Raw genomic sequence first — 57,671 nt, 5'->3', positions numbered from 1 at the left:
ATTCATGAACACCTGGTTCAACTCGGACGGCCGGCACTGCACCAGCGGCAGCTTGCCGTAGTGCTTCTCCAGCGTGACCTTGTACTTCAGCTCGTTCCAGATGATGTTGATCGTGGAATCGAGGCCGGCGTGCAGGTCGGCGGACTTCCAGCTGTCGTCGCGGCCCGAGTACGAGAAATCCTTCAGGTTGCGCACGATCGCGGTGACGCGCTCGATGCCCTCGCGCGACTCGGACATCAGCTGCGGCAGGTCGCCGGTGATGAAGTCGATGTCGGACCGCGCACGCAAGTCTTCGATCTCCGGCAGCATCACCTTCGGGTCCGGCAGGCGCAGCGCGCGCTCGTAGACCTCGATCAGCGAGAACAGGCTGTGCAGGTACTCCTGCAGCGAGCCGAGGTTGGAGTGCACGTAGCCGATGGGATTGTTGATCTCGTGCGCGACGCCGGCGGCGAGCTGGCCGATGGAGGCCATCTTCTCGGACTGCACCAGCTGTTCCTGCGCACCGGCCAGGCGCACCAGCGTCTGGCGCAGCTGGGCATGGCGGCGCTGCAGTTCCTGCTGGCGCGCATGCGCCTCGCTGACATCGTGGAAGACCACCATGCAGTGGCCACCGCCCGGACTGTCGTGGAAATACGCGCGCACCTGCAGCACGACGCCGTCGGCCAGGGTCAGGTCGGTGTTCCAGCGGCCGGTCGCGCGTGCGGTGCGGATCGCCTCCGCCGGCAACAGGGCCGACAGCGCCGGCAGCGCGTCGTCCTCGTCGTTGACCAGCGCGCGCGCCGCTGCGTTGGCATGCAGCGGACGGCCATCGCCACGGAGCAGCAGGTAGCCGTCGTCCATCAGTTCGGCCAGCGCCTTGAGGTCGGCGAAGCTGGGGATGTCCTCCGCCGTGCACGTGGCGGACGGGGAATTCAGGGGCGGGGCTGTGGCCACGGATGCATCGGGTGGCGGCGATGGGGCGCCAGTATCCGGCGCGGCCGCGGGAGCGGCAAGGTGCGGGGTCGCAGTTTTCGGATCCGGCACCGGGCTCAGGCGACCGCGAGCGGACGCGGTGCGGAGGTCGTCGAGGTCTGACCCTGCGCGTCGTAGGCGCCGTGGCTTTCGGTACGGCCCAGGTGGCGCAGCGCCCAGTTCACTTCACGGCGTCGGCGCGCCAGCAGGATGCCGTTGGCGTGGTTCTTCTCGGCCAGATCGGCCAGGCTTTCGCGCAGGTCGTCGGGGAAACCGAAGCCGGCGGCGGCGCTTTCCAGCGCGCGCAGGGCATCCAGTTTGTCCTGCGTGCAGCGCACGAGCGCTTCCACGTCGTGCTCGACGATGGCGCGACGCTCCTCTTCCAGGGCCGCGGACAGTCGCTGGAGGAACGCGTGCGTCATCGTGCTCAGCCGCCCAGCTGGTCTTCCAGGCCGAGCATGCCGTCGGCGATCGCCTCGGCGTTGATCCTGTACGTGCCGGACTGCAGTGCTTCGCGCACGGCCGCCACGCGGGCTTCGTTGATCGCCGGCGCGGTCGCCAGTTCGCGCTGCATCGCCTGCAGGCTGGTGGCTTCGCCGGTCAGGCGCAGGCTGTCGCCGGCCGCACTAGCCTGCACCGGACCGGAACGGTCGGCGCCCGCCGGGGCGACGCGGCCTCCGATGGGACCTGTGCTGCGAACGGCGGCCGGGGGAGTGCCTTCGATTTTCTGGTTCATGTCAGTGACCTGTAACAGGGTTCATGGGAGTTATCGGCCGCCACCCGGGGGACTTTAGTGACGGATCGCACAATTCCGAGGAAGGGCCGGGTTTCGCCCGATGTCCTTCCACCCATCGTCGGTATCGGCCCCATGCGGAACATCTTGAGGGCGAACAGGGAATTTTTTTCATCGGCTCACCCAGACGTCGCCGGCTGCGCCCACGATGCCCTGCACCACCCGGCGCGAGGACAGGTTCTCGACGGTCACCCGCTCGTTCTCGCCGGCATCGGCCAGCGCCTTGCCGGCCACGCGCACTTCCACGCCACCACGACGGGACACCAGCGCCACGTTGTCGCCGCGGCGGATGAGGCGTTGGGCGACCAGATCGGTCGAGGCCAGCACCGCGCCGGCCGGCAGCATGCGCCGGGCGACGCGGCCCACGGCCTGCGCGGGGTCGGCCACGGCGGCGCCGACGATGCGGGAGGCATCCCTCCGTTCGGCGACGAAGGCGTCGGCGGTGATGGTCTCGCCGGGCGCGATGCCACGCGCCAGCACCAGGACGGTCTGGCTGCGACGCACGCGCACCGGCACGAACAGGCGCCAGCCATCGGGGCAACCGACTTCGACACTGTTGCTCCCCTGCACGCGTGCGACCAGCGCGGCACTGCATCGGGGCAGGCGCAGGGCGGAATCGAGCGTGGCCTCGGCCTCGCTGCCGTCCGGCAGGGCGCCGATGGCGGCGGCCTTGATGCTGTCGACCGGCTGGAAATCCGCGGCCAGCACAGCGCACGCGGTCAGGCCTCCGATCAGGGCGGTGGTCAGGCGCAGCAGCATGGGTGGGCTCCGTCGGTTCATCGGCGGGGAAGGTGCAAAGGGTGTGCCAGAAATCCGCTGACATTCCCTTCTCCCCGCGTGCGGGGAGAAGGTGCCCGGAGGGCGGATGAGGGGCCGCTGTTTGCGCAGGCCTGCCCGGGCGGGTGCGCGCTGACTACGGGTCGAATGTTGACCGCCGCCGCGAGCCGCCGGCGCGCTGCCTCCGTTCGCCCCTCACCCGCCTTCGGCACCCTCTCCCCGCGCGCGGGGAGAGGGGAAATCATCCTCTCCTCAAGCGCAGATCGCGGGTGCCGATAAGTTGTGCATGACCCAGGACCTGCTCAACCGCATCGACCAGCGCACCCGCCTGGCCGGCCACAACCGCCTCGCCCTGCTGCTGTTCCGCCTGGGTGGGCGTCAGCTTTTTGGCGTCAACGTCTTCAAGGTGCAGGAAGTCCTGCGCCGGCCGTCGCTGTTCCAGCTGCCCGGCCTGCCCACCGAATTCGTCGGCGTGGCCGACGTTCGCGGACGGTCGGTGCCGGTGCTCGACCTGGGCCTGAGCATCCGCCACCCCGAGCGCGACCCGAACCCCGAGAACGCACCCAACTACCTGGTCGTCACCGAGTTCAACCGCTCGGTCCAGGGCTTCCTGGTCAGCGGCGTGGAGCGCATCGTCAACATCGCGGTCGAGGACATCCACCCGCCGCCGGAACTGGGTGCGGAAAACAGCTTCCTGACCGCGGTAACGCGTTTCCAGGGCGAACTGATCCAGGTGATCGACGTGGAGAGCGTGCTGGCCGATATCTGCCAGTCGCGCATGGACGCCACCCTCGCGCCGGAGATGGCGCTGCCCGCCGATGCCCCGCCGATGCAGGTGCTGGTGGTGGACGACTCCCGTGTCGCGCGCTCGCAGATCCGCAGCGTGCTGGAGCAGCTGGGCGTCACCGCCACCCTGCTCTCGGACGGCCGGCAGGCACTGGACCATCTCTTGCAGGTGCACGCGGCCGGCGAGAATCCGGCCGAGCGCTACGCCATGGTCATCTCCGACATCGAGATGCCGGCCATGGACGGCTACACGCTGACGACGGAAATCCGTCGCCATCCGGGGCTTGCCGGCCTGTACGTGCTGCTGCACACGTCGCTGTCGGGCGTGTTCAACAACGCCATGGTCGAACGGGTCGGCGCCAACGCCTTCGTGGCCAAGTACAGCCCGCACGAGCTGGCGGAACACGTGCTGTTCCGGCTGAACCAGGTGGTGTCGGCAAGAATGGCGGCCTGATGGCGTAGAGCGGAGCTTGCTCCGCTGCCGTTGGAACCTGGTTGGAGGCCTGCCGGCAAAGCAGTCGAGCAAGCTCGACGCTACGGCTGAGTCGGGCTGACGTGGGGCCTGGAGAGCCGGAAGCGTCGTCCCAGCGCACGCTGGGACCCATGTTGCTTCTGGCCTCGGCAAGGCGCAGGGCAACATCAAGATGGATCCCAGCGTTCGCTGGGATGACGAGGAACCGGCATCCCCGGGACGAGGCAGACCGCACGTTCTGGCACACGCCTTGCAGCTGCCCCGGCAACGGTCTGCCGGAGCGGTGCCATGTCCAATCCCATCTCCAACTACCTCGGTGTCCACGCCGCGGCACTGCCGTTGCGTGAGCAGCGGATGCAGCTGATCGCCAGCAACCTGTCCAACGCCGACACGCCCAACTTCAAGGCGAAGGACCTGGACTTCCAGGCCGCACTGGAACAGGCCGCCGCCAAGGCCGCACCGCTGCAGAGCACGAACGAGCAGCACATGACGCTGCTCAACGCCTCGCCGCGCATCTTCGAGCGCGACGGCGTGCAACCCAGCCTGGACGGCAACACCGTCGACGCCGACACCGAGCGCGCCGCCTACGGCCGCGCGGCGCTGGAATACCGCGCCTCGCTCAGCTTCATCGAATCCAAGGTGCGCACCATGCTCACCGCGATCACCGGCCAGTAAGGAGGCATGCCATGAGCAACCTGCCCATCTTCGACGTCGCCGGTTCCGCGCTGCAGGCGCAGTCGGTGCGCCTGAACACGATCGCCAGCAACCTCTCCAACGCCGACTCCATCGCGTCGTCTCCGGAGGCGGTCTACAAGCCGATCGAGCCGATCTTCCAGGCGCGCAAGCTGAGTGCCGACGGTTCGCTGACCTCGGTGCAGGTGAAGGAAATCACCCAGAGCGAAGCACCGCCGATCAAACGCTACGAGCCCGGCCACCCGATGGCCGACGGCGACGGCTACGTCTATGCGCCGGATGTCGATCCGGTCGCGCAGATGGTCAACCTGATCTCAGCCTCGCGCGGCTACCAGGCCGGCGTGGAAGTGTTGAACACCGCCAAGGAACTCGCCCTGGCCACCCTGACCATGGGCCGCTGATGCGTCCCTCCCCTGACCGAGTACGCGCATGACCACCGTCAATGGCGATCCGTTCGCCGCCCTCAACACCAGCGGCACCGGCGCGACCCCGAAAAAGAAGGCCGACACGCTGGGCCAGGCCGACTTCATGCGGCTGATGACCGAGCAGCTCAGCAATCAGGACCCACTGAAACCGCTGTCCAACAGCGAGTTCGTCGCGCAGCTGGCGCAGTTCTCCACCGTGCAGGGCATCAGCGACCTCAACGGCACCGTCAACGGCTTCACCGCCGCGCTGACCGGCGACCAGGTGCTCAAGGGCGCGTCGCTGGTCGGGCATTCGGTGGTGGTGCCATCCGACTCCATCGCCCTGCCCGCCTCCGGCAACGCGACCGGCCTGGTGATGTCGCCGGGCGCCGGCAAGGTGACCTTCGAGATCAAGGATGCCAGCGGCATCGTGGTGGATACCGTCGAAGTCGAAGCCACCGGCAAGGGCGAGACCGCGTTCGCGTGGGATGGCCTGAAAGCCAATGGCGAACGCGCCGAGGCCGGCAAGTACTCGATCAAGGCCACCCACACCGCGACCGACGGCACCGGCACCGCACTCAACACCTACGTCGACGCCACCGTGGACAGCGTGACCATCGGCTCCGACGGCCTGTACCTCAACCTGCCCGGCCTGGGCACCGCCCCGCTCGACTACGTGCTGCGCATCGGCAAGTCGGCGTCCTGACCCTCTCACTCCCACCGCATCCTGCAAGGAGTCTTCCATGGCTTTCAACAGCTCGCTGTCCGGCATGAGGGCGGCCAACGCCGACCTCAACGTCACCTCGCACAACATCGCCAACGTCAACACCACCGGCTTCAAGGAGTCGCGCGCGGAGTTCGCCGAGGTGTTCTCGTCCACCGGCTATGGCCTGATGCGCAACGGCATCGGCGCCGGCGTGCGCCTGACCAACGTGGCCCAGCAGTTCTCGCAGGGCGACATCAACCAGACCGGCCGCTACCTGGACATGGCCATCGACAAGGAAGGCTTCTTCACGGTCAGCAACAACGGCACCAACGTCTACACGCGCGCCGGCAACTTCCAGCGCGACCCGAACGGCTTCGTGACCACGCCGGAAGGCTACCGCCTGCAGGTGTTCCCGCCGCGCGCCGACGGCGTCGGCTTCGACACCGGCAACATGACCGACCTGCGCCTGCTGACCACCGACAGCCCGCCGTCGCCGACCACCAACGTGGAACTGGGCGTCACCCTGCCCGGCAACGCCGCGCAGCCGACCATCACGCCGTTCTCGCCGACCGACAGCGCCAGCTACAACGAGACCACCTCGGTCACCGTGTACGACTCGCTGGGCGTGGCCCACCAGCAGACCGTCTACTACGTGAAGACGCCGAACCCGAACGAGTGGCAGATGCACACGTACGTGGACGGCGCCTCGATGGGTGCGCCGACCACCGTGCAGTTCGACAACAACGGCACGCTGACCGCGCCGGCCAATGGCCTGATCGCGCTGGCGCCGTTCACGCCCAGCACCGGTGCCGGCGTGCTGAACATGACGATGAACATCAGCGGCACCACCCAGTACGGCGAGCAGTTCGCCAAGCGCATCCAGAACCAGGACGGCTACGCCACCGGCAAGCTCAACGAATTCAGCGTGTCCGAGACCGGCGTGGTCTACGCGCGCTACTCCAACGGTGAAGACCAGGCACTGGGCCAGGTCGCGCTGGCCAACTTCAGCAATCCGCAGGGCCTGGTGTCGCAGGGCAACAACACCTGGACGCACAGCTACGCCTCGGGCGAGCCGCGCATCGGTGCGCCGGGCACGTCGGACTTCGGCCAGGTGGCCTCCGGCGCGCTGGAAGCCTCGACCGTCGACCTGACCGAGCAGCTGGTCAACATGATCGTGGCGCAGCGCAACTTCCAGGCCAATTCGCAGGCCCTGTCCACGCAGGACCAGATCACCCAGGCCGTGATCAACATCAGGTAAAGCAGAAGTGATCGGAAAGGAGTGAGGAGTGCGGGGAGCGAATGATGCTCTCCGCTCCCGCACCGCCTACGCCTCTACTCACCCCTCACTTCTCTGCACTCAGGACTCGCCTCATGGACAAAGCCCTTTACGTCGCGATGACCGGCGCCCGCGCTTCACTGCAGGCGCAGGGCACCGTGTCGCACAACCTGGCCAACGTGGACACCAAGGGCTTCAAGGCCGCACTGGCCGGCACCGAGGCGTTCAAGATCCAGGGCCAGGGCTTTCCCTCGCGCGTCGACGCGGTGCTGATCGATCCCGGTTTCGATGGCCGCACCGGTTCGCAGATGGTCACCGGGCGTTCGCTCGACATCTCGCTGCAGCCGAACCGCTGGATGGCCGTGCAGGCCGCCGATGGCGGTACGGCGTATACGCGCAACGGCGAGTTGAGCGTCACCCCGAACGGCCAGCTGGTCACCGCGGGTGGTCGCGCGGTGCTGGACGACAACGGCAACCCGATCGCGGTGCCACCCGCGCAGTCGATCGACATCGGCGCCGACGGCACGGTCTCGATCATCCCGCAGGGCGAAGGCCCGCAGACGATGGCCGTGGTCGGCCGCATGCGCATCGTGGAAGCCGCGCAGTCGCAGCTCGCCCGCGGGGGCGATGGCCTGATGCGTCCGTCGGATCCGCAGGCGCCGGCGTTGCCGGTGGCCAACGGCAACAGCCTGACGATGGGCGTGCTGGAAGGCAGCAACGTGGATGCGGCCGGTGCGCTGGTGCAGATGATCCAGTTGCAGCGTCAGTTCGAGATGCAGGTGAAGGTGATCCGCAGCGGCGACGAGATGGCGCAGTCGTCGAACCAGTTGCTGCGCCTCGGCGGCTGATGCTTCTTGATTCTTGAGCCCTCTCCCGCTGGGAGAGGGGTTGGGGTGAGGGGCAACGGAGACCATGTCTCCAGGCCACCATTGGCGGTCATCACGTCCGCGGCGAACCTTCCAGTTCGATGGCCTTGCGGGATGGATCTTCTTTCTCACGCATGGTGCCGCTCGCCGCGGGGGCCCTACTTTCTTTGCTTGTGCAAAGAAAGTAGGCAAAGAAAGCACACCCCGGCGGTCCGCCCGCCGCTGCGCGGCGGGTGCGCAGTCCCGGCGGGAATTTTCGGACAGGGCATCCTGCCCTGGCCGAAAACGGCGCACGTCCTGTGCGCCGCCCCTGCGGGGTTTTACCCGCCGTGACTGCCGGACCTCAGGGGGCCCAAGAGCCGCTTTCGCTGTTGCTCACGCTTTCCGGGTCCCCATGAGGCACGGCGAGTGGGCCGGGTACAAACCGAAGGGCGCCGTCAGGGATGACGGCGTTTTCGTATGGCACATGGATGTGCCTTACGAAAATTCCCGGCCAGCTCGCGAACCCGGAGCGCGCAGCGCGGAGGGCGTGCCGCCTGGGGTGTGTTTCTTTGCTTCTTTCTTTGCACAAGCAAAGAAAGAAGGCCCCCGCGGCGAGCGGCGCCATGTTCAATACGTGGAAGGCGCCTCCCGCAAGGCCAGCAAAAGCAGAGCCCGTGGCGGATGTGGTGCCGACGACGGGCGGATCGAGGGCATTGGACTTCGTTGGCCCTCTCCCCAACCCCTCTCCCGCAGGGAGAGGGGCTCAGGTGCAGGGAGAGGGGCTTGAGCAGGCATCCCGTCAGAAAAATGCCGGTACCGGCCACGGGCCATGATTAAGGTCGCACTTCGGCCGAAACACCAGCGCCAGAACCACGACACCCGTTCCGGCACAGGACTTGCCTGAGAGGAGGCGAGGAACCGCATCGCGCGCTTCCGCCCTTCCATCCGCGAGGAACCCCGCCATGAACCAGGCCCTCTGGGTCGCCAAGACCGGACTGGATGCGCAACAGACGCGCATGTCCGTGGTCTCCAACAACCTGGCGAACACCAACACCACCGGCTTCAAGCGCGACCGCGCCAGCTTCGAAGACCTCCTGTACCAGCAGGTCCGCCAGCCCGGCGGCTCCACCTCGTCGCAGACCCAGTTGCCATCCGGCCTGCAGCTCGGCACCGGCGTGCGCGTCGTGTCGACCTCCAAGGACTTCCAGCAGGGCAACCCGCAGCAGACCGGCCGCTCGCTCGACGTCATGGTCAACGGCCGCGGCTTCTTCGAAGTGCTGCTGCCCGACGGCTCGCCCGCCTACACGCGCGATGGCTCGTTCCAGATCAACGCGCAGGGCGAACTGGTCACCAACAGCGGCTACCCCGTGCAACCCGGCATCCAGGTGCCGGAAGGCGCGCAGTCGCTGACCATCGGCAACGACGGCACCGTCAGCGTGACGATGGCCGGCCAGGCACAGGCGCTGGAGATCGGCTCGCTGACGCTCACCGACTTCGTCAATCCGTCCGGCCTGCAGGCCAAGGGCGAGAACCTCTACGTCGAGACCACCGCGTCCGGTCCCGCGCAGAACGGCACGCCCGGCCTCAACGGCCTCGGCAGCGTCGTGCAGGGTTCGCTGGAAGGCTCCAACGTCAACGTGGTGGAAGAGCTGGTCAGCATGATCGAAACCCAGCGCGCCTACGAAATGAACGCCAAGGCCATCTCCACCACCGACTCCATGCTCGGTTACCTCAACAACAACGTCTGACGCCGCACCCCTCCGTCACGCCACGAGACACGCCATGAAGCGCTCCACGTCCGCCACCACCCTCGCCTGCGCGCTGATGCTGCTGCCGGGCTGTGCGCGCTATTACGGCGACGTGCGCCCCTACGCGCCGATGCAGCCGATCCAGCCCGTCGTCGCGGCCACGGCGCCGGCCACCGCCGGTTCCATCTACCGCGCCGGCCCCGGCCTGAACCTCTACGCCGACCGCCGCGCACGCGACGTCGGCGACCTGCTGACGATCAACCTGGTGGAGAACACCGCCGCGCAGACCTCGGCCACCACCTCGGTCGAAAAGAAGAGCGAGATCGCGCTGGCGGCACCGAACATCGCCGGCGCACCGGTCACCCTCAACGGTCGCGACATCCTCAGCGCCTCGGTCAACGGCGACCGCGGCTTCAACGGCACCGGCAACAGCGCGCAAAGCAACCGCCTGCAGGGCAGCGTGACGGTCACCGTGATCCAGCGCCTGCCCAACGGCAACCTGGTCGTGCAGGGCCAGAAGAACATGCGCCTGAACCAGGGCGACGAGCTGGTGCAGATCCAGGGCATCGTGCGCCCGGCCGACATCAACCCGGACAACACCATTTCCTCCGGCAAGGTCGCCGACGCACGCATCGCCTACGGCGGTCGCGGCGCCATCGCGCAGTCCAATTCGATGGGCTGGCTGGGCCGCTTCTTCAATTCCCCGATCTTCCCGAACTGAGCATCGCGTGATGGCCGCCAACGACACCAACGACGCCGCGCCGACGCCCGCGAAAAAGCCGCGCCGCATCGACACCTACACCCTGCTCGGCCTGCTGGCGTGGATCGGCCTGGTGCTGATCTGCCTGGCGCCGGCCGCGCGCGCCGAACGCATCAAGGACCTGGCCCAGGTCGGCGGCGTGCGCAGCAACCCGCTGGTCGGCTACGGCCTGGTCGTGGGCCTGGACGGCAGCGGCGACCGCACCAGCCAGGCACCCTTCACCGTGCAGAGCCTGAAGAACATGCTGGGCGAACTGGGCGTCAACGTCCCGGCCAACGTCAATCCGCAGCTGAAGAACGTGGCGGCCGTGGCCATCCACGCCGACCTGCCCGCCTTCGCCAAGCCCGGCCAGCCGATCGACATCACCGTGTCGTCGATCGGGAACGCGACGTCGCTGCGCGGCGGCAGCCTGCTGATGGCCCCGCTGCGCGGCGCCGACGGCGAGGTCTACGCCATCGCCCAGGGCAACCTGGTGGTCGGCGGCTTCGGCGCGCAAGGCAAGGACGGTTCGCGCGTGTCGGTCAATGTGCCCAGCGTGGGCCGCATCCCGAACGGCGCCACCGTCGAACGCGCGATCCCGAATGCGCTGGACAGCGGCGAAGGCACCATCACCCTGAACCTGCATCGCGCCGACTTCACCACCGTGTCGCGCATGGTCGCGGCGCTGGAACAGAACTTCGGCGCCGGCAATGCGTACGCGCTGGACGCGGTGACCGTCGCCGTGCGCGCACCCGCCGATATCTCCCGCCGCATCAACTTCCTCGCCCAGGTCGAGAACCTGGAGCTGACGCCGGGCAGCGCACCGGCCAAGGTTATCGTCAACGCACGCACCGGCACCGTCGTCATCGGCGCGCAGGTGCAGGTGATGCCGGCCGCGGTCACGCACGGTTCGCTGACGGTGACCATCGCCGAAGCGGCCAACGTCAGCCAGCCGAACGAGTTCTCGCGCGGCGGACAGACCGTGGTGACGCCGCAGTCCAGCGTCTCGGTCAGCCAGGAAGGAAGCCGCATGTTCAAGTTCGAGGGCGGCACCTCGCTGGACGAGATCGTCCGCGCCGTCAACGAAGTCGGCGCCGCCCCCGGCGACCTGATCGCAATCCTGGAAGCCCTGAAGCAGGCCGGCGCCTTGCGCGCGGAGCTCGAGGTGATCTGACATGGCCAGCATGCCCATCGGAACGTTGAATCCTGCCCTGCCGCTGGCCGACGCCGGCGGCACGCCGGACAACGCACGCATCCACGACGTCGCGAAGAAGCTGGAAGGCCAGTTCGCGCAGATGATGATCAAGTGCATGCGCGAAGCCGGCTTCGGCGACTCGCTGTTCCCGGGCGAAAACCAGGTCTTCCGCGACATGTACGACCAGCAGCTGGCCACCGCGATGTCGCAGGGCCGCGGGCTGGGCCTGGCGCCGATGATCGCGCGCCAGTTGGGCGCGACCGACACGAACACCCCTGCCGTGCCTGCCAGCACTGCGCTGTCGGCCTACAAGCGCCTGCTGCCCGGTGGCGAAGCCGATTCCATGCTCGACGCCATCGCCGGCCGTGGCATTGGCAGCAGTGCGCGCGACACCAGCGCCCTGCCCGGCACGATCACGCTGGACACGATCACCGTGCGTCCGGATGCCGCGGCGTGCGACGAGGTCGAACAGGTCGCGTCGGCCGATCCGTCCAGGTACGCGCGCAACACGCCCGAGCGCTTCGTCGCCGAGATCTGGGACCACGCCAGGCAGGCGGCGAAGGAACTGGGCGTCGACCCGCGGGCGCTGGTCGCACAGGCCGCGCTGGAAACCGGCTGGGGCAAGCGCCAGATCAAGACCGGCCACGGCGGCAGCGCGCACAACCTGTTCGGCATCAAGGCCACCGGCTGGAAGGGCGAACGCGCCCGTACCGCCACGCACGAGTACACCAACGGCGTGAAGCACACCGAGACCGCGGATTTCCGCGCGTACTCGTCGCCTGCCGAGAGCTTCGCCGACTACGTGCGGCTGCTGAAGAACAACCCGCGCTACCAGCAGGCACTGTCGGCCGGCAAGGACATCGCCGGCTTCGCGCGCGGCCTGCAGCGTGCCGGTTACGCCACCGATCCGACCTACGCCAACAAGATCGCCTCCATCGCCAACGGGCCCACGCTGGGCAAGGTGCTGTCGGCCATCGGCGACACCGTCGGCGGCAAGGTCGGCAGCGTCGTGGGCAACGCCATCGGCAACGCGCTGCGGCGCTGACCTGGGGAATACGCATGTCGAACCTACTCGCCACCGGCAGCAGCGCCCTGATCGCTTTCCAGCGCGCCCTGTCCACCGTCGGCCACAACGTCGCCAACATCAACACGCCGGGCTACTCGCGACAGCGCGTGGAGTTCGAATCGCGCGACGGCACCTACTTCGGCTACGGCTACCAGGGCAACGGCGTGCAGATCGTCGACGTGCGCCGGATGGCCGACTCGCTGGCCACCTCGCGCCTGCTCGACAGCGGTGGCGAACTCGCGCGCCTGCAGCAGCTGTCCACGCTGTCCACGCGCATGGACCAGTTGTTCTCCGAGAAGGCCACGGGCATCAGCGCGCCATGGTCGAGCTTCTTCGATTCGGTCAACGCGCTGTCGTCGAATGCCGCCGGCTCGGCGGACCGCGAAAGCGTGCTGGCGCAGGCCAATGCGCTGGTCACCCGCTTCCACCAGATCGACAAGCATCTCGACGGGCTGGATATCGAGGTCAATGCCGGCCTGACCGCCGCCACCGGCGAAGTGAACCGGCTGGCAAAAGAGATCGCACAGCTCAATGGTCGCATCGGCGGCAGCACCAGTCCCTCCGGCGACCTGCTGGACCGGCGCGACCAGTTGATCAGCGAACTGGTGGGCTACACCGGCGGCAACGCGGTCGTGCAGGACGGCGGCCTGGTCAACGTCTTCAGCGCCGGCGGCCAGCCGCTGGTGGTGGGTGCCACCGCCAGCACCCTGGTGACCGTGCCCGATCCGTACCGTCCCGAGCGCCTGCAGGTCGCGTTGGAAACCAACGGCCAGCGCACCACGCTGGACAAGCGCGCGCTCGGCGGCCAGATCGGCGGCCTGATCGAATTCCGCACCACCGTGCTGGACCCGGCCGCGGCGGAACTCGGCCGCGTCGCCACCTCGCTGGCGCAGACGTTCAACGCCGGCCACCGCGCCGGCATGGACCAGTACGGCCAGCTGGGCGCGGATTTCTTCTCGCTGCCCGCACCGCGCATCTCGTCCAACGCCGGCAACAGCGGCAACGCCGTGCTGCAGACCTCGGTCGGCAGCGTGGGCGCACTGAATGCGCAGAACGTGCTGCTGCGCTTCGACGGCGCCGCCTGGGTGGCGACGAATCCCGATACCGGCGCCAGCATCCCGATGACCGGCACCGGCACGGCCACCGATCCGCTGGTGGTCAATGGCATCGAGCTGCGACTGGCGCCGGGCACCACGCCGGGCACCAACGACCGCTTCCTGCTGCAACCCACCGCGGGCGCGGCCGGCAACCTCGGCGTGGCCATCACCGATCCCGCACGCATCGCCGCGGCGACGCCGGTCAAGACCACCACCGACCTCGCCAACACCGGCAGCGGCAAGCTCAGCGGCCTGACGGTGACCGATGCCGCCAACGCCAACCTGCTGGCCCCGGTGGACATCGACTTCCTCGACGCCACCCAGTACACGATCAACGGCACCGGTCCGTTCCCGTACACGCCGGGTCAGACCGTCGCGTACAACGGTTGGAGCGTGGTGCTGGACGGCGCGCCCGCCGCGGGCGACAGCTTCCGCGTGGGCCCGACAGGCGCGAATTCCAGCGACAACGGCAACGCGAAGCTGCTGTCGAACCTGGACGACGCCCGCGTGCTCAACGGCGGCACGCTGACCCTCAACGGCGCCATCGGCGGCCTGACCACGCAGGTCGGTTCCGCCGCACGGCAGGCCGACTATTCCGCGCAGGCGCAGCAGGTCATCCACGATCAGGCGCAGGCCTCGCGCGATGCGATTTCCGGCGTGAACCTGGACGAGGAAGCGGCCGACCTGATGCGCCTGCAGCAGGCCTACCAGGCCGCGTCGCAGATCATCGCCACCGCCGACACCCTGTTCCAATCGCTCCTGGCTGCGACCCGCCGATGAACTACCGCATCTCGACCAACATGATGTACCAGCAGTCGATCTCGACGATGCTGGCCAAGCAGGCGAAGCTGGCGCACACCCAGCAGCAGCTCGCCAGCGGACAGCGGCTGGTGACGGCGAAGGACGATCCCGTCGCCGCCGGCACCGCCGTCGGACTGGACCGCGCGGTCGCCGAACTGGAACGCTTCGGCCAGAACGCCAACGCGGTGCAGAACCGTCTGGGCCTGCAGGAAAACGCATTGACCCGCGTCGGCGACGCGATGGCGCGCATCAACGAGCTCGTCATCCAGGCCAACAACGCCGCCATGGGCGACGACAGCCGGCACGCGATCAGCACCGAACTGAAGGCGATCCATGCCGGCCTGCTCGACCTGGCCAACAGCACCGACGGCGCCGGCCGCTACCTGTTCGGCGGCACCAGCGACGGCAGCGCGCCGTTCGCGCTCAGCGGCGGCGGCGTGATCTACAGCGGCGACCAGACGCAGCGGCAGGTGGAAGTGGCGCCGGACATGTTCGTGTCCGACACCTTGCCCGGCAGCGATGTCTTCCTGCGCCTGCGCACCGGCGACGGTCGCATCGATGGCGCGCCCACCAGCGGCAACACCGGCACCGGCCTGCTGATGGGCTTCAGCATCACCGATTCCACGGTGTGGAACGGCGGCACGTACACGCTGTCGTTCGGCGCCGGCAACACCTACCAGGTGACGGACGCGGGCGGCAATCCTGTGACGTCGGGAACGTACGCCAAGGGCGAAAGCATCGCCTTCGCCGGCGTGCAGATGAAGATCGACGGCCAGCCTGCCAACGGTGACAGCTTCACGCTGGGTCCGTCGGGCAGCCGCGACATCTTCGCCACCGTGCAGGGGCTGATCGATACGCTGGACACCAGTCCGACGACGGACGCACAGCGCGCCGCCATGCAGAACAGCCTGCAGGGTGCGATGCGCGACATCGGCACCGCACAGGGCAGGATGATCGACGCGCGCGCCAGCGGCGGCGCGCAGCTGTCGGCCATCGAGACCGCCGCCTCGCTGCGCGAAGCCAACAACATCACCCTGAAGGACACGCTGTCCGGACTGCGCGACCTGGACTGGGCCGAGGCCATCGGCCGCTACCAGATGGAAAACACCGCCTTGCAGGCCGCGCAGACGGTCTTCATGCAAATGCAGCAGCTGTCGCTGTTCAAGCTGATGGGCTGACGACAGCACCCCCTATTTCAAGCAGTCCTTGCCCTCCACGCCGCGATCCCCTCGCGGCGCTTTTTTCGGCTTTCTGTAGGAGCGACGTAAGTCGCGACCGCACGCCTGATCGGCCATGGCACGTCATCGTGCAGTGTTCCAGAGAAGTTCCGGACTGCAAACATCTCCGGTCGCGACTTACGTCGCTCCTACAATGGATGACTTGAAGAGGAAGGCGCCGGCCTCACCCGGAACACCACGCTGATCCGCGGCCCTTGCGATCGACGGGTCTTCGGAATGCCATGCTCATGCGTGCGCTGCGAGGCATGGCTCATCGACAGCACGCTGCCCGATGCGAGGTCGACCGCGACGGTCTCGCGCTTGCCTTCACGCGCACGGATCAGCATGCGCCGCGGTGCACCCAGCGAAACCAGCGTGATCGGATGATGCGCCGCCACGGTATGCAGCTTGTCGCCGTGCATGGCGACGCTGTCGTGGCCGTCGCGGTACAGGTTCATGCCGATGTGCGAGTATGGCGCCGGTGCCTTCGCCTGCACGCAGGCGAGCAGCGCGGCCAGCGGCAGGTCGTCCGGCAATGCGTCCACGGCGTAGTTCGCCAGCAGCCGCGGCACGTCGACGATGCGGTCGTACATCGGCCGCTGCAGGTGCGTCCACGCCGCGCTTGCGCGCAGCCTGTCGAACCAGGCACGTGCGGTCAGCGGATCGATGACCTCAGGCCAATAGCGGACGCCACCTTCGGCATCGTCCACCAGTTGCACCATCGCGGGCGCGAACAGGTCGTCGGTCAGGGTGGCGAGGGCGCGCATCATCGCCTCAGTGGAAGTCGCGGGAACCGGGCTGGATCTCGCCCAGCAGGTGACTGAAATCCTCGAGCCGGCGCGCGATCAGGTGCTCCACGCCATCCACCTGCTCCCAGCGTCCGCGAACGGCCATCAACCGCGCACCGAGCAGCGCCTTGCGGTCGCGCAACGCCACGTGCGACCACACCACCACGTTGACCATGCCATGCTCGTCCTCGAGCGTGACGAAGATCGTGCCCTTTGCCGTTGCCGGCCGCTGCCGCTGCGTGACGATGCCCGCCACGAACGCCCCTCGCCCATGCGGCAGCCCGCGCAGCTGGCGGGAGTCCACCACGCGCTGCCGACCCAGGCGCTCGCGCAGCAGCGACAGCGGATGCGCGCCCAGCGTCAATCCGGTGGTGCGGTAATCCGAGGTCACGTCCTCGCCCGTTGTCGGCACGGGCAAGGCGATCGCGTCCTCGTCGGGGCTGCCGGGCAGCAGCGGACGCTGCCGCTCGATGCCGGCGACCGCCCAGCGGGCGGCATGGCGATGGCCGGCGAGCGACTGCAGCGCGCCCGCTTCCGCCAGTGCCGTACGCGCCTTCTCGTCGAGGCGGGCGCGCAGGCACAGGTCGCGCACGTCGGTGAAGGCGCGTTGCGCACGCGCGGCCATGATCGCTTCACCCGCGTCCTTCGACAGCCCGCTGACCTGGCGGAAGCCGAGTCTCAACGCCGCCTGTCCGCCGTCGTCGATACCGCGTCGCACGTACCCTCCCTCCAGCGTGTTGTCCCATTCGCTGCGGGTCACGTCGACCGGGAGCACCTCGATGCCCACGCGCCCGCCCCTGCCGCGTCGCGCGTCCTGAACGATCTGGCCGGCGGAATAGAACCCCATCGGTTGCGCATTGAGCAGCGCGCAGGCGAACGCCGCCGGCTCGTGGCGTTTCAGCCAGCAGCTGATGTAGACCAGCTTGGCGAACGAGGCCGCGTGGCTCTGTGGAAATCCATAGGAACCGAAGCCCTTGATCTGCTCGAAGATCTGGTCGATGAAGTCCGACGAATAGTTTTTCCTGGTCATGCGCTCACGGACGCGGATCCGGTGCGGCTCCATGTCACCACCACGCCCCCAGGCCGCCATCGACCGACGCAGACCATCCGCCTCGCTATCCGTGTAGTCGGCTGCCTTCATCAGGAGCTCCATTACCTGCTCCTGGAATAAAGGCACGCCCAGGGTAGGCTCCAGCACCGAGCGGATTTCTTCCGACGGATAGGTCACCTCTTCCTTGCCTTGCCGCCTGCGCAAGTAGGGATGGACCATGCCACCCTGGATCGGACCAGGGCGCACGATCGCCACTTCCACCACCAGGTCGTAATACTTGTTCGGCTTCAATCGCGGCAGCATGCTCATCTGTGCGCGCGACTCGATCTGGAACACGCCGACGGTGTCGGCGGCCTGGATCATTTCGTAGGTTTTCTCGTCGCCGTTGGGCAGTCTGGCCAGATCCAGCTTGAACCCTCTATGCCGCTCGACGAGATCCACGGCCTTGCGGATGCACGTCAGCATGCCCAGCGCCAGGCAGTCGACCTTGAGCAGACCCATCGTCTCCAGATCGTCCTTGTCCCATTGGATGATGGTCCGGTCGTCCATCGAGGCGTTTTCGACCGGCACCACGGTCGACAGCGGTGCATCGCCGATCACGAAGCCGCCCACGTGCTGCGACAGGTGGCGCGGGTGGTCGCGCAACTGGTCGGTCACCGCCAACACCCGCCGAATCAACGGATTTTCCGGATCGAAGCCGGCTTCGCGCAGTCGCTGCTCCATCGGCGCCTCGCCATTGCCCCAGCCATAGCATTCGGCCAGCAGCGCGATCTGGTCGGGCGGCAGGCCGAACGCCTTGGCCACGTCGCGCACCGCGCTCTTTCCGCGGTAGCGGATCACGGTCGCCGCCAGCGCGGCGCGGTGTCGACCGTACTTGCCGTAGACGTACTGCAGCACTTCCTCGCGACGCTCGTGCTCGAAGTCGACGTCGATATCGGGTGGCTCGCCACGATCCTTCGACAGGAAGCGGGCCATCAGCAGCCGGCTCTCGGCCGGATTCACCACCGTGATGCCAAGCGCGAAGCACACCGCGGAGTTCGCCGACGAACCACGTCCCTGGCAAAGAATCTTTCGGTCCTTGGCGAAACGGACGATGTCCTCCACCGTCAGGAAAAATGCTTCGTACTGCAGTTCTTCGATCAGCGCGAGTTCGCCATCGATCTGCCGCACGATGACCGGCGGCGTCCCTTCCGGCCACCGCTCACGCATGCCGCGCTCGGTCAGCTCGCGCAACCACGTCGTCGGCGTATGCCCTTCCGGCACCAGTTCCGCCGGATACCGGTAATGGATGTCGCGCTTGAGGTCGAAGCGGCAACGTCGCGCCAAGGTCGCGGCGTTATCCAGCAGGTCACGCGGATAGATGTTGCCCAGCGCCCGCCGCGTGCGCAGGTGGCGTTCGCCATTGCGGAACAGGTGCGCCCCGCAGTCGGCCAGCGGCGTGACGTGGCGGATCGCGGTCATCGTGTCCTGCAGGGCGCGACGGCGGCGCACGTCCATGTGCACGTCGCCGCTCGCCACCGCCGTCATCCGCAGACGTGCAGCCGCGTCCAGCAGGCCCGCGAGTCGCGCCGCGTCGTCCTGTTCGCGGTGCAGCTCCACCGCCAGATGGGCACGTTCGCCGAAGACCGACTGCAACCAGCGTCCTTCTCCATCGTCGATGTGCTGCGACGGAAGCCACAGGGTGAACAGGCCGCAGACCGCCGGATCGACATCCGACACGATGCGCTCAACGTCCTGCCGTGTCAGCCGGTAGCCCTTCTTGTCGACCGCGCGCCGCGCGGTGGTGATGAGTTCGCAGAGTCGCGTGTAGCCTGCTGCGGTTTCCACCAGCAGCACGCATTTCAGTCCGCAGGCCAGGGTGAACTCACTGCCGACGATGAGCTTCACCTCCGTCGCACGCGCCGCTTCCCAGCCACGCACGATGCCGGCCAGCGAGCATTCGTCGGTGATCGCCAGCGCCTTGTATCCAAGATCACGTGCGCGCTCGAACAGTTCCTCCGCGCTGGCCGCCCCGCGCAGGAACGAGAAGTCCGACAGGCAATGCAGTTCCGCGTAGGCCGGCCACGCATCCTCGCGCGGTCCGTCGTCTTTCGCCGCCATCGACAGGCGCAGGCGTTGCGCGACCTCCCACGCGCGCGGCGGACGACCGCCGGGCGTGTCGCGGTCGACGCCATCCACCGCATCGTCCCAGCTCACGCGAACCACCCGTGCAGCATCCAGCCACCCTGCTCGCCCGGTGGCGCGAACGCCCAGGCGCGTTGGCCCTGCGAGGTTTCCAGCACGTAGTAGTCGCGGCGCGCGTCCTCGCCATCCCACCAGCCGCTCTCCAACCGCTCCGGGCCGGACACGATGCGCGGATGCGGATCGCGCAGCGGGATCGGCTGCGGCAGCAACCAGGCCGGTCGCGGCGGGCGCACCGGTGCCTGCGTCATGCGTTCGCCATCGCCCTGCACGCGGCGCCAGGCGCGCTCCGGACGCGGGTCACCGGCAGGCGCCACACGATGCACGGCTTCGTCGCCCAGGCGCGCGCGCAGCCGTTCGCGCAGCTGCGGCCATGGCAGCTGCTGTTGCGGGCGCGTGTCGAACAGGTCGCGCGCGGCCGGCACGAACGGCGGCAGTTCGCGCGCCAGCAGCCGCACGCCGACCACCGGCCGGTCGATCTGCACGCGCTCCAGCCGGTTGCGGGTCAGCTCGAACAGCATCGCCGGTTCACGCTCGGCGGCCAACAGGCCGACCTCCACGTCCGTGTGCCCTTCCTCGTGTTCCAGCCGCAGCACGAAGCGCTGCACGCCGCCGTCGCGGATGGACAGGTAGGTGCACAGGTCGCCGATCAGCCGGCGCAGCGGGAACAGCAGCGCCATGTGGCTCTCGACTTCGTAGCCGAGTTCGACCCGCGCATCGAAGTGGTCCGGCGGCGCGTAGTACGCGAGCGGATCGTCGGCCTTCCCGTACAGCCGGTCCAGGTGTTCCAGCACCGGCAGGCCGAAGCGACGACGCAGGCTGTCGCGCGGCAGACCGCGCAACGTGCGCAGGTCGCGGATGCCCATGCGGTGCAGGCGCTCGCCGGTGTCGTCCGGCAGACGCGCGCGCCGCACCGGCACGCGATCCAGCAGATCGGCCATCGCCTCGGCCTGCATCATCGCCAGCCCATCGCGCAGGCCGGCGAACACATGCGCCGCACGCGGCGTGGGTGCCAAGGCGATGCGGTGCTGGAAACCGAGCCCGACGAGTTCCTCGCGCAACCGCGCCTCGATACGCGGCCACGGTCCGAGCAGGCGGAAACTGGCCCGCACCTCCAGCACCAGACAACCCTGCCACTGCGCACTGACCAGCGAGCTGTGCCGGTACGCCCATGACGCGAGGAAACGCTGCCAGCGTGCTTCTGCCGACGGGTCGTGCTCGACCATCGCGAACTCCGGCAGCAGCGCATGCGCGGCGGTCAGGCGCATACCGGCACGAAGACCCGACTGCGCAGCGGATGCGTTCACCGCATGCAGGGTACGCAATTGCAGCGGACCACCGACCAGCGCCAGCGGCGCGTCGGGATCAGGCAAACGCCGGAGGACGGCGTCCAGCGCCAGCTGCGGCAGCAGTACACAGGCCCAGAGCATCGGTGGGCCTCAATGCGCGACCAGCGCGAAGGTCTGCGCGGGCGCCGGCCCACCGCGGCATTTGCGCACCTGCCAGGTACTGCCGCCCTGCGCATCGCTGACGGCTTCCAACCGCAACGCGGCGGCCGAGGGATTGGCGGCATGGCGGCGGTCGCGCAATGCGAAGCCCAGGCATTCACCGCTGTCGGCGGCCACCTGCAGGCGGCGCAGCGCAGGCCCATCGGCCTGCACCGGCCAGCCCAGCACCGCCGCGCAGGCGCCGCTGCGCAGGCATTGCTCGAACGCCCACAATGCATCGCGTGGCGCGGCGTCGACGATTTCCAGCAACGACAGGTCCACGCCGGCGGCCTGCCACGCCGGCGCATACGGAATGTACGGCGGCGCGATCACTGCCACCGTGCTGCCGGCCTGGGTCATCCGCGCCAGGGTGGGCAGCAGCAGCGCCAGTTCGCCCACGCCGTCGGCGGGCAGCAGCAGTTCGGTCAGCGAACGTCGTGGCCAGCCGCCCTGCGGCAGCAACGCATCGAGCGCAGCGTGGCCGGTGGGTTCGCCGTCGGCGGCGATGGCGGCGCTGCGCCCCGCATGCCACAGCGTGCGCGCGGCCAGCAGCGTGTCGAGGGCGACGACGGCGCCCACGTCAGCCGCGCCGCACCAGGCCGCAGTAGACGCCTTCGATGGCGAAGTCCTGCCCCGGCTGCACGTCGATGGGCGCGTGCGCCGGATTGCGCGGCAGCAGGCGGATGCGGCGGCGTTCGCGCTGCAGCCGCTTGATGGTCAGTTCACCATCGATGCGCGCCACCACCGTCTGTCCGTCTCGCGCGTCCGGGGTGCGATGCACGCCGACCAGATCGCCATCGATGATGCCGTCGTCGACCATCGAATCGCCCTTCACCTTCAGCAGGTAATCCGGCTGCGGCGAGAACAGCCGGCGGTCCAGCCACAGCTGTTCGTCCAGGCCGATGTCGGCGCCGATCGGCTGGCCGGCGGCCACCCGTCCCAGCACCGGCAACGGCAGCAGGTCGGCCATGCCACCGGGCAAGCGCAGGCCACGCTTCTGCCCGGGCGCCTGTTCCAGCAGACCGTCGGCGACCAGCGCCTGCACGTGCTTCTGCGCGGCATTGCGCGAGGCGAAGCCGAACGCGTCGGCGATGTCCGCCAGGCTGGGCGCGCGCCCGGCCGCCAGCTCCCGGCGCAGGAAGGCCAGGACGGCGGCACGTTGCGGAGGCAGGTCGATGGGACTCATGGGTGTACATTTGTACACCCTTCCGTCGCTCAGGGCGAGACTGGCGGAGCCGCCGGCTATCGGCTAGTCCGTAGCCCGGGTAAGGCCGTCGGCCGCACCCGGGGTTGCTGATGCATCACGTCTCCCGGGTGCGCTTCGCTTACCCGGGCTACGCCGCTACGCAGATCAGGCGGCCTGTTCTTCGGCGCGCTCGACCATGGTTTCGGCCATCTGCCGCCAGTTGGGCAACTGGTCCAGCACGCCCAGCGACTTCAGGTAGCTCTCGTCCACCGGCTCGTTGCTGGCCAGCGCGCCCGCCACGTGCACGGCACCCGGCACCCAGAAGCTGCGCAGGCTGGACCGCTGCGGCTGGCGGTGGAACGCCACCGCCTCGACGATCGGCATCGGCAGGCCCCACAGGCCGAGCAGGTAGGCGCCCGCCTCGGTGTGGCCAGGGCGGTCGTCGTCCTCGGTGGCCGGCGTATCGCGCTCGTCGCGCACCCCCGGCAGCAGCAGGCCGATGTCGGCCAGCAGCGCAGCGGTGGCGCCCAGTTCGGAACTCGTGCGCGGCAGGATCTTCGCCGCCAGCCGCGAGGCCAGCAGCGCACGCTGCTGCAGTGCGCCGCGGTCGACGCTGGAGGTGGTCTTCATCGAGAACACCTCGCTGGCGAGCACCAGATCGCGCAGCGTGCCCAGGCCAAGGCGTGTCACCGCCGCCCGCAGGTCGGTGATGGAACGGCCATTGGAGAAGTACGCCGAGTTGCACAGCTGCAGCACCTTGGCGGCGATGGCCGGGTCGCCGGCCACCAGCTTGGCGATGTCGTTGGCGGTGCCCTCGTCCTCTTCCAGCGCGCGCGTCAGCGCGAAGTAGAGGTGCGGCGGCGACGGCAGATGTTCGACGCGGCCGATCGCACGGCGCAGGCGCGGGCTGTCCAGCAGGTCGCGCAGCTCTTCCAAGCTGTGGATCGACTCCAGCACCGTCTCCGACGTCAGCGGCAACGGCAGGAAGCGGTGCGCCACGCCGATCAGCTTGATCGGCGCCGCCAGGCTGTCGGCGCTGCCTTCCAGCAAGGCGATGCGGATGGTTTCCGACCGCAGCGTGCGGATCTGGCCCAGCAGCGTGGCCGGCGGCAGGTCCGGCAACGCCGGCCCCACCATCACCACGTCGACGGGCCCGTTGGCGACCGCGAACATCGCCGATTTCCCGTCGGCCACCGTTTCGACGGTCCACTCGTCGCCCATGTCGCCGATGTAGTCGGCCAGATCGTCAGGCAGGCAGGCGGTGTCGCCAACGTACAGAATGCGCAAGGCACGTCCCCTTTTTTCTTGCAAGTTCATTGCATGCCTCCCGCTCCGGGAGGCACGGACCCATGGAATCTAGCAAGGGTGTCGGCCGTGCCGGGCCATTCTTGAGGCGCGATGCGGGGAATGCGCAGCGCTTCACACTCCGCTGTCGGTGGCGCCCCGACAGCGCGCGGATTCAGAAACGCAGCATGGCCAGCAGTTGCGGCCCGCGGTTGTTGAGGTTCAGGCTGCCGTCGAAGCGCGTGCGTTCGAAATCCAGGTCGACGTCGTTGTAGTTGTAGCGCAGCGAGAACCCGGCGTGCTGCCACGGGAAGTACTCCAGCCGCAGCTGCACGTCGCGCGCATCGCCGGTGACGTTGCCGCCGTTCTTCTTCGTGTAGGCCAGCGATGCGCCCCAGCGCCAGCGCGGCGACAGCACCTGCGCATAGTCCGCGCGCACCATCGGCGCCCACTCGTCCTCCGACAGCGAATTGGCATAGGCGGCCGGCGAACCCGCGACCGTCGCCGTGGCATCGAGATCGATGTCGACCTCGTAGCGCATCGCGCCCAGGCCAACGCCGAAAGCGCGCCGCCCGTCCTGGTGGAAGAACCAGGTGTAGGAGACGCCGGTGACCCTCAGGTCCATGCGCCCGGCCAGGTCGGCGTCCACCGGATAGGCGTTGTCGCCGATCCGCAGCGTGCGGTCCAGCAGCCGCGCAGTGTCGTCGTCGTAGTCGTAACCGAAGGCATCGAACGCGTGCCGCCGTTCCTCGCCGACGCTGCCGCCGATGTTCCACACCAGCGCATCCTGGCGGTCGACGAAGCCGAGATCGCGCTGGAAGTTGACCTGTGTGCCCATCGAGCCGTCGCTGGCATCCCAGCGGGTGTCGAGGTCATGGTCGGCCCAGTAGCGCCCTGCCCCGACATGGAAACGGTCGACGGGCGGCAGGACGTCCTGGGCGAAAGCAGTGGACGATGCGCCTGCGAGCAGCAGGCAGAGGACGAAGCGACGAGGCAAGGGATGACTCCCGTGGCAGGGCAGACGGGTCATGCGTCTTCGTGGGTTCCGACGCAGCAGCATCCGCCCGCCTCCGTGCCAGGTCAAGGCGGATCGCAGGCGGCTACGCTCCCCCCGGTCCGGGCATCATCCGGCGCCGCCAGGTGCAACAGCAGGTGCGCCAGCGTCACCACGTCCTGGAAGTTGTGCTGCAGCACGCGCCGCAGCAGGCCGGCATCGCCGCCACGCAGGTACTGCAGCCACGCACCGGGCGCTTCCGACCCGGGCAGGTCGTCCTCGCGCACGATGCCGAGCGCGTTGCGTTCGATGGTCGCCAGCCGGCAGTTCTCCCACACGCCGCGGTAGCGCCGTCGCGTGGGGAACAGCAGGTCGAGATGCTCGATGCCGGCCAGCGGCGTGCCCTGCCGCGCCAACCGGTAGCGGGTGGCGAGCAAGGGCGCGTCGTAACAACGTCCGTTGTAGCTGACCAGCCGGGTGTCTTCCGACAGCCAGCGCGAGAATTCGCGCAGCATCGCCGGCTCGGCCGACAGGTGGGTGATCAGCAACTGGCGGATACGCAGGCCGTCCGGCACGAAATCCGACGCGCCCACCATGAAAGCGCGCGTGCCGGTGCCGCCGGACAGGCCGGTGGTTTCGGTGTCGAAGAACAGCATGCCCTGCGTCGGCAACGCACCGGTCCGCGCGAAGGTGCCGTCGATGTGCGATGCGACGTCGTCGAATGGCAGCACCTGTTCGAGGCGAAGCAGACCCGGTGCGATCTCCTCGCCCGGCAGCGCACGGTCGCAGGCGCGCGCGACCAGCGCAGGCCGTGCGCGCTCACGGATGCCGAGCATGCGCCGCAAGGCGGGCAAGGGATCGTGCACCGGCGGCAAGGGCGCGGACCGCAAAGGAGCACTGTCATGCCCCACCTGGCGCCGCAGCCGTTGCAGTTTTTCCAGGCTGACGCTCATGCGGCATCCAGCAGGTGCAGCACGCGCGCCGCCAGCGCACGCGGCGTGGTGTCGGCGTCCTCGTCGTTCGCCAGCACAGGACCGACGCAGGCGGGACAGCCTGCCTTGCAGTCGCATGCGGACACCAGTTGCACCGCACGCTGTACGAGTTCGCGCTGGCGCCGCCACAAGGGTTCGCTCAGGCCGATGCCGCCGGGATAGTTGTCGTAGAGGTACGCAGTGGGAATGAAGCGCTCGCCCGACACCGGCGACAGCACCTGGCTCTCGGTGCCACGCAGCTGGCCACGCCCCTGCGTATCCGGCAAGGCGAACCACGCACCGTCGCCGTCGCCGACCGCCTTCTGCAGGTCGCGACCTTCCGCCATCACCGCGACCGTGGCGGCGATGTGCAGCGCGTACGCCGCGCCGAGGAAGCCATCCAGCGCGTCCTGCCGGGACTCGAAGGCGGACTCCAGCAGTGCCGGTGGCAGCTGCCACCACAGGCTGGTGGTGTGCATCTCCTGGTCCGGCAGGTTCACCGGACCGTAGCCGATGTTTTCGTGCGTGTAGTAGCGGATCTTCTTGTAGCCGGCCACGCGCCGCACCACGTGCACTTCGCCGTGGTGGCAGGTGCCCTGCCCGGCGATGCAGCCGTCGAAGCGCTCCAGCACCTTCAGCTTGGTGTAGTCGATCGCATCGGTGTAGTAGTCCACGTGCGTGCGGGTGACGTAGGCCTTGCGCCCTTCCCAGTCCAGCCGCTCCACCTGGTACGGGGTGGACTGGATCATGTGGATGGCGCCTTCGTACAGCGTCAGCGGCGCGGCGCTGAAGTCCACTTCCGCGATGATCGCCTGCCGTCCGTCGGTGCGGTCGACGACGACGAAGTTGCCATCGGCCACCGAACGCAGGCTCACCGCATTGGCCGGATAGCTGTCGGCGATCCACTCGTAGCGGTCGCCCTCGCGGTGCACCACGCTGTCTTCGTCGAGCAGTTGCAGGAACGGCGTCGGATCGACCGGGCCGAACGGTTCGCCGGCGAGGAACGGCAATTCGAACGCGGCGCAGCGCACGTGGTCGAGCAGGATCATCGGCTGGTCCGGCGCGATGCGTGCGTGCTCCGGCGGGCTGTCGGCGAAGAACTCCGGATGCCGCACCACGTACTGGTCCAGCGGCTGCGAACTGGCGACCAGGATGCCCAGCGACGCCTGCTGCCGTCGCCCCGCCCGGCCGAACCGCTGCCATGTCGCCGCGATGGAGCCCGGATAGCCGTTCAGCACCACCGCATCCAGGCTGCCAATGTCCACGCCGAGTTCCAGCGCCGAGGTCGAAATGATCCCGTCCACGCGCCCGTCGCGCATCGCACGCTCGGCCTCGCGCCGCTCGGTTGGCAGGTAGCCGCCACGGTAGGCGCGGATGCGCGCCGGCAGTCGCGGATCGCTGTCGAATACGTCCTTCAGGTACTTGGTCAGCACCTCGACCATCGTGCGCGATTGCGCGAACACCAGCGTCTTCAGCCCCGCCTTGATCGCCAGCCGCGCGATGCGGTTGCTCTGCGACCGCGCCGAGGCGCGCAGGCCAAGATCCGGATTGACCACCGGCGGATTCCACAGCAGCACGTGTTTCTCGCCGCTCGGCGCGCCGGACTCGGTGATCGCATGCACCGGCAGTTCCAGCAGCGCTTCGGCATGCGCCTGCGGATTGCCGATGGTGGCCGAGCAGACGATGAACTGCGGCGTGGCGCCGTAGAACGCACAGACCCGCTTCAGCCGACGCAGCACGTTGGCCACATGGCTGCCGAACACGCCGCGATACGTATGCACTTCGTCGATCACCACGTAGCGCAGGTTCTCGAAGAACTGCGCCCACTTGGTGTGATGCGGCAGGATGGCCTGGTGCAGCATGTCCGGGTTGCTGACCACGATGTCGCCATGCAATCGGATCGCCTGCCGCGCATCGCCCGGCGTGTCGCCGTCGAAGGTGAAGGCCTTCAGGCCCAGGTCGCCGGCCCTGCTCAGGTCCAGCAACTCCGCCACCTGGTCCTGCGCCAGCGCCTTGGTCGGGAACAGGTACAGCGCCTTGCCGCGCTTCGACAGCGCCGACGCCACCACCGGCAGCGTGTAGCACAGCGACTTGCCGGAGGCGGTCGGCGTGACGATGGCCAGATGGTCGCCTGCCTGCGCCTGCCGCCACGCCTCGGCCTGGTGCGAATACAACTGCCCGATGCCGCGCTGGCGCAGCGCGCCGGCCAACGCCGCCGGCAGGTCGTCGGGCAGCGCCTCGTAGCGTCCTTCGCGCGCGGGAATGACGAACTGCCCGGTCACGCGATCGCGGTACTTGCCGGCGAGGCGTTCGGCCAGCGCACCGCCGTTGGCGCTGGCCGCCGGCGGCAGGGAAGCCTCGTCGGCATGGCGGCGGATCAGGGCGGTCTGGGCAGGCATGGCGGTCCTTGAGGGCGACAGACCGCCATCTGACGCGCGGCGCGTCTCAACCGCTGAGACTGACTGCCGACTGATCGCGCACCGCGACCTCAGCTTTGTGATCAGGCAACGAAGGGATTTCTCACTGGTCGATAACGCCCGGCGCGATACCACGGCATGACCCCCACGGAGGCTCCCCCCATGGACCGACAGCTCTACCGCGACCAGCTCGACACGCTCCGTCAGCTGCCGCCCCGCGCACCGGTAGCGACCCGCGATGCCTTCGCTGCCTTTACGGTGCACGACTACGGTCGCCGGCGCCGCCTGCATCCGGATGTCGCCTGGGAGGACGCCTGCCGTGCGTATGCGTTCGCAGCCGCGTCGCACGCCGACCATGCCGGCGACCTGGATCTCGATACGGAACTCGAACTGGAAGACCACTGGGAACGCCTGAGCGGCGACGCCGGTCCCGACTGGCCGGTCGCCCGCACCCTGCTGCGCGAGGCCTGGCGCTGGCTCGACGAGCACGGCGCCATCCAGCCCCGCATGCATTGAGGGCTCGCCGCTGCAGGAACGACGAACGGCTGGCCGCTCGCGCCGTGCCCCTGCGTGTCCATGGAGGCAGGGGCCACCATAACGACAAGCGCCGACCAGGCAGGAACCTCGCGCCTCTTCCGGGAGGGTTGCACGTCACGACTGCGGCGACACCGTGCGGCCGGCGCCCTTCGCGTGCCCGCAGCGCAGACCGTGGTTCTCCGCGGGTTTCCTCCTCGCCAGGCCCTGTGCCATGGAGGGGAATCCATGTCCTGCCAGCCCGATCCGCTCGCCCATGCCTGGAACGAGGCGGCGATGCCCTGTGCCGTGGTCGATATCCAGACAGAGCTGCATTTCTGGGAAGCGACCTACGCACGCCAGGCCTTCCACCGCCCCGGCCTGGCCTTCCGCCACTACGTGCCCACGCTGAAGTTCGCCTACGACATCTACCTGCTCTCGCACCGCCGTCCGCTGCAGGAACTGCTACCCGCCCTGCCCGCGCGCTACGAGGCCGCGCTGGCGCGTGGCGCGCGCCTGGACTGGTCGCTCGCATCGGTGGTGATCGCACGGGTGTGGGAGCGGCTCAACGCACCGCTCGAACAGGATCCTCCCCTTTTCGCGCCCCCGGCCGCTGCGGCGGTGGACGAGCGCACCCTGATCGCCGAGGCGATGCGACGTCGCGCAGGCACGCTTTTCACGCAGTGATGGCAAAGGTGAACCAAAATGCGTCCGCGAGGTTAATTGCGGGTTAAAACGCCCTTTATTTCACTTAAGCATCACTGCGCCGAACAAACCATCCACCGTGTCACCACCACACCGACACGGGGGATTCACCATGGTCAGCCTGCAGCAGCGCAACGCTCGCACGACCGCGCAGATCGTCGATATCGATGCCGAACTGGCGTACTGGAAGACGCGACTCAACGAGGACACGTTCCAGGTCGTCGGTGCCACGGTGGGCGACCTCGAGCAGTGCCTGAAGGTCGGCTACGACGCCTACCTGCTGCACCACCGTCAGGAGTTCGACGAGATCGCGCCATCACTGCGCGACCGGCTGCAGCGGCACTGCCCGGACACGCCGATCGGCTGGTACCGCGCCCAGCCCATCATGCGTGCGGTGTGGCAGCGGCTGAAGCCCGCCGGCCACGTCTGATCGAGCACCGGCGCGCCAGCGATCCCCCCGGGTCGTCAGGCGCGCAATCCCAGCGCGTGTTCGATCGCGCCGAACAGCGCCTGGACCTGCACCGGCTTGGCCACCGTCGCGCACTCGCGACCATCGGGCGGCCTGCCCGGCTCCTGCAAGCGGACCACCGGACCGTCGAAACCCGCCTCCTGCAGCACGGCCAGCACGTCCGCCGCCGACAGCAACAGGATGTCGTCATCGATGATCGCCAGCGCGGGCATGCCGTCGCGGGCGATCTGCTGCAACGCGTTCGCGCCGTCGGGCGCCATGACGGGATCGTAGCCCTGCGCCGCCAGGGCGTTGCCGAGCAGCGACAGGCGCGTGGCATCGCCATCGACCAGCAGGATCCGGCGTCCCGCGCCGTCGGCGAACGCGGCGTCTTCGATGCCCGTCCATTCCTCGGCCTTGGGCGCGGGCAGGTGCAGTTCGAACGACGTGCCTTTCCCCAGCGTGCTGCTGACCTCGATGCGTCCCTTCACCGACTCGACGATGCGCTTGCACGACATCAGGCCCAGGCCGGTGCCACTGCTCTTGGTGGTGAAGAACGGCGTGAACAGCTGCTGGCGCGTGGCTTCGTCCATGCCGCTGCCTTCGTCGGTCACGCGCACCACCACATAGGGCTGGCCATCGGCCGCCACCGTCGTGCTTGCCGACAGCGTCAGTTGCCCGCCGCGCTCGGCCATCGCCTGGATGCCGTTGAGGCACAGGTTGATCAGGCACTGCTGGAACTCGGTGTAGTTGCCCTCGATCAGCAGGTCCTCGGGCGGCAGTTCGACCGTCAGGCGCACCTGCCGCGACAGGCTGCCCTGCAGCAGCAACTGCACGGCGCTGAACAGCGCGGCCACGCTGATGGTTTCGCTGGCCTTGCGCGAGCCGCGCACGAACGACAGCATCGAATCGGCCATCTCGTGGCCACGCTTGCCGCTTTCGGAAATCACCGCGCCCAGGCGCAGGATCTTCGGATCCTCGCTGTAGGTGGACAGCAGGTCGGGCACGATCAGCAGCGGCTGCAGGATGTTGCGCAAGTCGTGGCTCAGGCCCGCGGCCAGCATCGCCAGACAGTCGAGCCGCTGCGACCGCATCAGTTCGCGTTCGGCGTGCTCGCGCTCGCGCTCGGTGCGCGCCTCGCGGATCGCGCGCGCCACCGCTGCCGGCAGACGTGCCGGCGAATGCTTCAGCACGTAGTCGCTGGCGCCTTCCTGCAGCGCCTTGACCGCGGCCTCTTCGCCGATGGTGCCGGAGAAGAACACGAACGGCAGGCGCGCGTCGTGGCGGCGCAGGATCTCCAGCGCCTGGTAGCCGGAGAAACCCGGCAGCTCCATGTCCGACAGCACCAGGTCGAACGGCTCGCCGGCCAGCGCGGCGCGCATCTCGTCCGCCCCGTCCACGCGCAGGAACTCCGCGTCCAGGCCCGCTTCCAGCAACTGTTCGATCAGCAGTTCCGCATCGAGCTCGGAATCCTCGACGAGCAGGAGGCGGACGCGGCCCAGCGGGGTTCCGGAATGCGGCACGACTCAGTCCCTGACAGGTGTTTCGTTGATCACGGCCCAGAACGTGCCGAGCGTCTTGACCGCCTGGAAGAACTGGTCGATGTCCACCGGCTTGACCACGTAGGCGTTCACGCCCAGGTCCCAGCTGCGCGCCAGGTCGCTTTCCTCGCGCGAGGACGAGAGGATCACCACCGGCAGGTGCTTGAGCTTCTCGTCGTTGCGGATGTTCTTCAGCACCTCGAGGCCGTCCATGCGCGGCATCTTGATGTCCAGCAGCAATACCGAGGGCATACCGTCCTCGCGGCCGGCGTGTGCGCCGCGGCGGAACAGATAATCCAGTGCCTCCACGCCGTCCTCCACGTGCACGATGGGGTTGGCCAGGTTGGCCTCGCGCAGCGCATCGATCGCCATTTCGGCGTCGGCCAGGCTGTCTTCGGCCAACAGGATGGTGCGGATGTCGCTCATGCGTCTTTCTCTCGGGAGGGCGGTGCATCGAGCGCCGCGGGAAGGGTGAAGAAGAAGGTCGCGCCCTGGTCGGGCGCCGCATCGGCCCAGATGCGGCCGCCGTGGCGGCCCAGCACGCGCCGCACGCTGGCCAGGCCGATGCCGGTGCCGCTGAACTCGCTGGCCTTGTGCAGTCGCTGGAACACACCGAACAGCTTGCCGGCGTAGGCCATGTCGAAGCCGGCGCCGTTGTCGCGCACGCTGAACAGGTGGCTGCCGTCGTCCTGCAGGCGGTGCTCGACCTCGACGACCGAGCGCTCGCGCTGGCTGCTGTACTTCAGCGCGTTGCCGAGCAGGTTGCTCCACACCTGGCGCATCATGTTCTCGTCGGCCAGCACGATGGGCATCGGCGAGATGCGCCACTCCACCCGGTCCGCGCGGCCGTCGCTGGCCTCGTTCGCGTCCAGCATGGCGCGTGCCTCGGCGACCAGCGACTGCATGTCCACCGCCTGCAGGCGCAGGGCGCTGCGGCCAAGGCGCGAGTACACCAGCAGGTCGTCGATCAGCTGCGACATGCGGCGCGCGGAGTCGCCGATCACGCCGATGTAGTGGCGGCTCTTGTCGTCCATGCCCTCGCCCAGATGGCGACCGAGCTTGTCGGAGAAGCCCGCCACATGGCGCAGCGGCGCACGCAGGTCGTGCGAGACCGAATAGCTGAAGGCTTCCAGTTCGCGGTTCACTTCCGACACCTGCTCCACCTTGCCTTCCAGCTGGCGGTTCAGTGCGGCGATCTCCTGCTGCGCGGTCTTCTGCAGCGAGATGTCGCTGACCGTCATCAGCACCGCATGGTCGTCGCTGTCCGGCAGCGGCATGCGGCGCGCGTTGATCAGCACCGTGCGCTGCAGGCCGTCGGCGGTCTCCTGCTGCAACTCGTAGTCCCACAGCTCGCGCCCGCGCGCCAGCACGTCGTCCAGGCGTTGGCGCATCACCTTGTCCTGCCAGGCGAGACCCAGCTCGTCCAGGCTGGTGGCCTTCTCGTCCTTGCGGATCCCGTACAGCTCGGCGAAGGCGCTGTTGTGCATCTGGATGTGCTGCTCGCCATCCAGCAGCACGATCGGCTCGCGCACGGTATCCAGCACCACCAGCGCGCGCTGGCTGGCCTGTGCGGTCTGCTTCTCGGCCGCCAGCCGGCGCCCCACCTGGCGGCCGAGCGCCATCAGCACCAGCGACAGCAGCAGCAGCTGCGCCCCCAGCGCGACCATCCGGATCATCTCCATCCGCCGGCGCTGGTCGGTGGCGTCCTGGCTGCGCTCCTTGAGCAGGGCGCGCTCGTCGTCCAGGATCTCGTTCAGCAGGCCGCGGATCGGGAAGCGGGTGGCCAGCGGCGCCACCACGGCGCCCTTGTAGGCCTCCGGCGCCTCCAGCAACTGGTCGACCACTTCGATCCTGGCATTCACCAGTTCCCGCAGGCGCCCGACGCGCACCAGCTGCTCGGGGTTGTCCACCGTCAACCGCGCCAGTTCCTCGAAGCGCGCCGGCAGCGACTTCCGTCCGGCCACCAGTCGCTCGCGTGCCAGCGGGTGGTCCGCGCCGAGGGCGATCAGCATGGCCGAGCTTTCCATCTCGCGGACATCCAGCGCCAACCCGAGCACGGTGGCCTCCACCTCATGGGTGTGGATGACGACGTCGGCCGCCTCCTGGTTCGCACGCGACAGCCCCTGCAACAGGATCACGGGAACCACCACGATCAGCACGATCACCAACCCCAGCAGGGGCAGGCGCGATTTTTCCCACAGTGTGCGGGTGCGGTCTTGGTTCATGGTCCCCTGGCGTCGAGCGGACGCGTAAGGGCACCGACATGCCCGCGCGAAGTTCGCAACGATGCTATCGCAGGGTCGTCGTATTTGGAATCACAAAAACACGTTCAGGAAAGGCCCGCAAGATGAACGCGATTGCGGCCTTCGTGCTTCGCCTCGTACAGCGCCCGGTCGGCACGCCGCATCTGCTCGCGCAGCGACTCGCCAGGCGCGTGCACGGCGATACCGGCCGAGAGCGTGGCGACGACATCGCCATGCGCCTTGCCGAACTCCCCCCGCACGCGCTCGGCGAAGGCCTGTGCCGTCCCGGCGTCGTCACCGTCCAGCAGCACCGCGAACTCCTCGCCGCCGATGCGCGCCGCGCATCCGTTCGCCCCGACGCGCGCGCGCATGATGCCGCCCAGCCGCTGCAGCACGGCGTCGCCGCCGTCATGGCCATGGTCGTCGTTGATGCGCTTGAAGTAGTCGATGTCCAGCACCACCACCGCCACCGGCCGTCCCGCCGCGATCGCCTGCGCGTGCGCGGCGACGGCGCGCTCGTTCCAGCCATTGCGGTTCAGCAACCCGGTCAGTTCGTCGGTATGCGCCTGCTGCACCAGCCGACGACGCATCTGCCATGCGGACACGGCGAAATCCGTCCGGTAACCCGCCAGCACCAGCCCGAAACCGATGGTCGTCAGCGTATACAGCCAGTACAGCGCGGTGCCCGTGCCCGGCGCGCCGTACAGCGCGATGCGCAGCTGCGCCATCACCACGATCAGCAGCGCCAGCGCGAGCAGCGAAGCCGGCCGCACCATCAGCGCCATCAGCGCGAGCGGCAACAACTGGAACAGGCCGGTACGCAGCGCCAGCTGGCCGGTCGCGCCCGGCAGCGGCATGCTCATGAAGACGCCGGACAGCAGCGTGCCCGCCAGGATCAGCATCAGCCGGTGCTGCCAGTGCACCAGGCGCGCAATGCCGGCGGCGCAGGCCGCGACGCCGACCGAGGCCAGCAGCTGCGCCCACACCGGATAGCCGATCGACGGCGTCACGTCCGCCAGTTCGAAGAGCGCGATGATCGCCAGCAGCACCGCACCGCACAGCAGCACCCCGCTGACGATCGGGCGCGTGGCACGCAGCTGCGCCCGCGCGAGGTCCTCGCGTTCCGCGGCGTCCAGCGCACGGGTCGAACGGCGCGACAGCAACAGGCGCACGCTGTGGCGCAGGCCGGGGACGAAGATCGGAGCGTGGACGGTCTGGGCGCGCATGCGCGATTCCTGGACGGGACCTTCCCCGGAATGCAACCCGCGTGCCATGTCGCCTTCCGCAGCGGCATGGCGCCTGCGACGGCGGCGCCTCAGCGCCGACATGCCACCTGCATGCCCGTCAACGCGCATCCTCGACCCACTGCGTCGGTGTTCGACGGGATACGGGCGAAGGACACGTGCGTCATCCGCCGAAGGCCGCCCGCATGCGTGCTTCGTCGGGCTGCTCGATCACGCCCTTCTCGGTGACGATGGCGTCGATCAGCGACGCCGGGGTGACGTCGAACACGGGGTTCCAGGCCGCCACGCCCTCGGCCACGATGCGGGTGCCGCCGATGCCGAGCAGCTCGGCCGGGTCGCGTTCCTCGATGTGGATCGCCTCGCCGTCCGGCGTGGCCATGTCCACGGTGGACGACGGCGCCACCACCATGAATTTCGCGCCGTGGTGGCGCGCGGCGATGGCCAGCTGGTACGTGCCGATCTTGTTGGCGGTATCGCCGTTGGCGCAGATGCGGTCCGCACCGACGACCACCCACTGCACGGCACCGGTCTTCATCAGGTGCGAGGCGGCGGAGTCGGCGATGAGGGTGGCCGGAATGCCGTCCTGCTGCAGCTCCCACGCGGTCAGGCGCGCGCCCTGCTGCCACGGCCGCGTCTCGCCCGCGTACACCTTGCCGATGCGGCCCTGCGCCACGCCCGCGCGGATCACGCCCAGCGCGGTGCCGAAGCCGGCGGTGGCCAGCGAGCCGGTATTGCAATGGGTCAGCACGCCGCTGCCTTCGCCGATCAACGCCGCGCCGAGCTCGCCCATGTGGCGGTTCGCCGCCAGGTCTTCCTCGGCGATCGCCAGGGCTTCCAGTTCCAGCACGCCACGCCAGTCGCTGCCTGCGGTACGCAACGCGGCGCGCATGCGCGCCAGCGCCCACGCGAGGTTGACCGCCGTCGGCCGTGCATCGTTGAGGCGCTGCAGGGCGGGTTCAAGCTTCTCGAGTGCCTCGGCCGGCGTGGCGGCCAGCACCTCGCGCGAGGCCAGCACCACGCCCCACGCGGCGGCGATGCCGATGGCCGGCGCGCCGCGCACGGCAAGGTCGTGAATGGCGGCGGCGACCTCGTCGCTGGTCGTGCAGGCCAGGTACTCCACCACGAACGGCAGCTTGCGCTGATCCAGCAGCTCCAGGGCGGTGCCGGTCCAGCGGATCGGACGGATGCGGTCGTAGCGGGCGTAATCGATGGTGTCGTTCATGCCCGCATTGTAACGGCCCGCCGTCGGCGGGCCGTTACCCTCATGGAACTCACCAGGTGCGGAACTCGGCCCGGCAGCCCGACGTCACCCACACGCCGCGATTGTCCCGACCCCAGGTGCGGCCCTCGATACAGGCGCTGCTCGACAGCTGGCGGACCAGTTCCACCCGGCGCCCGTCGACCGCGCAGGTACGCGTGCGGCCATTGTCGGATTCGCAGCGGAACGTGCGCCCGCCGTTGCCGTTGTGGCCCCAGCCGCCGCCATTGCCCCACCCGTTGCCATGGCCGCGACCATAGACTTCGAACTCGCCCCGGCAGCCCTGGGTCACCCACAGTCCGCGGCGATCCTGTCCCCAGGTCTGGCCCTCGACGCAGCGCGCGCTCGAAAGCTGGCGGACCAGGCGCACGTCGGCGCGCGCGGGAATGGAGCAGGTGCGGGTACGGCCGTTGTCGGATTCGCAACGGATGCGCTGGCCATTGCCCGACCAGCCGCCGCCGTTGCCCCAGCCACCGCCGCGACCGCTGGTGAATTCGGCACGGCAGCCACGATCCACCCACACACCGTTGCGACCCTGGCCCCAGTTGCGGCCCTCCTCGCAGCGCGTGCTCGACAGCTGGCGCGTCAGCTGCACGCCCCCGCGCGTGTCCATCGGGCATTCGCGGTAGCGGTTGCTCGGCGATTCGCAACGGACGGTCTGTCCGTTGCCGTAATAGCGGTCGTCGTATTGCGGCCCGGCCTTCGCGGCGGCCGTTCCGAGCAGGGCGACGGTTCCGAGCATCAGCGAAGCGATCAGGTGGCGTTCCATGGCAGGCGTCCTCGTGGGTGTTGATTCGCAATCTACGCAGCGAGAATGAACACGACCTCACGAAACCGTTTGCAGTCGCAAGCGCCCGCACGCGATGTTTGGCTGGCTTTCAGGCCCGCACGAAATCGAACGCCAACACGTCGGCGATGCGCGGCGTGTCGAGCATGGCCATCAGCAGCCGGTCGACACCGAGCGCAACGCCCGCACAGGCGGGCATGCCCTGCCCCAGCGCCGCGAGCAGGCCTTCGTCGATCGGCGGCGCCGCATCGCCGCGCGCGTGCCGCACATCGACATCGCGCTCGAACCGCGTGCGCTGTTCCACCGCGTCGGTGAGTTCGTGGTAACCGTTGGCCAGTTCCAGCGGCCCCAGGTACAGCTCGAAACGCTCGGCTACCGGCACGCCATCGCGTTCGATCACGCGTGCCAGCGCCGACTGACTCGCCGGATAGTCGTGCACGACGGTGATGTGGTCGCGCGCAAACGCCGGCTGCAACCGGTGCGTCATCAGCAGGTCCAGCCAGTCGTCGCGGGTCAGTCCTTCGCCATCGATGGCGATGCCGGCTGCCGCGTTGCGCACGGCATCCAACCCGGCCGTCATCGGATCGAAACCGAGCGCCTGCGAATACAGGTCGCGGAAGCGGATGCGCGACACCGTTGCCTCCCGTCCGATCATCGACAGCGCCGCCTGCACCAGCGCCACGGTCTCGTCGATCAGCGGCTCCAGCGTCCAGCCCACGCGGTACCACTCCAGCATGGTGAACTCCGGATTGTGGCGCCCGCCCGCCTCGCCATCGCGGAACACCCGCCCCAGTTCAAAGCAGTCGCCGACGCCCGCCGCGAGCAGGCGCTTCAGCGGGAACTCGGGCGACGTCCGCAGCCAGCGCGTGCGCGGCGCGCCGTCGGTACGACCGGAGAAATCCAGCGAGAAGGAGGCGATGTTCGCGTCGGTGTTGCCTGCGCGCGACAGGATGGGCGTCTCGACTTCCAGCACGTCGCGGGCGAAGAAGAATTCGCGCACCAGCCGGTTAACCCAGGCCCGCAGGCGCAGCGCATCACGGGAACCTGAGGGCGCCCAGGCGAGATCGGCGACCCCATCCGTCCAGGTCGGCCCTGGCCGCCAGAGACTCACGCGCCACTCCCGTGCTGCGCCAGAAACGCGAGCAGTTGCGCCTCATCCCAGATTTCGATGCCCAGTTCCTGTGCTTTCGCCAACTTGGAGCCCGCCGCTTCGCCCGCCACCACCAGGTGCGTCTTCTTCGACACGCTGCCGGCCACCTTGGCGCCGAGGGCTTCGAGTTTCTCGCCGGCCTCGTCGCGGCTCATCGCGGCCAAGCCGCCGGTAAGCACGACGGTCTTGCCATCGAGTGGGCCGGCGGAGACCCCGACGTCGTCCGGCGTGTTCGCCAGCAGTTCGTCGAGCGCCGCACCGCTGCGCGTCAGCAGCTTCGCGTTGGCTTCATCTTCCAGCCACGCGGCGAAGGCGTTCGCCGAATCGCTCGGCAGGCCGGCGGTGACGAAGTTGTGCGCGGGCGCATCGAGCAGCGCGTCAACCGACGGAAACGCCGAGGCCAGCTGTTCCGCGCGCACGCGGGTCACCTTGGGAATCTCCAGGTCGACCAGCAGCGTCGCCAGGTCCAGGCCGGCACGCAGCTTGCCCGAGGGCGCATGCGTGTCGTCGATGACGACACCACGCGCCAGCAGGTCGTCGATGGCCTGCTGGTTGCCGGGCTGGTCGAAGAAATGGCCGAGCGAGCGCGCCACTTCGCCGCCGATGTCGGGCACGCGCTTGAACAGCGGCCACGGCAGGTGGCGGATGCGCTGCAGGTCGCCGAACCAGACGGCCAGTGCCTTGGCCGTGCTCTCGCCGACATGCTGGATACCGAGCGCGAAGAGGAAACGCTCCAGCGTGGTGCGGCGGCTGCGGTCGATGGCCTCGATCAGGTTCTCGGCCCACTTGGTCGCCACCTTGCCGGCCTTGACGGTCTCGGGCGTGGTGCCCTCACGGACGTCAACCTGCCGCTTCATCTCCAGCAGATCCTCCAGCGTCAGCTTGTAGAGGTCGGCGACGGAGGCGAGATACCCCAGGTCCGAGAGGTCTTCGATATAGCGGTCGCCCAGCCCTTCGATGTCCATCGCGCGGCGCGAGGCGAAGTGGCGCAGCGATTCCTTGCGCTGGGCCGGGCAGCTCAGTTCGCCGGAGCAGCGCCACACCGCTTCGCCTTCCTCGCGCACGATCTCGGCGCCGCACACCGGGCAGTGCGTCGGCATCTGCCAAGGCATGGTGCCGTCGGGGCGGCGGTCGAGGATCACGCCGGCCACTTCCGGGATGACGTCGCCGGCGCGCCGCACGATCACGTGGTCGCCCACGCGCACGTCTAGCCGAGCGATCTGGTCGGCGTTGTGCAGCGTGGCGTTGGTGACGATGACGCCGGCCACGTGAACCGGCGTCAGCCGCGCGACCGGGGTGGCGGCGCCGGTGCGGCCGATCTGGATCTCGATGGCCTCGACGGTGGTCGCCTGTTCCTGCGCCGGGAACTTGTGCGCGATCGCCCAGCGCGGGGCGCGAGAAACGAAGCCCATCTCGCGCTGCCCTTCCCCGTCGTCCAGCTTGTAGACCACGCCGTCGATGTCGAACGGCAAGCCATCGCGTGCTTCGCCGATGCGGCGGTAATAGTCGAGCAGGCCCTCGGCGCCTTCCACCACCTCGCTGAGGCTGCTGACCGGGAAGCCCCGGGCGCGCAGCTGCTTCAGCGTGGCCGAGTGCGAATCCGGCAGCTCGCCGCCTTCCACCAGGCCGGTGCCGTAAGCGAAGAACGCCAGCGGCCGCTGCGCGGTGATGCGCGGGTCCAACTGCCGCAACGAACCGGCTGCGCCGTTGCGCGGATTGGCCAGCACCTTGCCGCCATGCAGGCGGGCGTGTTCGTTGTACGTCTCGAAGTCCGCACGCGGCATGTAGACCTCGCCGCGCACTTCCAGCACGGCCGGCCAGTCCTTGCCGCGCAGCTTCAAGGGGATGGCCTTGACGGTGCGCAGGTTGAGGGTGACGTCCTCGCCGGTGGCGCCGTCGCCGCGGGTGGCGCCCTGCACGAAGACGCCATTCTCGTAGCGCAGGCTGATCGCCAGGCCGTCCAGCTTGGGTTCGGCGGAGAACTGCAGCGTGGGTCGCTTCAGTTTCTCGGCGATGCGTCTTACGAAGTCGTGCACTTCCTCGTCGCTGAAGGCATTGCCCAGCGACAGCATGGGAATGGCATGCCGGACCTCGGCGAACTTGCCGGCCGGTGCGTTGCCGACGCGCTGGGTGGGCGAATCGGCGGTGACCAGATCCGGATGGGCGGCCTCCAGTTCATCCAGCTCGCGCAGCAAGCGGTCGTACTCGGCGTCCGGGATGCTGGGCTCGTCCAGCACGTGGTAGCGGTAGTTGGCGTCCTCCAGCTGGCGGCGGAGGTCGGCGATGCGGGCGGCAGGGGTCGGCGTCATGGGGGAATTCTAAGGCTGTCGACTGTGACAGGCGGTGCAACGCTGATCGCCCGGGGGCCGTGGCTGACCTCAAGCGCTCTGCCCACCCGGGCCGGTGGACGGTAGATGGCGCTCGGCGCTCCATGCACAAGGCTCGGAATCCCGGGTGCGAGGCTCGGAATCCCAAGCGCAAGGCTCGGGTGCTCCATCGATGGCACCTTCTGCTCGGTCGATGGGGCTCGTAACGTCATCGATGGCACTTTTTGCTCCACCGATGGGGCTCGGAAAGCCATCGGCGTCGCTGTTTTTGCTCCATCGACGGAGCTTGGAGCGCCATCGACGGAGTTCTCGTGCTCGACCGATGGAGCAAAAAGTGCCATCCCCGGGATTGCCAGCCCGGTCGTTGGGATTCCGAGCCTTGCGCGCGGAGCTTGGAGGGCCATCGATGGAGCTTTTTGCTCCATCTTCGGGTGGCAATGTGAGAGTCAGGCGTGGAACAGGTAGAGCACGTCGTGTTCCATGCCGTGCAGCAGCGCAGCACGGTCTTCGTCGCGGCCCACCCGGCGACGCTCGCGGACCGTCACCTCTTCCTCCTCGACGCCGCCACCGTAGAAGTGCAGCAGCAGGCCAAGTTCGTCGACCTGGGCGGAGACAAGGATGGCATCCACGAACCCGAGCCAGCGGGTCAAGTCATCGTCCGCGCGCCGGCGCTGGACGCCATCCGCGGCCATCGCCTGTTCCCGCTTCTGCGCCACCGCGCGTGCGATCTTGTTTTCGTTCCAGCCCTTGCGCGCCAGCTTGCGGGCCATGTCCCCGTCGTCGTTCCGCGTCCTGCGGTGCGCACCGAGCGGTTCATCGCAATCGCAATGGCCAAGGGTGGTCAGGAAGTACGCGTCGCCCGGTGCGAGCTGCCGCGTCATCGAGGGGCTCGAAAGCCTGAGAAACCGGCGGCCGTAGGTTAGCGCCAACGCGTCCAGTGCCTCATGCGGCGCGGCGGCGGGAAGGACGGCGGTGACGAAGCGGCACATGATCGCAGTCTATCCGCCCGGTGTTACGGCATCCCGGCGCCGACCGTCATCCGCACCGGGATGCCGGCGGGGTCGAAGCCGTCCAGGCAGTAGACGTTGATGCCGTAGTAGTCCGGGGTGACGCGCTTGCGGTGGAACGGGTAGATGCCGCAGAGCTTGCAGAAGTGGTGGTGCGCCGTATGCGTATGGAACTGGTAGTCGGCCAGCGCATCCGCGCCGGCCAGCAGGCGGAAGGCGCTCTCGTGCACCTTCACCATCAGCGCGTTCTTCTTGCGGCAGATCGAGCAGTCACACTGCGTCAGCTCGGGGAAGTCGGTGTCGATCTCGAAACGGATCGCGCCGCAGTGGCAGCTGCCGGTCCAGGTCTGCAGGGGGCGGCTCATGAGGTCACCACGTTGGCGGGAAGAAAACGCGCGACCTTCTGCTTCAGCAGCCTGATGAGCATGGGATCCATGAAGTCATAGTCATCGGGGATATCCAGGCAGATCACCCGCTTGCCGTTGAGGTGGCGCTTGAACTTCGCGGACAGCCGGCTGCGATGCACCTTCTCCATCACAAACACCGTGTCCGCCCATGCCAGCAGTTCGGGCGAAACCGGCACTTCCGCATCGTTGCCCAAGCCGGCCGAGGCCGTCTCCACGCCCGACCATTCGGCGAACACCTGCTCCGCGGTCGGACTGCGCAGACGGTTCTGGGTGCAGATGAAGAGGAGGTTGCGGGGCATGCCGGCAGTGTGCGGGATCGCGAGGCGGTGGGCCAAGGCCCACCCTACGTGGCGCAGCCGACAGGTACGTAGGGCGGGCTCAAGCCCGCCGTCCGCAAGGTCAGCGCTGGAAGGAGGCTTGCAGGAACCGCAATGCGGCCACGATCTGGTCCACACGCGCGCCGTCCAAGCGACCAATGAGATCTCCTAGCCGGTGCTTGTAAAGGGATGACACCTGCGACGCGATCACCACGCTCTGCTTGGCCAACCCACCCTCCCCCGCATCCAGCAGGACGACGCCGGGTTCGGAGACACGATGGAGATTGGAGCTGAGGGCACAGACCACGACCGTGCCGATACGCGATTGATTGAAGACGTCGTCCTGCACCACGACATGCGGATGCGGCACGCCCGGAATCGACCCGCGTGAAGCATCGGCATCCACCCAGAAGATGTCTCCCCGGTGGATGGCACGCGCCGGCACGGCTATGTCGAGCTCTCTGTCCATGACGACATGGTAAAGCGGCGACACCTCCGGTACGACGTCAGCGCAGGATCTTCTCCATCGCCTTCCCCTTCGCCAGTTCGTCCACCAGCTTGTCGAGGTAGCGGATCTTCTGCATCAGCGGATCCTCCACGTCTTCGACGCAGACGCCGCAGACCACGCCCTTGATCAGCGAGGCATGCGGATGGAGCTGCGGAGCTTCGGCGAAGAAGGTCTGGAAATCCTTCTTCGCCTCGATCTGGCGTTCGAGCCCGGTCTGGTCGTAACCGGTCAGCCAGCGGATGACGTCGTCCACCTCGGCCTTCGTCCGCCCCTTGCGCTCGGCCTTCTGTACGTACAGTGGATACACGCTGGCGAACGCGGTGGTGAAGATGCGGTGGCCGGACATCGTCATTCCTCCGAGGACGCGCAATAAAAGGTGAAACGCAATCGTAGGATGGGTGGAGCCGAGGCATACCCATCATGTGCCATCCATATCGCCGGCGATGGGGTACGGCTCACTTGTCGACGACGAAACCAGGATTCCCGAACTGGGTATTGGTGTCGAGCGTCACGTTCATCCTGATGGGATCCGACAGGAGATCGATGCGCGGTTCCTGCAGATAGGGGACACGTTGCGGAATCTCGGACACGCTACCCTCCGGTATCTGGATACGGATCGAAGCGCCCTCCAGCGTTCCACCCAGCATCGTATCGCCCCAGGTGTTCGCGACCTCCGGTATGAGGCTGTACTTGGTCCCGGTCGTAGGCGAAACGATCCATGCGTTCGCACCATAGGCATCGATCTCCTCAGGCGGCGTGTCCAGCCATCCGGTCATGTTGACCAGGTCGTACGCAGGCAGACCGTCAGGCAGCAACACCGCGACCCTGCCATCCCGCTGTGGATGCAGCTCTATCCGGAAAACTCCCGGGTGTATCTCGCGCGTTATTTCGTCGTATTCGGCGATGGCTTTCTGTACTTCGCGCGGGGATCCGTGGTGCACCAGGATCCATCCCTGCGAAGCCGTGAAATCGGGATCCGGCGATGCGCCCCACGCCTTGGGAATGACTGCCGTCATTGCAAGCAGGAGGGCGACCATCGAACCGGTTGCATGCATGCAATATCCCTCTTCAACGTGTCAGTTGGCCTTCTCGGTCAGGCGCCGCTGATGGGTATCGCCTTCGGCTCCACCCATCCTACTCGGTCGAGCCAACCGATACGCTACGTCACCACCAAGCTGATGCTTGCGCCATTGGGCAGTTGATCGATCTGTCGGGCAATGGAGCCGGATGCTGAAACAAGCCCTTCGAGCGTCATCGTGGCGAGATTTTCTCCGCCGTACTCGCCACCCAGCGCACCAGGAATCTTCAGACAGTATTTGAATCCCGGACGGAGCGGCCCCAGCTTCTCGCGCGCTTGCCGCACCAGTTCCGACATGTTCCAGTCGTGCAGAAAATCCCGATCGCGAGAAAGCATGTCGAGCTCCGCTCTGGAGCCCGCGATCATCCTGCAGTACAGGTCTTCCGGACAGAGACGCCGGTAGCGCCCCTCTTTGTCCTTGACGATCAGGTTGCCGAACGGATTGTCACCGACGATGGAATCCGGTTTGAGACCGCTCCATCCCCAAGCCTCATCGATGATGTCGACCAGTTGCATCGCGCTCGACGCTCGCCTTAGCGCAACGGCCTTGGATCAATCACCACCGCGGCGCCTTCGTCAACGGCGGCGCCTCATGCTGCCGGTCGTACGCGCGCAATTCCTCGCGGATGTGCTGGATGCGCTGGCGGCCGAGGGTGTTGCGGCTGTCGTCGAGGACCACGCCGCCCAGCAGTTCGGCCATGCGCTCGACGTTGGGTACCAGCTTCTCCCACGCTTCCAGCGCCGTCATCGGCGCCGGCAGCGTCAGGAAGAACGCGATGGCCGGGGTTTCCAGCGTGCGGATGTTGGCCATGTCGAAACTGCCCGGCTGCATGATGTTGGCCATGCTGAAGACCGGGCCGCGTTCCGGATGCCCTTCCACCAGCCGGTGGAAGACATTCATGTGGCCGAAGGTCAGGCCAGTCTTCTCGGCCGCGACGACGATGTCTTCGCCGCGCAGCATCTGTCCCGCCTTGGCCGCGACATACAGCGAGACGATCTTGTCGAAGTCCTGGTTGGGCCGCTTGCCCAGGTCGCTCTCCACGCCCGCGACCGGCGTGCCGCCCGCCAGGCCCAGTTCGGGCTGGCTGACGCGCTCGTCGTTGTAGTCCTGCACCTGCTCGCTGGCGTCGTCGCCCGACAGGCTGGGTTCGACGCGCGCGTTGTCGCGCTCGGTGGTCTCGATGCGGCGGCCCTGGCTGGGCTTCTTGGGACGGCCGAACAGGAAGATCGCCGCCAGCAGCAGGACGCCGGCGACGAGGATTCCGATTCGCAGGATGGCCATGTCGGACACAGGGAATTCTCCGGCAAGGTGGAATGTAAGGGGGTGTCAGGCGGCGCCGGCCAGGCGGGCGGCCTCTTCCAGGTCCACCGACACCAGCCGGCTGACACCGGGTTCCCGCATGGTAACGCCACTGAGCTGGTGTGCGGCTTCCATCGTGGCCTTGTTGTGCGACACGAACAGGAACTGCACCTTCTCGCTCATCTCCTTCACCATGTTGGTGAAGCGGCCGACGTTGGCCTCGTCAAGCGGCGCGTCGACTTCGTCCAGCAGGCAGAACGGCGCGGGGTTGAGCTGGAAGATGGCGAACACCAGCGCCACCGCGGTCATCGCCTTCTCGCCGCCGGACAGCAGCGAGATGTTGGACACGCGCTTGCCCGGCGGGCGCGCCATGATGGCCACGCCGGTATCGAGCAGGTCTTCGCCGGTCAGTTCCAGGTAGGCGTGGCCGCCGCCGAACAGGCGCGGATACAGCTGCTGCACGCCGGCGTTGACGCGGTCGAAGGTGTCCTTGAAGCGGCCGCGGGTCTCGCGGTCGATCTTGCGGATGGCTTCTTCCAGCGTTTCCAGCGCGGTGGTGAGGTCGACGTGCTGCGCATCCAGGTATTCCGAGCGCTGGCTGGCTTCACCGTACTCGTGGATGGCGGCCAGGTTGACCGGCTCCAGCCGGCGCATGCGGCCGTCGATCTGGGTGACGGCCTGCTCCCACTCGCGGATGTCGGCGACCTCGGGCAGCGTGTTGATGACGTCGTCCAGCACGAAGCCGCCGGCGACGACGGCCTCGGACAGCTGCTCGGCCTTCAACGCGAGCGCCTGCTGGTCGAGCTTGCGTTGCGAGATGCGCTCGCGCTGGGCCACGGCCTGCTCGTCGCGCTGCTGGCGGGTCTGTTCGTACTTGCGCAACTCGTTGTCGATGCCTTCCAGCAACGAGCGCGCCTCCGCCAGCTGGCGGTCGGCGGTGACGCGGTGCTCCAGCGCGGCCTGGCGCTGCGCTTCCAGTTCCTGCACCGGCGAATCGCCTTCGCTCAGCTGCAGGGTGAGTTCTTCCAGGCGTGAATCCAGGTGGCCGCGCTGGCCGCCCATGCGGTCCAGCGCCTGGCTCAGCGAGACGATCTGCGTGCGCTGCGATTCCAGCGTCAGTGCCAGCGCATGCGCGGTATCGCGCGAGGTGCGGGCGGCTTCGCGGGCCTGATCGCGGGCGTCGACCCGCTGGCGGCGCTCGACTTCCAGCGCCTGGCGGGCGGATTCGAGGTCGCCCATGCGGGTGACCGCGTCTTCCAGCTTCGTGCGGGCTTCGCGGGCCTGCTCACGGCTGGCGTCCAGCGTTTCGACCAGCTGCGCAATCTCACCGTCGATGCGTTCCAGGCGGGTCCGGGTGGCCTCCACCTTGCCCTGCTGGCTCTGCAGTTGGCCGGCGAGTTCGGAGACGCCGCGGTGCGCCATGTACAGCGTGCGCTGGGCGTCTTCGCGCTGCTGCTCGGCAGCGAGCAGCTGGTCGCGCAGGCTGGCCAGGCGTTCTTCCAGTTCGGCTTCGCGCGCCTGCAACGTTTCGATCTCGCCACGCAGCGACTGGATCTCGCGTTCGCGCAGCAGTGCGCCCTGCTTCGCCGCGCCGGAGCGCAGCACGCGCACCCAGCCGGCGCCGAGGCGCTCGCCGTTGCGGGTGATGACGAAATCGCCCTCGCCGAGCTGCGACTGCAGGCGCCGGGCTTCATTCAGATCCTCGGCCGTGTGCAAGCGGGCCAGCAGGCGGCGGATCGCCGCCGGGCCCTGCACCTTCGCCGCGAGCGAGGTCGGCGCGAACGCCACCTCACTGCGGTCGTCCGACACCAGGGCGATGCGTCCGTCGCCGAGTTCGCCCAGCGCATCGACCAGCGCTTCGGGTGCATCGACCAGCACGCCTTCGATCAGCTGGCCGAGCGCGCCTTCGACGGCATTTTCCCAGCCCGGCTCGACGGTCAGCTTCTCGCCGACGCGCGAGGCGTTGTCCAGGCCGCGCGCCTTCAGCCAGCTCATCGCGGCGCCCTGCTCCTGGCCCAGCGCGGCGTGCTGCAGGGTTTCCAGCGACGACAGGCGACCACGGGCTTCCTGCGCACGCTTGCGCACGTCGGACAATTCGGTCTGCGTGGCGCGCTGCTGTTCCTGCACGTCGGCGGCGCCCTGCTTGCGCGCCTCGACCTGCTCGGTCAGCGTCTCCAGCGATTCCTTCTGGGTGTCGTGCTGCAGCTGCAGCTGCTCGAACGCGGACGCCAGCGCGTCCAGGTCCAGCCCCGTGCGCTCATTGGCCAGCGCTTCGCGCCGGCGCTCGGCTTCCAGCGATTGGCGGTCGAGGTAGTCCACGCGCGTGCGCTCGACATCGCCGGCGCGCGAGGCCTCGGCGGAGTCGCGGCTGTGGGCCTCCCAGCGCTGCTGCCAGTCGGCCAGCGCAGCCTCCGCCTCGCGCAGCGCGTCCTGGCGGAACACGTCCTCCTCGCGCAGCTGTTCGAGCTGCGGTTCGGCGTCGGCCACCGATTCGCGCAGCACGTTGAGACGGGTCTCGTCGCCGCTGATGTGCTGGCCGAGTTCCTGCAGTGCGTTGTGCGCCTCGTCGCGCGCCTTTTTCAGGCGATCGGCGAGTTCGCGCTGATGCTGGATCTGCTGTTCGATGCGGGCCAGCGTACTGCCGACCTGGTAGACCTCGCCCTGCGCCTTGTTGAGGCCGTCGGCGGCTTCCTCGCGGCGTACGCGGTCGGTTTCCAGCAGGCGCTCGGCCTCGCGCTGCTCGGCGATCAGCTGCTGCAGCTTCGTCTCTTCCTGCGACAACGCCTCGCGCAGCCCCTGCAGCTTGCCGTCCAGCCCGCGGTACTCCAGCGCCTTCCACTCGGCGTCCTTGACCCGGCGCTCTTCCTGCAGCGCCTTGTACTGCTCGGCCTGCTTGGCCTGGCGCTTGAGATGCTCGAGCTGCTTGCCGATCTCCTCGCGCAGGTCGTTGAGGCGGTCGAGGTTCTCGCGGGTGTGGCGGATGCGGGTTTCGGTTTCCTTGCGGCGCTCCTTGTACTTGGAGATGCCGGCGGCCTCCTCCAGGTACACGCGCAGGTCTTCCGGGCGCGCCTCGATGATCTGGCTGATCATGCCCTGCTCGATGATCGAGTAGCTACGCGGACCCAGGCCGGTGCCGAGGAACAGGTCGGTGATGTCGCGGCGGCGGCACTTGGTGCCGTTGAGGTAGTAGTTGCTCTGGCCGTCGCGGCTGACCAGGCGCCGGACCGAGATTTCGTTGAAGGCGGCGAACTCGCCGCTGATGGTGTGGTCGCTGTTGTCGAAGATCAGCTCGACCGAGGCCTGCGACACCGGCTTGCGCGCGGCGGAGCCGGAGAAGATCACGTCGGTCAGCGAATCGCCGCGCAGGCGGCTGGCCGAACTCTCGCCCATCACCCAGCGCACGGCGTCGATGATGTTCGACTTGCCGCAGCCGTTCGGGCCGACCACGCCGGTCATGTTGGTCGGCAGGTGCAGCACGGTGGGATCGACGAACGACTTGAAGCCGGACAGCTTGATGGTGGAAAGGCGCATGCGACGGTGTCTTCCGGGCACCGCGACCGGACCGGTCCGACGCGCTGCCGCTAGTGTGAAATGGGATCAGCTTCGACTGCCAACGTGTTGATTTAAGGGCAATCAGGCCTGCCATCTGGCACGCCAACGGATGAGTATAGCCGCCCGTGGCACCGTATGCCCGGGCCCGGCGGCGCCGTACGCAGACGGGCTGGCGGCGTACGGCGCGGGCGCGCGCCTGTTAGCATCGCGGGCGGCTTCCCCCCCTCCCTCACCTAACAACGGTCCCCACTCCGTGTCTCTTTTTGCATCCGTCGAACTGGTGCCCGGCGACCCCATCCTGGGGCTGACCGAGGCTTACAACGCTGACCCCCGCACCCAGAAGGTCAACCTGGGCGTCGGCATCTATTACGACGAGCAGGGCCGCATTCCCCTGCTCGACTGCGTCCGCCAGGTGGAACAGGCGCTGGCCGCCGCCGGCAAACCGCGCGGTTACCTGCCGATCGACGGCCTGGCCGCCTATGACGCGGCCACCCGCGAGCTGGTGTTCGGCAAGGACTCCGAACTGGTCGCCGCCGGCCGCGTGGCCACCACCCAGACCGTCGGCGGCAGCGGTGCGCTGCGCGTCGGCGCAGACCTGCTCAAGAAGCTGCTGCCTCACGCCACCATCGCGATCAGCAATCCGAGCTGGGAAAACCACCGCGCGGTGTTCGGCGCGGCCGGTTTCGACATCGTCGACTACACCTATTTCGATGCCGCCACGCATGGCCTGGACTTCGCCGGCATGCTGGCCGACCTGGGCCAGCTGAAGCCGGGCACCGTCGTGCTGCTGCACGCCTGCTGCCACAACCCCACCGGCGCCGACCTGACGGTCGAGCAATGGACGCAGGTCGCGGCGCTGATGAAGGACCGCGGGCTGTTCCCCTTCATCGACATGGCCTACCAGGGGTTCGACAAGGGCATCGCGGAGGACGGCGCCGCCGTGCGCATCGTCGCCGGGGCCGGCATCGACAGCTTCATCGTCGCCAACTCGTACTCCAAGTCATTCTCGCTTTATGGCGAGCGCATCGGCGCACTCTCGGTGGTCGGTCCCGACGCAGCAGCCACCAAGGCCGTGCAGTCGCAGGTCAAGCGCATCATCCGCACCATCTACTCCAGCCCGTCGACGCACGGTGCCGCCCTGGTGGCTGGTGTGCTGGGCAGCAGCGAATTGCGCACCCTGTGGGAAAGCGAACTGGGCGGCATGCGCGAACGCATCCACGCCCTGCGTGCCGGGCTGGTGGACAAGCTGGCCGCCCTCGGCGCACCGGAATTCGGCTTCATCCAGCAGCAGGCCGGCATGTTCTCGTACTCCGGCCTGAGCAAGGCGCAGGTGGACCGGCTGCGTGATGAGTTCGGCATCTACGCGGTCGGGACCGGCCGCATCTGCGTGGCCGCGCTGAACCAGCAGAACCTGGCGTACGTGGCCGACGCGGTACGCACGGTCAGCCGCGGCTGATCCGCGTCGCCAGGAGGTACGAAAAGGGAGGCCATGGCCTCCCTTTTTTCTTCGCTGCGTTGGGCAGCCTCAGCCCAGGCGCAGGCCGCTGTCCGGGTCGAAGCAATGCAGCACCGCATTCTCGACGGTGACGCGCAACCCCTGCCCCGGTTCCGGCAGTACCTGCGGCGGCATGCGCGCCACCAGCGGCTGGCCGACGAAGCGCAGGTTGACGAAGACTTCGTTGCCCACCGGCTCGACCAGGTCGACGTGCGCTTCGAACGCGGCCTTGCCGATGCCCGCCGGCTGCAGGTGCTCCGGCCGGATACCCAGCGCGATGCGCCGCCCCAGCCAGCCATCGGCGACAGCGGCCTGGCCCAGCGGAATCTGGCCACCGCCATCCAGCGCCAGGTGCATACCTTCCTCCTGGCGCAGCGTGCCGTAGAGGACGTTCATCGCGGGACTGCCGAGAAAGCCGGCGACGAACAGGTTGGCCGGTTTCTCGTACAACGCCATCGGCGTGTCGATCTGCTGGATCTCGCCATCCTTCAGCACCACGATGCGCTGGCCCAGCGTCATCGCTTCGACCTGGTCATGGGTCACGTAGATCATGGTGGCGCCAAGCTGGCGATGCAGGCGGCCGATCTCGGTGCGCACGGAATGGCGCAGCTTGGCGTCGAGGTTCGACAGCGGTTCGTCGAGCAGGAACACCGACGGTTCGCGAACCAAGGCGCGGCCGAGCGCGACGCGCTGGCGTTGTCCACCGGACATCTCGCGCGGCAGCTTGCCCAGCATGTGGGTCATGCCCAGCGTTTCCGCGGCCGCGTTGACGCGCTGGTCGATCTCTGGTCGCGCCACGCCGCGCAGCTTCAGGCCGAACGCAAGGTTCTCCGCGACCGTCATGTGCGGATACAGCGCATAGCTCTGGAACACCATCGCGATGTCGCGATCCTTCGGCGCCACGTCGTTGACCCGACGCTCGCCGATCAGCAGGTTGCCGTCGCTGATCTCTTCCAGCCCCGCGATCATCCGCAGCAGCGTCGACTTGCCGCAGCCCGACGGACCAACCAGCACCATGAGTTCGCCATCGGCGATCTCGAAACTGGCCCCGTGCACGGCCACCTGGCCGTTGTCGTACACCTTGCGCACGCGGTCGAGTTTGACGCTGGCCATCATTGCTCCGGTCGGGCCAGGCCCGTGTGTGTTCACTGCGGCCCGGCCCTCCCGGGTGCAGGCATGCCCGTGCGGACGAGCATGCCGCGTCCCGTTCCGTGGCCCGGGCTGCTGCGCTATTCTGCCATGTAACCGTTTTCACGACGCAAGCGGACCGTGCACCGATACCGCACGGAACGCCCGCACCCGCCATGCCCTCCATGCCCTGCCGTACGACCGTCCACTCCACCGCGCTCGCGGCCACCTATTCCGGAATGACGCATACGTATACGGATGGCGCACGCGCGTGCGGGCTTGCACGCCGTCGGCGCAGGTGCGCGCTATCATGCGCCGCCCACGCGATGTGGCCCTCTCACTGCAGCACAGGATCGACCAGGCGAATGCAGCGGACACGTTTTGGAAGCCACCCCGCATCGAACAGGCCCGCACCGGACAGGATGTCCGCCGCATGAGCAACGCCGATCGCGTCCTTCTCGCCGACATCGGCGGCACCAATGCGCGCTTCGCGCTGGCCGATACGTCCGCCGCCGTGCCGCTGCTGGACGACAGCGTGCGCGAGTTCGTGGTCGCCGATTTCCCGTCGCTCGCGGACGCCGCACAGCACTACCTGGATGAAACCGGCGCGACGGCGCAGAACGGCGTGTTCGCCGTCGCCGGCCGCGTCGATGGCGACGAAGCGCGCATCACCAACCACCCGTGGGTCATTTCGGTGAACCGCACGCGGCAGGCGCTGGGATTCCAGGGCCTGAAGCTGGTCAACGACTTCGCCGCGCAGGCGATGGCGGTGTCGCTGCTGACGCCGAAGGATGTCGTGGCGATCGGCGGTGCGCAGTGGCGCCCCGCGCCGCTCAGCGAATCGCGTACGTACGCCGTCATCGGCCCGGGCACGGGCCTGGGCGTGGCCGCGCTGATCATCCGCGACGGCCGTGCGTATCCGCTGGAAACCGAAGGCGGCCACGTGAGCTTTCCGCCCGGTACGCCGGAAGAAATCCGCATCCTCGACATCCTGTCGTCGCAGTTCGGCCGCGTCTCCAACGAGCGCCTGATCTGCGGCCCCGGCCTGGTGAACCTGTACCGCGCGCTCAGCGAGATCGCCGGCGAGGATCCGGGCGGCCCGATCGAACCGAAGGACGTCACCGCGCGCGCCGCCGCCGGCGATCCGCGCTGCGTGCGCACGCTGGACGTGTTCTGCGCGGTGTTCGGCGCGATCGCCGGCGACCTGGTGCTCACCACCGGCGCCTGGGATGGCGTGTTCCTCACCGGCGGACTGGTGCCGAAACTGCTGACCTCGCTGCAGCATTCGGGCTTCCGACAGCGCTTCGAACACAAGGGCCGCTTTTCGCCCGCGATGGGACGCGTGCCGACGTTGGCGAACATGCATCCGCGTCCCGGCCTGCTCGGTGCGGCGGCGTACGCGGTCGAACGGTTCGGACCGAAAAGCGCCGCGCACGCCTAGTGTTTTTTGCGCAGATACGCGCTGCAACGCAACACACGAAGCGTCGCAAGCCGTTGACTGGTCTGGCTTTGGTCGCTTTCGCGCCTGCCGCAAAAGCAGTAGAAAGCATCATGCCGTCGCCGTCGTTCACCGCCCTTCCCCTCCACGCGCTGGAGTTGCAGGAAGACCGCGCATCACGGCTCCCATCGCCACGCCATGCAGAATGACAGCGTCTGCAGCCTAGCCCTACGCCCATGAGCCTGCACCCCCGCATCCAGGAAGTCACCGAACGCATCCGCCAGCGCAGCGCCCCGTTGCGCCGCGCCTACCTCGATGGCGTCGACGCCGTCCACCGCGACGGTCCGCAGCGCTCGCGCCTGAGCTGCGGCAATCTCGCTCACGCCTTCGCCGCGTGCGGTCCGACCGACAAGGGCCGGCTGCGCGCCGACGTCACGCCCAATCTCGGCATCATCAACGCGTACAACGACATGCTGTCGGCGCACCAGCCGTTCGAGCATTACCCGGAGATCATCCGCCAGGTCGCGCGCGATCTCGGCGCCACCGCGCAGGTCGCCGGCGGCGTGCCGGCGATGTGCGACGGCGTGACGCAGGGCCGCCCGGGCATGGAGTTGTCGCTGTTCTCGCGCGACGTCATCGCGCAGGCCACGGCGATCTCGCTGAGCCACGACATGTTCGACGCCGCGCTGTACCTCGGCGTCTGCGACAAGATCGTGCCCGGCCTGCTGATGGGTGCACTGGCGTTCGGCCACCTGCCGGCGGTGTTCGTGCCGGCCGGCCCGATGACGCCCGGCATTCCGAACAAGGAAAAGGCCGCGGTACGCGAACGCTACGCCGCCGGCGAAGCCACCCGCGAGGAACTGCTGGAAGCCGAGGCCGCGAGTTACCACGCGGCCGGCACCTGCACGTTCTACGGCACCGCCAATTCCAACCAGGTGCTGCTGGAAGCGATGGGCCTGCAGCTGCCGGGCACGTCGTTCGTCAACCCCGACCAGCCGCTGCGCGATGTGCTGACACGCGCCGCCGCCGAACGTGCCCTCGCCATCACCGCGCTCGGCGACGACTACCGGCCGATCGGTCGCCTGATCGACGAGCGCGCCATCGTCAACGCGATGGCCGCGCTGATGGCCACCGGCGGTTCGACCAACCACACCATCCACTGGATCGCGGTGGCACGCTCGGCCGGCATCGTGCTGACCTGGGACGACATGGACCTGCTGTCGCAGACCGTGCCGTTGCTCGCACGCGTGTATCCGAACGGCGAGGCCGACGTGAACCGCTTCGCCGCGGCCGGCGGCACGCAGTTCGTGTTCCGTGAGTTGCTCGATGCGGGGCTGATGCACGACATCACCACGATCGTACCCGGCGGCCTGCGCGCGTTCTGCGAAGAGCCGCGCCTGCAGGACGGCAAGCTCGCCTATGCGCCCGGTATCGGCCAGAGCGCCGACGAAGACGTCGCGCGTCCGGTGTCGCGCGCGTTCGAAGCACAGGGCGGCCTTCGCCTGCTGCGTGGCAACCTCGGCCGTTCGCTGATCAAGACCTCGGCGGTGAAGCCGGAATACCGCTTCATCGAAGCGCCCGCCGTCGTCGTCGACGATCCGCGCGCGCTCAACAAGCTGCATGCCGCCGGTGCGCTGCCGCACGACTTCGTCGCCGTCGTGCGCTACCAGGGACCGCGTGCGAACGGCATGCCGGAGCTGCATTCACTCGCCCCCCTGCTCGGCCTGCTGCAGAACCAGGGCCGCCGCGTGGCGCTGGTGACCGACGGCCGACTGTCCGGTGCATCCGGCAAGATTCCCGCTGCCATCCACCTGACGCCGGAAGCCGCACGCGGCGGCCCGCTGGCGAAGCTGCGCGAAGGCGACCTCATCCGTCTCGACGCGGAAGCCGGCACGCTGGAAGCGCTGGTCGATGCGGCCGAGTGGGCGGCGCGAGAAATCGCGCCGAACACCTCACCCGCCGCGCTGGACCTGGGCCGCAACCTGTTCGCGGTGAGCCGCGACGTGGTGACGCCCGCCGACCGCGGTGCGATGTCGATCTCCTGCGGCCTGCCGTACCACGACGGCACCTGGGAATACGATGCCGAGTACGAACTGGGCGACGCCGCGCATGCGGCCGAGGCGCCGCATGAGGCGAAGGATGCGTAATCTGGATGCAGACCTGCTCGGACCTCCCTCCTGTGGGAGCGACGTAAGTCGCGAAGCTTCCACCTGACATCGATCGCGACTCACGTCGCTCCCACAACACGAATTCCGATTGCTCCCATGACCATCGAAGCCCGCCAGCAGAAAGCCGAATCCCTCCTCCGCGCCGCCGGCATCCTGCCGGTCGTCACCGTGCACACGCTGGATGAAGCGCGCAAGGTGTCCGAGGCGCTGTTGAAAGGCGGCCTGCCGGCGATCGAGCTGACGCTGCGCACGCCGGTGGCGATGGACGCGCTGGCGATGCTGAAGAAGGAACTGCCGGACATCGTGATCGGTGCTGGCACGGTGCTGACCACCGAGCAGATGAAGCAGTCCATCGATGCGGGCGCCGACTTCCTGGTCACACCCGGCACGCCGCCGGCACTCGCCGACGCGCTGGCCGCTGCCGACATTCCGGTGGTACCGGGCGCCGCCACGCCGACCGAACTGCTCGCGCTGATGGCGCGCGGCTTCCGAGTCTGCAAGCTGTTCCCCGCCACCGCCGTCGGCGGCCTGGCGATGCTCAAGGGCCTGGCCGGTCCGATGTCGGAGCTGAAGATCTGCCCCACCGGTGGCATCACCGAAGAGACTGCGGCCGACTACCTGTCGCAGCCCAACGTCGTCTGCATCGGCGGCTCCTGGATGGTGCCGAAGGGCTGGCTCGACAACGGCGAGTGGGACAAGGTCACCGAGAGCTCGGCCAAGGCGGCGGGCATCGTGCAGCGGGTGCGCGGCTAACTCTCTCCTGTAGGAGCGACGTCTGTCGCGACCGCGCAAGTGATGCGCCCTAGTGTTGAGGCACGGCAGAGTTGCTGCCGATCATGGCATCGTGCTCGTTCTGCTACTGCCGGACTGCAGGACGCTGAGGTTCTACGGTCGCGACTCACGTCGCTCCTACACTGGATCACGCCACATCAGGTCCAGCGCTAGGCTTCGTCGTTTCCGCCCCGCGACGCGACGTAGAGCCGAGCTTGCTCGGCTCATGAAGTAGCGCATACGCGATCCCTGTCATGGAAGCAGCGGAGCAAGCTCCGCTCTACGCAGCGGTCAGCGCGTGCGGATACTAACCTTCGCCGGCAGCGTGGTGATGCGCAGCTCGCCGTTCGTCCACTGCGCCGGCTTGCCGTTGATGCGCGTCTCGCCCGGCGCATCCTTGTATGGCCACGGCAACACCAGACCACCGGGCGGCAACTTCAAACCCGCCTTCGCTTCCAGCACGACCTCGCCACCGGTCTTGCGCAGCGAATACCCCAACACGCCGTTCGGCGTACGCAGCCCATCGATGGCGATGCCCTCGCCGTCCAGCCACGTCGCCGGAACGCCAGCGGCCAGCACCAGACTGTCGTCGAGTTCGCGCGAGTACGCGAACATGTCCAGCGCCGAGCGGACGAAGTCCGACGCTACCCAGGCATGCGGCAGGTCACCGACGAAGAACGGCGTGCGCGGCGTGCGCGAGACCACTTCCGCCCACTGGTTCCAGGGCTGCGGCGCGCGGTCCTTGAAGAAGAAATCGAGCACGTCCCACGCACGCTCGCGCCAACCGAGGCGCACGAACGCCGCCACGTTGCGCCATTCGTACGGTGTGTAGTCCTTCCACTCGCGCTGGCCGTCGCGGCGCTGCACGAACTCGGTCCAGTAGCGCTCGAAGGTGCCGTGCAACAGGTCCGCCGGCAGCTTGCCCTGCTCGCCGCCCGGCGCCAGCGCGATGGTCGTCGAGGTGGGATCGAAGTCGCCGATCTCCGCCGCACCGGGCAGATAGGCGATGCCGTGCAGCTTCGTCGCCGCCTGCAGCGAGGCGTAGAGGTCGTCGCGGAACTCGTCGCGCGAGGCGGCCATGCGCTTCGATTCCGCCGTCTGCCCGAGCGCATCGGCGACCTCGACCGCATCCTTGTAGCCGCGCAGCGCCCAGAAGTTGTCCCAGTACGAATGCATCGGCTTGGCCGAATAGCCTTCGTGGCTGATCGACGCCGGCATCATGCCGTAGAACGCGGCGTTGACCGCGCGGTTGGCTTCGGTGCGCTCGCTCAGGCGCAGCTCTTCCATGTAGGCGAAGGCGCCCTGCACGTGCGGCCACATCCTCCTCAGGAAGGCCTTGTCGCCGGTATAACGGTAGTACTCGGCGACATTGAAGATCAGCTCGCCATGGCTGTCGTTTTCGGGCACGGGATCGCTGCCGCGGTCGTCGACACAGCACGGCACCTTGCCGTTCTTGAACTGGTATGGGGCGTACCACTCGACGTACTCCTTGACGACCTCGGGGCGCCCGAGGCGCAGCAGGCCTTCGGAGATCATCGCGCCGTCGCGGATCCAGCTGCGCGAGTACGACCGCGTGCCCGGCTGCAGGCGCGGGCCGATGCGCGAGATCAGCATGTGCGCGAGCGCCGTGCGCAAGGTATCGGCGACCGGCTGCCCTTCGACGGGCACCTGCAGCTTCATCTCGCCGAGCTTACCGCGCCACATCGCCGCGGTGGCCTGCTGGTCGCGCGCGGCGTCGATCTTCGCCGGCAGCGCGCCTTCCAGCGGCGCCACCCAGTCGATGTCGCGGCTTTCGCCGGCCGCCAGCGTGATCCGGTACAACACGGCGGCGGAGGCGAGTCCGGTCGACTCGCCAGCCACCTGCACGGCTGTCCCGTCGACGGTGTCGCCCATCGTCGCCAAGCGCTCGCGTATCAGGCCCTCGTCGAAGCGCGACGCCAGCGCCGCATCGGGCGTGGCGAAGCGCAGGCTGGCGCGGCCGTTCACGCTGACCACCCCATCGCGCACCGCCAGATCGTTGATCGGACTGAAACCGCCGGTGGTATTGAGGAACTGGCTGGGCGGATTGACCTGCCAGGGCTGCACGGCCAGCGCCAGCACGTACTCGCGCGGCGTCTTGCCGGTGTTGGTCAGCCGATGGCGCGCGACGACGCGCGAGTCGCCGGGCCTGCCCGCTGCGAACGCGGTGGTCGTCAGCGCAAAGTCGGGGTGTTTCCATGCGACGGTCGGCATCGGCAGATAACGGTCCTGCAGCGACTGCGTTGCCTGCACGTCCGACCAGCCGATCCAGCGCCCATCGACCTGCACGAACGGTTCGACACTGACGCCGCCCTTGGCGATCTCGATGGCGCCGTCTTC

Annotated in this window: 51 protein-coding genes (2 of these 51 cut by a window edge); 19 read left to right on the top strand and 32 right to left on the bottom strand. The window is 68.2% G+C overall.

The window, feature by feature from the left end; translation table 11 throughout:
- The 4 genes from CSC78_RS07630 to flgA all read right to left on the bottom strand — a co-directional run.
- On the bottom strand, positions 1 to 840 hold the 5' portion of the coding sequence (locus CSC78_RS07630; protein WP_162337325.1) for an ATP-binding protein. It extends 312 nt beyond the left edge of the window; the window shows 840 of its 1,152 coding nt (coding positions 1-840); it begins with the start codon at positions 838 to 840; its stop codon lies off the left edge, out of view.
- A gap of 188 nt (positions 841 to 1,028) precedes the next feature.
- A complete protein-coding gene (locus CSC78_RS07625; protein ID WP_162337312.1) occupies positions 1,029 to 1,373 on the bottom strand; it encodes a flagellar protein FlgN in 345 nt (114 codons plus the stop codon).
- 5 nt (positions 1,374 to 1,378) lie between these two features.
- A complete protein-coding gene (gene flgM, locus CSC78_RS07620) occupies positions 1,379 to 1,687 on the bottom strand; it encodes a flagellar biosynthesis anti-sigma factor FlgM (RefSeq protein ID WP_162337311.1) in 309 nt (102 codons plus the stop codon).
- A 168-nt stretch (positions 1,688 to 1,855) separates the two neighbouring features.
- The gene (gene flgA / locus CSC78_RS07615; RefSeq protein ID WP_379608879.1) at positions 1,856 to 2,497 is read right to left on the bottom strand and encodes a flagellar basal body P-ring formation chaperone FlgA; all 642 of its coding nucleotides are present in this window, start codon (positions 2,495 to 2,497) and stop codon (positions 1,856 to 1,858) included.
- A 310-nt stretch (positions 2,498 to 2,807) separates the two neighbouring features.
- Here flgA and CSC78_RS07610 point away from each other — a divergent pair, with 310 nt between their 5' ends.
- The 12 genes from CSC78_RS07610 to flgL all read left to right on the top strand — a co-directional run bounded on the left by CSC78_RS07610 (position 2,808) and on the right by flgL (position 15,530).
- On the top strand, positions 2,808 to 3,761 hold the full coding sequence (locus CSC78_RS07610; protein WP_162337309.1) for a chemotaxis protein: 954 nt from the start codon (positions 2,808 to 2,810) through the stop codon (positions 3,759 to 3,761).
- A 306-nt stretch (positions 3,762 to 4,067) separates the two neighbouring features.
- Positions 4,068 to 4,454 (top strand): flagellar basal body rod protein FlgB, encoded by a 387-nt coding sequence (gene flgB, locus CSC78_RS07605; RefSeq protein WP_162337308.1) that lies wholly within the window; start codon positions 4,068 to 4,070, stop codon positions 4,452 to 4,454.
- Between the two features lie 11 nt (positions 4,455 to 4,465).
- A complete protein-coding gene (gene flgC / locus CSC78_RS07600; RefSeq protein ID WP_162337307.1) occupies positions 4,466 to 4,873 on the top strand; it encodes a flagellar basal body rod protein FlgC in 408 nt (135 codons plus the stop codon).
- Positions 4,874 to 4,901: 28 nt separating this feature from the next.
- On the top strand, positions 4,902 to 5,582 hold the full coding sequence (locus CSC78_RS07595) for a flagellar hook capping FlgD N-terminal domain-containing protein (RefSeq protein ID WP_162337306.1): 681 nt from the start codon (positions 4,902 to 4,904) through the stop codon (positions 5,580 to 5,582).
- Positions 5,583 to 5,619: 37 nt separating this feature from the next.
- A complete protein-coding gene (gene flgE, locus CSC78_RS07590; protein ID WP_162337305.1) occupies positions 5,620 to 6,840 on the top strand; it encodes a flagellar hook protein FlgE in 1,221 nt (406 codons plus the stop codon).
- A gap of 113 nt (positions 6,841 to 6,953) precedes the next feature.
- The gene (locus CSC78_RS07585) at positions 6,954 to 7,706 is read left to right on the top strand and encodes a flagellar basal body rod protein FlgF (protein ID WP_162337304.1); all 753 of its coding nucleotides are present in this window, start codon (positions 6,954 to 6,956) and stop codon (positions 7,704 to 7,706) included.
- 962 nt (positions 7,707 to 8,668) lie between these two features.
- Entirely contained in the window at positions 8,669 to 9,454 is a 786-nt protein-coding gene (flgG, locus tag CSC78_RS07580; protein ID WP_162337303.1) for a flagellar basal-body rod protein FlgG, read from the top strand.
- Positions 9,455 to 9,488: 34 nt separating this feature from the next.
- Positions 9,489 to 10,175, top strand: coding sequence for a flagellar basal body L-ring protein FlgH (gene flgH / locus CSC78_RS07575; RefSeq protein WP_162337302.1), 687 nt, complete (start codon positions 9,489 to 9,491; stop codon positions 10,173 to 10,175).
- Positions 10,176 to 10,185: 10 nt separating this feature from the next.
- Complete coding sequence (locus CSC78_RS07570; RefSeq protein WP_162337301.1) at positions 10,186 to 11,367, top strand: flagellar basal body P-ring protein FlgI; 1,182 nt, start codon at positions 10,186 to 10,188, stop codon at positions 11,365 to 11,367.
- Between the two features lie 10 nt (positions 11,368 to 11,377).
- Positions 11,378 to 12,433: a flagellar assembly peptidoglycan hydrolase FlgJ gene (flgJ, locus tag CSC78_RS07565; RefSeq protein ID WP_162337324.1), complete on the top strand. Its 1,056-nt coding sequence runs from the start codon at positions 11,378 to 11,380 to the stop codon at positions 12,431 to 12,433.
- A 14-nt stretch (positions 12,434 to 12,447) separates the two neighbouring features.
- Entirely contained in the window at positions 12,448 to 14,331 is a 1,884-nt protein-coding gene (gene flgK, locus CSC78_RS07560) for a flagellar hook-associated protein FlgK (protein WP_162337300.1), read from the top strand.
- Positions 14,328 to 15,530: a flagellar hook-associated protein FlgL gene (flgL, locus tag CSC78_RS07555; RefSeq protein ID WP_162337299.1), complete on the top strand. Its 1,203-nt coding sequence runs from the start codon at positions 14,328 to 14,330 to the stop codon at positions 15,528 to 15,530. The genes flgK and flgL overlap by 4 nt, the downstream gene beginning before the upstream one ends.
- Before the next feature lie 188 nt (positions 15,531 to 15,718).
- On the opposite strand, the gene CSC78_RS07550 is transcribed toward flgL, so the two are convergent.
- The 9 genes from CSC78_RS07550 to CSC78_RS07510 all read right to left on the bottom strand — a co-directional run bounded on the left by CSC78_RS07550 (position 15,719) and on the right by CSC78_RS07510 (position 27,910).
- Positions 15,719 to 16,336: an alpha-ketoglutarate-dependent dioxygenase AlkB gene (locus CSC78_RS07550; protein ID WP_162337298.1), complete on the bottom strand. Its 618-nt coding sequence runs from the start codon at positions 16,334 to 16,336 to the stop codon at positions 15,719 to 15,721.
- Between the two features lie 7 nt (positions 16,337 to 16,343).
- Positions 16,344 to 19,604 (bottom strand): error-prone DNA polymerase, encoded by a 3,261-nt coding sequence (locus CSC78_RS07545; protein WP_162337297.1) that lies wholly within the window; start codon positions 19,602 to 19,604, stop codon positions 16,344 to 16,346.
- Positions 19,601 to 21,019, bottom strand: a complete 1,419-nt coding sequence (locus CSC78_RS07540; protein ID WP_162337296.1) for a Y-family DNA polymerase — start codon at positions 21,017 to 21,019, stop codon at positions 19,601 to 19,603. Before CSC78_RS07540 ends, CSC78_RS07545 begins: the two co-directional genes overlap by 4 nt.
- 9 nt (positions 21,020 to 21,028) lie before the next feature.
- A complete protein-coding gene (gene imuA, locus CSC78_RS07535) occupies positions 21,029 to 21,655 on the bottom strand; it encodes a translesion DNA synthesis-associated protein ImuA (RefSeq protein ID WP_162337295.1) in 627 nt (208 codons plus the stop codon).
- Between the two features lies 1 nt (position 21,656).
- A complete protein-coding gene (gene lexA / locus CSC78_RS07530; RefSeq protein ID WP_162337294.1) occupies positions 21,657 to 22,262 on the bottom strand; it encodes a transcriptional repressor LexA in 606 nt (201 codons plus the stop codon).
- 165 nt (positions 22,263 to 22,427) lie between these two features.
- On the bottom strand, positions 22,428 to 23,579 hold the full coding sequence (locus CSC78_RS07525; protein ID WP_162337293.1) for an HDOD domain-containing protein: 1,152 nt from the start codon (positions 23,577 to 23,579) through the stop codon (positions 22,428 to 22,430).
- Between the two features lie 142 nt (positions 23,580 to 23,721).
- Entirely contained in the window at positions 23,722 to 24,576 is an 855-nt protein-coding gene (locus CSC78_RS07520; RefSeq protein WP_162337292.1) for a hypothetical protein, read from the bottom strand.
- Between the two features lie 50 nt (positions 24,577 to 24,626).
- Entirely contained in the window at positions 24,627 to 25,493 is an 867-nt protein-coding gene (locus CSC78_RS07515) for a ribonuclease H-like domain-containing protein (RefSeq protein WP_162337291.1), read from the bottom strand.
- A complete protein-coding gene (locus CSC78_RS07510) occupies positions 25,490 to 27,910 on the bottom strand; it encodes a DEAD/DEAH box helicase (RefSeq protein WP_162337290.1) in 2,421 nt (806 codons plus the stop codon). Before CSC78_RS07510 ends, CSC78_RS07515 begins: the two co-directional genes overlap by 4 nt.
- Positions 27,911 to 28,090: 180 nt before the next feature.
- Here CSC78_RS07510 and CSC78_RS07505 point away from each other — a divergent pair, with 180 nt between their 5' ends.
- The 3 genes from CSC78_RS07505 (at position 28,091) to CSC78_RS07495 (ending at position 29,576) form a co-directional block, all read left to right on the top strand.
- Positions 28,091 to 28,444 carry a hypothetical protein gene (locus tag CSC78_RS07505; protein ID WP_162337289.1) on the top strand — a complete coding sequence of 118 codons (354 nt, stop codon included), beginning with the start codon at positions 28,091 to 28,093 and terminating at the stop codon, positions 28,442 to 28,444.
- Positions 28,445 to 28,690: 246 nt separating this feature from the next.
- Positions 28,691 to 29,128 carry a hypothetical protein gene (locus tag CSC78_RS07500; RefSeq protein WP_162337288.1) on the top strand — a complete coding sequence of 146 codons (438 nt, stop codon included), beginning with the start codon at positions 28,691 to 28,693 and terminating at the stop codon, positions 29,126 to 29,128.
- Positions 29,129 to 29,258: 130 nt separating this feature from the next.
- Entirely contained in the window at positions 29,259 to 29,576 is a 318-nt protein-coding gene (locus CSC78_RS07495; protein WP_162337287.1) for a hypothetical protein, read from the top strand.
- A gap of 35 nt (positions 29,577 to 29,611) precedes the next feature.
- Here CSC78_RS07495 and CSC78_RS07490 read toward each other — a convergent pair whose 3' ends face one another.
- From CSC78_RS07490 to smc, 17 genes are all read right to left on the bottom strand, one after another.
- Complete coding sequence (locus tag CSC78_RS07490) at positions 29,612 to 31,117, bottom strand: hybrid sensor histidine kinase/response regulator (RefSeq protein WP_162337286.1); 1,506 nt, start codon at positions 31,115 to 31,117, stop codon at positions 29,612 to 29,614.
- A gap of 3 nt (positions 31,118 to 31,120) precedes the next feature.
- Entirely contained in the window at positions 31,121 to 31,561 is a 441-nt protein-coding gene (locus tag CSC78_RS07485) for a response regulator (protein WP_162337285.1), read from the bottom strand.
- The gene (locus CSC78_RS07480) at positions 31,558 to 33,360 is read right to left on the bottom strand and encodes a sensor histidine kinase (RefSeq protein WP_162337284.1); all 1,803 of its coding nucleotides are present in this window, start codon (positions 33,358 to 33,360) and stop codon (positions 31,558 to 31,560) included. Before CSC78_RS07480 ends, CSC78_RS07485 begins: the two co-directional genes overlap by 4 nt.
- 104 nt (positions 33,361 to 33,464) lie before the next feature.
- On the bottom strand, positions 33,465 to 34,604 hold the full coding sequence (locus tag CSC78_RS07475) for a GGDEF domain-containing protein (RefSeq protein WP_162337283.1): 1,140 nt from the start codon (positions 34,602 to 34,604) through the stop codon (positions 33,465 to 33,467).
- A gap of 181 nt (positions 34,605 to 34,785) precedes the next feature.
- Positions 34,786 to 35,844, bottom strand: coding sequence for an S-methyl-5-thioribose-1-phosphate isomerase (gene mtnA, locus CSC78_RS07470; protein WP_162337282.1), 1,059 nt, complete (start codon positions 35,842 to 35,844; stop codon positions 34,786 to 34,788).
- A 49-nt stretch (positions 35,845 to 35,893) separates the two neighbouring features.
- Positions 35,894 to 36,649 (bottom strand): DUF3011 domain-containing protein, encoded by a 756-nt coding sequence (locus CSC78_RS07465; RefSeq protein WP_162337281.1) that lies wholly within the window; start codon positions 36,647 to 36,649, stop codon positions 35,894 to 35,896.
- 109 nt (positions 36,650 to 36,758) lie between these two features.
- Positions 36,759 to 37,778 carry an EF-P lysine aminoacylase EpmA gene (gene epmA, locus CSC78_RS07460; protein WP_162337280.1) on the bottom strand — a complete coding sequence of 340 codons (1,020 nt, stop codon included), beginning with the start codon at positions 37,776 to 37,778 and terminating at the stop codon, positions 36,759 to 36,761.
- Positions 37,775 to 40,126 (bottom strand): NAD-dependent DNA ligase LigA, encoded by a 2,352-nt coding sequence (gene ligA, locus CSC78_RS07455; protein ID WP_162337279.1) that lies wholly within the window; start codon positions 40,124 to 40,126, stop codon positions 37,775 to 37,777. Before ligA ends, epmA begins: the two co-directional genes overlap by 4 nt.
- A 464-nt stretch (positions 40,127 to 40,590) precedes the next feature.
- On the bottom strand, positions 40,591 to 41,133 hold the full coding sequence (locus CSC78_RS07450) for a hypothetical protein (RefSeq protein ID WP_162337278.1): 543 nt from the start codon (positions 41,131 to 41,133) through the stop codon (positions 40,591 to 40,593).
- Between the two features lie 23 nt (positions 41,134 to 41,156).
- Positions 41,157 to 41,516, bottom strand: coding sequence for a GFA family protein (locus tag CSC78_RS07445; RefSeq protein WP_202924139.1), 360 nt, complete (start codon positions 41,514 to 41,516; stop codon positions 41,157 to 41,159).
- Positions 41,513 to 41,857 (bottom strand): low molecular weight protein tyrosine phosphatase family protein, encoded by a 345-nt coding sequence (locus tag CSC78_RS07440; RefSeq protein WP_162337277.1) that lies wholly within the window; start codon positions 41,855 to 41,857, stop codon positions 41,513 to 41,515. The genes CSC78_RS07445 and CSC78_RS07440 overlap by 4 nt, the downstream gene beginning before the upstream one ends.
- Before the next feature lie 100 nt (positions 41,858 to 41,957).
- Positions 41,958 to 42,344 (bottom strand): type II toxin-antitoxin system PemK/MazF family toxin, encoded by a 387-nt coding sequence (locus CSC78_RS07435; protein ID WP_202924138.1) that lies wholly within the window; start codon positions 42,342 to 42,344, stop codon positions 41,958 to 41,960.
- 37 nt (positions 42,345 to 42,381) lie between these two features.
- On the bottom strand, positions 42,382 to 42,729 hold the full coding sequence (locus tag CSC78_RS07430) for a DUF2200 domain-containing protein (RefSeq protein WP_162337276.1): 348 nt from the start codon (positions 42,727 to 42,729) through the stop codon (positions 42,382 to 42,384).
- Positions 42,730 to 42,838: 109 nt separating this feature from the next.
- On the bottom strand, positions 42,839 to 43,438 hold the full coding sequence (locus CSC78_RS07425; RefSeq protein ID WP_162337275.1) for a hypothetical protein: 600 nt from the start codon (positions 43,436 to 43,438) through the stop codon (positions 42,839 to 42,841).
- Positions 43,439 to 43,542: 104 nt separating this feature from the next.
- Positions 43,543 to 43,977: a T6SS immunity protein Tdi1 domain-containing protein gene (locus CSC78_RS07420; RefSeq protein WP_162337274.1), complete on the bottom strand. Its 435-nt coding sequence runs from the start codon at positions 43,975 to 43,977 to the stop codon at positions 43,543 to 43,545.
- A 40-nt stretch (positions 43,978 to 44,017) separates the two neighbouring features.
- The gene (gene zipA, locus CSC78_RS07415; RefSeq protein ID WP_162337273.1) at positions 44,018 to 44,752 is read right to left on the bottom strand and encodes a cell division protein ZipA; all 735 of its coding nucleotides are present in this window, start codon (positions 44,750 to 44,752) and stop codon (positions 44,018 to 44,020) included.
- Between the two features lie 36 nt (positions 44,753 to 44,788).
- Positions 44,789 to 48,292, bottom strand: coding sequence for a chromosome segregation protein SMC (gene smc, locus CSC78_RS07410; protein WP_162337272.1), 3,504 nt, complete (start codon positions 48,290 to 48,292; stop codon positions 44,789 to 44,791).
- 274 nt (positions 48,293 to 48,566) lie between these two features.
- On the opposite strand from smc, the gene CSC78_RS07405 reads away from it, so the two are divergent.
- A complete protein-coding gene (locus CSC78_RS07405) occupies positions 48,567 to 49,769 on the top strand; it encodes an amino acid aminotransferase (protein ID WP_162337271.1) in 1,203 nt (400 codons plus the stop codon).
- Positions 49,770 to 49,838: 69 nt separating this feature from the next.
- Here the strand turns inward: CSC78_RS07405 and CSC78_RS07400 are convergent, their stop codons facing one another.
- Complete coding sequence (locus CSC78_RS07400; RefSeq protein WP_162337270.1) at positions 49,839 to 50,921, bottom strand: ABC transporter ATP-binding protein; 1,083 nt, start codon at positions 50,919 to 50,921, stop codon at positions 49,839 to 49,841.
- Here CSC78_RS07400 and glk point away from each other — a divergent pair.
- The 3 genes from glk to CSC78_RS07385 all read left to right on the top strand — a co-directional run bounded on the left by glk (position 50,824) and on the right by CSC78_RS07385 (position 55,295).
- Positions 50,824 to 52,377 (top strand): glucokinase, encoded by a 1,554-nt coding sequence (gene glk / locus CSC78_RS07395; RefSeq protein ID WP_338015132.1) that lies wholly within the window; start codon positions 50,824 to 50,826, stop codon positions 52,375 to 52,377. The genes CSC78_RS07400 and glk overlap by 98 nt on opposite strands.
- 233 nt (positions 52,378 to 52,610) lie before the next feature.
- Complete coding sequence (gene edd / locus CSC78_RS07390) at positions 52,611 to 54,521, top strand: phosphogluconate dehydratase (RefSeq protein WP_162337268.1); 1,911 nt, start codon at positions 52,611 to 52,613, stop codon at positions 54,519 to 54,521.
- Between the two features lie 117 nt (positions 54,522 to 54,638).
- Complete coding sequence (locus CSC78_RS07385) at positions 54,639 to 55,295, top strand: bifunctional 4-hydroxy-2-oxoglutarate aldolase/2-dehydro-3-deoxy-phosphogluconate aldolase (RefSeq protein ID WP_162337267.1); 657 nt, start codon at positions 54,639 to 54,641, stop codon at positions 55,293 to 55,295.
- A gap of 309 nt (positions 55,296 to 55,604) precedes the next feature.
- On the opposite strand, the gene CSC78_RS07380 is transcribed toward CSC78_RS07385, so the two are convergent.
- A protein-coding gene (locus CSC78_RS07380; RefSeq protein WP_162337266.1) for a discoidin domain-containing protein crosses the window boundary here: on the bottom strand, positions 55,605 to 57,671 show its 3' portion. Its footprint extends 1,131 nt past the window's final position; the window shows 2,067 of its 3,198 coding nt (coding positions 1,132-3,198); its start codon lies off the right edge, out of view — the gene reads right to left on this strand; the stop codon is at positions 55,605 to 55,607.

Source organism: Pseudoxanthomonas japonensis, assembly GCF_010093445.1.
GTDB lineage: Bacteria > Pseudomonadota > Gammaproteobacteria > Xanthomonadales > Xanthomonadaceae > Pseudoxanthomonas_A > Pseudoxanthomonas_A japonensis.
The sequence above is the reverse complement of the archived record's forward strand: the minus strand, read 5'-3'. Positions and strand labels throughout refer to the sequence as shown.

Coding starts and splice junctions, on each gene's coding strand:
- CSC78_RS07625 (WP_162337312.1), bottom strand. CDS start 1,373: ATGACGCACGCGTTCCTCCAGCGACTGTCCGCGGCCCTGGAAGAGGAG.
- flgM (WP_162337311.1), bottom strand. CDS start 1,687: ATGAACCAGAAAATCGAAGGCACTCCCCCGGCCGCCGTTCGCAGCACA.
- CSC78_RS07610 (WP_162337309.1), top strand. CDS start 2,808: ATGACCCAGGACCTGCTCAACCGCATCGACCAGCGCACCCGCCTGGCC.
- flgB (WP_162337308.1), top strand. CDS start 4,068: ATGTCCAATCCCATCTCCAACTACCTCGGTGTCCACGCCGCGGCACTG.
- flgC (WP_162337307.1), top strand. CDS start 4,466: ATGAGCAACCTGCCCATCTTCGACGTCGCCGGTTCCGCGCTGCAGGCG.
- CSC78_RS07595 (WP_162337306.1), top strand. CDS start 4,902: ATGACCACCGTCAATGGCGATCCGTTCGCCGCCCTCAACACCAGCGGC.
- flgE (WP_162337305.1), top strand. CDS start 5,620: ATGGCTTTCAACAGCTCGCTGTCCGGCATGAGGGCGGCCAACGCCGAC.
- CSC78_RS07585 (WP_162337304.1), top strand. CDS start 6,954: ATGGACAAAGCCCTTTACGTCGCGATGACCGGCGCCCGCGCTTCACTG.
- flgG (WP_162337303.1), top strand. CDS start 8,669: ATGAACCAGGCCCTCTGGGTCGCCAAGACCGGACTGGATGCGCAACAG.
- flgH (WP_162337302.1), top strand. CDS start 9,489: ATGAAGCGCTCCACGTCCGCCACCACCCTCGCCTGCGCGCTGATGCTG.
- CSC78_RS07570 (WP_162337301.1), top strand. CDS start 10,186: ATGGCCGCCAACGACACCAACGACGCCGCGCCGACGCCCGCGAAAAAG.
- flgJ (WP_162337324.1), top strand. CDS start 11,378: ATGCCCATCGGAACGTTGAATCCTGCCCTGCCGCTGGCCGACGCCGGC.
- flgK (WP_162337300.1), top strand. CDS start 12,448: ATGTCGAACCTACTCGCCACCGGCAGCAGCGCCCTGATCGCTTTCCAG.
- flgL (WP_162337299.1), top strand. CDS start 14,328: ATGAACTACCGCATCTCGACCAACATGATGTACCAGCAGTCGATCTCG.
- CSC78_RS07550 (WP_162337298.1), bottom strand. CDS start 16,336: ATGCGCGCCCTCGCCACCCTGACCGACGACCTGTTCGCGCCCGCGATG.
- CSC78_RS07540 (WP_162337296.1), bottom strand. CDS start 21,019: ATGCTCTGGGCCTGTGTACTGCTGCCGCAGCTGGCGCTGGACGCCGTC.
- lexA (WP_162337294.1), bottom strand. CDS start 22,262: ATGAGTCCCATCGACCTGCCTCCGCAACGTGCCGCCGTCCTGGCCTTC.
- CSC78_RS07525 (WP_162337293.1), bottom strand. CDS start 23,579: ATGAACTTGCAAGAAAAAAGGGGACGTGCCTTGCGCATTCTGTACGTT.
- CSC78_RS07520 (WP_162337292.1), bottom strand. CDS start 24,576: ATGACCCGTCTGCCCTGCCACGGGAGTCATCCCTTGCCTCGTCGCTTC.
- CSC78_RS07515 (WP_162337291.1), bottom strand. CDS start 25,493: ATGAGCGTCAGCCTGGAAAAACTGCAACGGCTGCGGCGCCAGGTGGGG.
- CSC78_RS07510 (WP_162337290.1), bottom strand. CDS start 27,910: ATGCCTGCCCAGACCGCCCTGATCCGCCGCCATGCCGACGAGGCTTCC.
- CSC78_RS07505 (WP_162337289.1), top strand. CDS start 28,091: ATGGACCGACAGCTCTACCGCGACCAGCTCGACACGCTCCGTCAGCTG.
- CSC78_RS07500 (WP_162337288.1), top strand. CDS start 28,691: ATGTCCTGCCAGCCCGATCCGCTCGCCCATGCCTGGAACGAGGCGGCG.
- CSC78_RS07495 (WP_162337287.1), top strand. CDS start 29,259: ATGGTCAGCCTGCAGCAGCGCAACGCTCGCACGACCGCGCAGATCGTC.
- CSC78_RS07485 (WP_162337285.1), bottom strand. CDS start 31,561: ATGAGCGACATCCGCACCATCCTGTTGGCCGAAGACAGCCTGGCCGAC.
- CSC78_RS07480 (WP_162337284.1), bottom strand. CDS start 33,360: ATGAACCAAGACCGCACCCGCACACTGTGGGAAAAATCGCGCCTGCCC.
- CSC78_RS07475 (WP_162337283.1), bottom strand. CDS start 34,604: ATGCGCGCCCAGACCGTCCACGCTCCGATCTTCGTCCCCGGCCTGCGC.
- mtnA (WP_162337282.1), bottom strand. CDS start 35,844: ATGAACGACACCATCGATTACGCCCGCTACGACCGCATCCGTCCGATC.
- CSC78_RS07465 (WP_162337281.1), bottom strand. CDS start 36,649: ATGGAACGCCACCTGATCGCTTCGCTGATGCTCGGAACCGTCGCCCTG.
- ligA (WP_162337279.1), bottom strand. CDS start 40,126: ATGACGCCGACCCCTGCCGCCCGCATCGCCGACCTCCGCCGCCAGCTG.
- CSC78_RS07450 (WP_162337278.1), bottom strand. CDS start 41,133: ATGTGCCGCTTCGTCACCGCCGTCCTTCCCGCCGCCGCGCCGCATGAG.
- CSC78_RS07445 (WP_202924139.1), bottom strand. CDS start 41,516: ATGAGCCGCCCCCTGCAGACCTGGACCGGCAGCTGCCACTGCGGCGCG.
- CSC78_RS07440 (WP_162337277.1), bottom strand. CDS start 41,857: ATGCCCCGCAACCTCCTCTTCATCTGCACCCAGAACCGTCTGCGCAGT.
- CSC78_RS07435 (WP_202924138.1), bottom strand. CDS start 42,344: ATGGACAGAGAGCTCGACATAGCCGTGCCGGCGCGTGCCATCCACCGG.
- CSC78_RS07430 (WP_162337276.1), bottom strand. CDS start 42,729: ATGTCCGGCCACCGCATCTTCACCACCGCGTTCGCCAGCGTGTATCCA.
- CSC78_RS07425 (WP_162337275.1), bottom strand. CDS start 43,438: ATGCATGCAACCGGTTCGATGGTCGCCCTCCTGCTTGCAATGACGGCA.
- CSC78_RS07420 (WP_162337274.1), bottom strand. CDS start 43,977: ATGCAACTGGTCGACATCATCGATGAGGCTTGGGGATGGAGCGGTCTC.
- smc (WP_162337272.1), bottom strand. CDS start 48,292: ATGCGCCTTTCCACCATCAAGCTGTCCGGCTTCAAGTCGTTCGTCGAT.
- glk (WP_338015132.1), top strand. CDS start 50,824: ATGAGTTCGCCATCGGCGATCTCGAAACTGGCCCCGTGCACGGCCACC.
- CSC78_RS07400 (WP_162337270.1), bottom strand. CDS start 50,921: ATGGCCAGCGTCAAACTCGACCGCGTGCGCAAGGTGTACGACAACGGC.
- edd (WP_162337268.1), top strand. CDS start 52,611: ATGAGCCTGCACCCCCGCATCCAGGAAGTCACCGAACGCATCCGCCAG.
- CSC78_RS07385 (WP_162337267.1), top strand. CDS start 54,639: ATGACCATCGAAGCCCGCCAGCAGAAAGCCGAATCCCTCCTCCGCGCC.